Genomic DNA, 43166 nt, shown 5'->3' on the forward strand with positions numbered 1-43166 from the left:
TTTTAGAGTGTATGATGAGTATTTTAGGCTGGATTTTTTTGTCGCATTTGATGAAATAATCTCGTTTGAGGGTGGGTGATCTGAAGTGCTTGGGGGAGATTGGCTAGGCAAGAAGCTGGGGTAATACTATTGTTTATAGAGTGGTGCGGTGTGGAAGTTTCATTTGGCTTTATTCTGTAAATATGTAAAAGCGTAAAAACGGAAATGTGCAAAAAAGGAAAAGGCTTTATGTCGTTAGAGGCGTTGTGGTTAATGATACGCAATGTATAGGGATCGTGTTTCGAAGGTAGGAAAAGAAACATAAATGGAAGGAGTGGCTTAGAGGAAGCGTGTGAAGAGAGAGAAAATGGGGAAGGCTTTATGGGAAATGCGTAGAGTATGAAGTGTGGGGCGGTGAAGCATGTTGTGAATGGTGTGAAGAATGGAGAAGGTTTTTGAGAAAAGGAAGGGCTTCTGGCGTCGGGGAGTGGTGTTTATCTGAAGGGCGCATGTTTAAGGTGTGGAAGGTGAGGAAAAGTTGGAGGGAGGATGATTGTTCGTAAGTTGTGGAGGGATTAGTCAGAGGTGTTGGGAAAATGCTTTAGGGGAAAAAATTAGCGTAATTTCTTGTCACACTGAAACCAAAATCATCATAAAAATTGGAGGAAATTAGCGGGTAAAATTGGTGGAAAAAAAGTTTTGATTCTTAAGGTGTGGGATGACGTTTTTTGAGAGCATGGAAGAGTAAACTTGAAAAACCTTTCCCTTTTTGTGGAATTTTTATTCACAAACTTAAGAAAATAGGGTATGAACGCTGGAAATAACGCGCAGCTTAACAAAATATGTGCACTGTAAAGGAAATGTTTGTTTATGTCAAAAGAAGAAGTTTTAGAATTTTCTGGTATCGTTACTGAACTCTTACCTAACGCGATGTTTCGTGTGAAACTGGAAAATGATCATGAAATTATTGCTCATACCGCTGGTAGAATGCGGAAAAATCGTATACGGGTGTTGGCCGGTGATAAAATCATGGTGGAAATGACACCTTATGATTTGACAAAAGGGCGTATTACATATCGCTATAAGTAGCCTCGTGGGTGGCTTGCACTTTTTTCTAAAAGCTATCATATTATTTCTATTATTTTTTAACAGTTTTTTAGTTTGCTTTTCATGAGTGAAAAAAGGGGAGTGTTTGAAGAGCCTTGAAAAACTGTAAAATCGATGCGGAAAAAGGATAAGGAGATCAATAGCGCTTAAAAGGGAGGCTAAAGGGGCGCTTAAAAGGGGGTGCTTAAGGGGGTGAGAGGGAAGTCGATTGTGAAGGGGTGGAAATGAGAAATATAAGAGAGTGGGGGGAAAAACGTTTGGCAGATACTCTTACAGAAGAAATTCATTTGGTGCTTGCCTCCGCTTCGCCAAGGCGTTTAGCGCTCTTGGCACAAATAGGGATTGATCCCCAGCAGGTTTATGCAAGCGATATTGATGAAACGCCAAAATTAAAAGAACATCCTGCAAACCTTGCCAAACGTTTGGCAAAAGAAAAAGCACTGAAAGCCCAAAAAATTTTGCGCTGGTACAGTCAGAATGGTCAAGACGAGTTGCAGAATGGTCAAGAAAAATTACCTGGACAGAAAATGATTATCTTGGCGGCTGATACGGTGGTGGCTGTTGGGCGGACCATTTTCCCCAAACCAGAAAGCGAGGATGAGGCTTATGAATGTTTACGATACCTTTCTGGGCGTTCGCATAAGGTCTATGGTGCCATTTGTGCGCTCAATGAACGTGGAAAAATAACCGTAAAATTGGTTGAAAGTCGTGTTCGCTTTAGACGCTTAACCTCTGCCATGATGAAGGCTTACCTTGCTTCAGGAGAATGGCAAGGGAAAGCGGGTGGCTACGCTATCCAAGGAAAAGCAGGGGCTTTTGTTGTCCATATCACGGGTTCTTATTCTAATGTTGTGGGATTGCCTTTGGCTGAAACAGCCGATCTCTTGACCGCTTATCACTATCCACTTTTCACTCATTGGGCTGAACAAACGCATTAGAAAAACTTTAAGGTAAGATCAATGCAAGGTGAAAAGCAACAAAAAGAGAAAAGCAAAAATGAAAAAAAAGCAACAGAAGAAAAGTTAATGAAGAAGCCAATGACAAAGGTGTGCCAAGAACAAAAAGAGCTAAATTTGCAAAAAGAGACCCGTCCTCCGCATCCTTGTCCTATTTGTGGTCAGATGTCACAAAAATCTTCTTATCCTTTTTGTTCCACACGGTGCCGAGCTATTGATCTTAATCGTTGGCTTTCAGGCTCTTATATTTTACCACCCCCACCACAAGTAAGTGATGAAGAAGAATAAAGAGTTCTCTTGAGAAAGAACGCTAAAGCGTTTTTTTTGTGTGGAAACTGAAGGGGAGGCGCGCGGGATTATCGTAAATGTATTTAAGAGCTGGATTAACGGCTTGCTTATTATCGTCATTCGCAAAGACGCAGATTAAGTTCAATCAACGATGGAAGTTTTAATACATATCTAAGACTTATCTCCAGAGGTTTTGTTTACCATGGATAATTATAAATTGCTTTGTTGCATGAAGGTCGATGGAGCTTTGTTGCGTGAAAGTTGTTGGTGCCTTTAGGGTGTGAGGAAAAATTGATAGTCCAATCAGTATTGCTAACGAAAAAAGAGGGGTGCGTGTTTTGGTGCAAAGAGACGTGGTAATAAAAAGTTGCTTGTTGGTGCTTTGTTGCGTGAAAGCTGTTGGTGCCTTTAGGGTGTGAGGAAAAATTGATAGTTCAATCAGTATTGCTAACAAAAAAGAAGGGGTGCGTGTTTTTGTGCAAAGAGACGGGGCAGTAAAAAATCGCTTGTTAGTGCTTTGTTGCGTGAAAGTTGTTGGTGCCTTTAGGGTGTGAGGAAAAATTGATAGTTCTATCAGTATTGCTAACGAAAAAGAAGGGGTGCGTGTTTTGGTGCAAAGAGACGGGGTAACAAAAAATAGCTTGTTGGTGCTTTGTTGCGTGAAAGTTGTTGGTGCCTTTAGGGTGTGAGAGAAAAATTGGTCATCTAATCAGTATTGCTAACGAAAAAAGAGGGGTGCGTGTTTTGGTGCAAAGAGACGGGGCAGTAAAAAATCGCTTGTTAGTGCTTTGTTGCGTGAAAGTTGTTGGTGCCTTTAGGGCGTGAGGAAAAATTGATCATCTAATCAGTATTGCTAACGAAAAAGAAGGGGTGCGTGTTTTGGTGCAAAGAGACGGGGCAGTAAAAAATCGCTTGTTAGTGCTTTGTTGCGTGAAAGTTGTTGGTGCCTTTAGGGCGTGAGGAAGAATTGATCATCTAATCAGTATTGCTAACGAAAAAGAAGGGGTGCGTGTTTTGGTGCAAAGAGATGGGGCAGTAAAAAATCGCTTGTTAGTGCTTTGTTGCGTGAAAGTTGTTGGTGCCTTTAGGGTGTGAGGAAGAATTGATCATCTAATCAGTATTGCTAACGAAAAAGAAGGGGTGCGTGTTTTGGTGCAAAGAGACGGGGTAACAAAAAATAGCTTGTTGGTGCTTTGTTGCGTGAAAGTTGTTGGTGCCTTTAGGGTGTGAGGAAAAATTGATAGTTCAATCAGTATTGCTAACGAAAAAGAAGGGGCGCGTGTTTTGGTGCAAAGAGACGGGGCAGTAAAAAATCGCTTGTTGGTGCTTTTGCTGGGTAATGGCGTGGTGTCATTTGGCGGTTGGATTGATTATATCGTGATTTTGACCGTATCTGTGTTCACGTGGAAAGCTGATCAATATGATGTCGCTTTTATTGGAGCGGCAACATTATTACCTGGTATCGTTCTGTCTAAGCCAATTGGAATGTTGGTAAGTCACCGTTCTATGATCTATTGGTTGCGGGCGTCACTGCTGTTACGGGCACTCTGTACTGTCGGTTTATTGATGGCGACGAGTCTGCAAGGATTTATTATACTGGCAGTTATTCGAGCGACATTCAACAGTCTAGCCATGCCTGCAATTTCCGTTCTCAGTGCAAATTCGGTGCCTGAAAACGGACGGACTCGTTACTATTCTGTGCTTAACATGATCAATAGCGCGGCAAAGATGATAGGACCTGCTTTGGGGAGTGCTCTGTCTGTACTTTTATCAGATACCTATACTTTATTGTTTTCTGGATTTTTGACATTGCTAGGCTTTATGGTGTTTTGTTGTCTTGGTGCACAACCTGTCTCGTCGCTCATGATAAAAACAGCGAATACCATAAAATCAAAGCAGAGGCTTTATGGGACAACTTGGTATGCCTATGTGGCGGTGATGTTTGTGTATTTTGCCATGATCTTTATGGTGAATAATCAGTTGCCGGTTATTCTTAGTGCAATGAAAATGAATAAACAGGCTCTTGGGATGCTGGTATCGGCTTCGGCAATCGGTAATTTTCTCTATGGATTTTGGAGTGTGAAACAATCAAAGTATAAACCCCTTACAGGCAAAATATCAGAGTTGTTAATGCCGGCAATGTCAACAATGATTGGTTTTGTCATGATCTCAGTGTGCTTTTTTTACTTTGATTTACTCCGTATTGAGACTTTGTTGCTCTGTTTTTTCCTTATTGGAATGGTTAGCGCTTACTTTTCCATATCTTCTAATGTTTATCTGGTAAGCAATTTCAATGAACAGATTGGATTGGCTTCCGGATGGGTGCAGTCTATACAAAATTTAGCTATGTTGGTGGCGCCGTTTGTTGGAGCGTTTGTTTTAGGTCACACTTCGGCTGGAAAATTGTTCCTTCTTTCTGGATTGAGTGGATTATTCTGTTTATTGGCTATCAGGATATTGCTGAACCGTTCTTTGTTAATTGTTCGATCTCAATGATTGGCTCATCAATAAAACAAATGTTTTAAATCATTTTTCTGAGATTTAGAGGACGTGGAGATAATCCAACATAGAGCAGCTTTTTTGACGTTATAGGTTTAATCTTTGATTTTTACTTAAACGCTCATATGTTTTTTTCGGGGCTTTGCCTTCTTGATACGGTTCCACTGTCTCGTAAACGCAATAGGGGGCATGGTTTTGAGCGACAATGTCATTTTTGTTTAACTCCGCTTTGCTACGAATAGCCAAACTTAAAAAACTCAGCTGCCAATCCTTAATCAGCTTGACTTGAAGCAATAATGGAAACAGAAAACGAGGAGCTATAGTGTGAATTATCTTATATGCCGTAAAATATCATTCTTGGAGGTATGGTGATATCAGGTATGGGAAACTTTAGGCAGGGGGTATGTTGATTGTTGTGCTTTTGCTTAATCAGAAATCAACCACAAGATTGCTTTTTGTTTTTTCGGCTGGAGGTCTCTAAAATTTTTTAAAAGGGTGTGTTCTTTTTCGCTATAGGTTTCTTGATCACGGTGTGGGGTATTTTCTTTTGTTGAGATATCTTCTTTTGTAGCAATGTCTGCATAAAAAAAGCTTATAGGAACTTCCAGTTTTTGGGCGATTTTGAGTAAACATCCTACGCTTACACGATTTAAGCCTTTTTCGTATTTTTGGATTTGTTGGAAACTGACACCTAAATGGCTTCCTAATTCTTTTTGGGAAAGGCTCATTGAAATGCGTCTGTGGCGGATTCTTTTGCCTATCAAAATGTCGATAAAATGTGGATTTTTAGTTGGCACTTCAAGCCCCCCTCCGGTTGCGAGCGCCCTCGCATTGGTATTCCGGGAGTCTGAAAACACTGACTTGACTCAGCTTTTTGCTTTTAGTGCTCATCGCACCTGGACATAGCAAAATCTCCCGGAATTCCGGGATACCCGCAAAGCGGGATAAATTCATGTGTCAAGTCTTCGGGTTTTCAGTTCCCTATTGGTCGTCGCGTATATGACCAAACTTACAGTATTTATTCATAAGGCAATTTCAGGAGATTGGCAAGAGAAATGAAAATAATTTCAAAGACTATAAAATTGGGTACTTTTTAAAAAAGTGCGAAATATGGATTATAAATCGCGTTTTTTGCTTAATCAGAAATGTCGATAAAATGTGGATTTTTAGTTGGCACTTCAAGCCCCCCTCCGGTTGCGAGCGCCCTCGCATTGGTATTCCGGGAGTAACAAGTACTGAACCCTAGTCAGCTTTTTGCTTTTAGTGCGGAAACGCACCTGGACATAACAAAAACTCCCGGAATTCTAAGGATATTCGCAAAAGTGGGCTCAATTGTACGTTAGGGTTTAGGGCTTTTAGTTCCCTGTTGATCGCTGCGTAGACGATCAAACTTACGATATTTATTCATAAGGCAGTTTCAGAAGGTTGGCAAGAAAAATGAAAAATTTTCTATTCTGTTATACCGTAAAACGGCGCTATTTGAAGGAGGAGTGAAGAGCTTGAATATTCAGGGTAGGGCTTGATTTGTTGAGCCTGGTGAAGTGCTGTCTTTTTTGGGGGGTGGAGACTGTAAGGTACTAGGCAAAAAGCTGGGTTCGTTTTCAGAACAGTGTTTACAGTGCAGCGCGGGTGGTGATGTGGAAATTTTATTTGGCTGACTTCTGTAATAACGTAAAAGCGTGAAAACGTATATCCGTAAAATAATGCGGAGGATTTGTACTGTGTGTATGCTTTTATCATGGCGTGGAATGTGGTGAGAGTAGGGGGATGCATTTGTGAATGGAGCGGGGAAAGCTGGGATGAAAAGGGGTGTTAAGTGCGTTTTCTGGAGAAGAGTATGTGGAGAATATTGGGAGGAAGGGCTTATTTGTCTTGTCTGATGAAACAGCATTTTTTGATATGTGGGATAGCCATATGAAATAATCAGCAGGGGAATCTAATAGACAAGAAAATCAGATTTTTACAGAGCAGTGTTTACAGAGCAGTGCGTGGGGTGAATCTTTCGTTGGCTGTTTTCTGTAATGATGTAAAAGCGTAAAAATGTGAATCTGTAAAAGTGAAGAGGAGGATTTATGGATTTATGCATTGTGCGTGTTTTGGGGGCACGTTGGGTTTTTGCATGGATGGGGTGAGATAAATGGGGAGAGAACGAGCTTGTGAATCGAGGAGGGAAGCTGGAATGAAGAGTGCTGTAAGTCGTGAATGTGTGATGGGAGAGAAAAAGGGGGGCGTGGAATGGAGAGAGTGCCTATGGACAAGGGGAGGGTGTGGATAAGAGGCGGGGGTAGTGCAAAGGGATGCGTGAAGGGATGGTGTGAGGGTGATAGAAGAGGGAGGTGAGGATTTTATTAAAGGGTGTTGTGGTTTTGAAAGGGGGTGAGAATGGAGAAAATGCCCTGGAAAGTCTGGTGACGAGGGAAGTTAAAGGGATGAGAGCAGGGCTCGAAAAAATAACTGGGAAAGGGAGCCGTGGTGGGGAAATGAAAAAAAACTTTCTCACCCCCAGTTGTTTTCAAAGGGGAGTGAGGGGCTTATCAAGAAGAAAAAAGCTAGTTTCTTTTCATAATCTTCCAAGTTTTTCCATCAGACATATACATAATCTTTTGACCTGTGGTTATCTTTTGTGTGCCGTGAGTGGTGTGAAGTGTAGAACTGAAAGCCGCTAGATGATCTATAAAGATTGATTTCCACTTAAATGAATCAGGAGATGGCAAAAAGATATTGGGTGCCCAAGAACGATTTTTTGAACGAATAACGACAAGCTCTTTTTGTTTCAAGATGTTAGAAATTGTTTCTGCAGACAGATCTTTCTCATTGGAAATTTGTATTTCTGGTTTAGTAGTAGGCGAGGCTAAACCTCCAAAGTCGCTTATACTTGTCATGCAAAAGTTGGATGTACATGATGTTTGGATGAAGTCAGAATCTTGACACTTTCCTTGATTAGAAGCTTTCAGACTCCCTTCGTGTAGCTTGTTTTGTTTTATGCCTTGAGGCTCAAAAAAAATCGAACTTTGCGGACTTAAATCATAACAGGAGGAGAGATGTCTCTTCCAACGAGAATGGTCTTCAACAAAACTTGAAGATTTACGGAGTTGTCCAAATGTATTTGGTACTTCTATGGTCCCAATATTCACTTTTTTACCCGTTATAAAATCGACTACTGTCGCTGTAACTAGATTTCCATTTTTTTCAACATATAATCGATATCTGCGTCCCATCTCCCATGGAAAGTTAATTTCACATCGTACTCCTGAACCTTCCTGAGTAAAATGCTTACATGTATTACCCTTCCATCCAGTTGCATTCCAGATAGAAAAATGAATGGTACGGCCGCTCCTGTTGAAAAAACCAATTTGTCCACTTTTTCCATTTTGGAATTCAAATTTATTTCCCCAGAAATAGATGGAGTTAGGCCCACCATCGTAATTTACTTGCTGGGTGAAAACAAATAGATCAAATGATGCATTTTTAAGCCATTCATGCTCTATTGTAATAACTTTGCCGGCAAAAACGGCATAGCTTGGTTTACTTATCAGAAGGAATAAAAGTATTAAAATAACCTTTTTTACAGTATGGTACATACTCAAATCCTCTATCTTAATAAAAATAGTGTAACTTTATAAGTATTAAAGCACATATTCAATGTTTTGTTAAGTAAAATTAGAGAAAATACTTTAATGTTTACTCTAAACTATATGCTGTAAAGACTACTTTGTTTAAAGTGTTTTTGCATGCTCCTTTTCTGCTGTTCAAATTTAAGTTTTAATGGTGGAATTTAGGGGTGATGGTTTAAAAAGGGGAGTGATGATGGGGGGTATAAGAAAAGTTGCGGTTTTTATTTAAAATGATAGCGTATTTTTTTTCTCCCTCTTGCTATGAGGCTTGTAGAAACCCATATTCTTTTTAGCACTATGGTTCTTCTTCTTGCTGCTTTTTTCGCGGTGTTTTTTAGAGGCTGGATAATCCTTTCTGGATGTTTCTTTTGTGGAATATTGGAGAGGTTAAAGTGTGGTGATGGCTTGAGATTTAAGGAAAAAAAATGAACTTGGAAAAATATAGCGAACGCGTGCAGGGTTTTTTACAATCAGCACAAAATAGCGCTCTTGCTTCTGATCATCAGCAGTTTTTGCCGGAGCATTTCCTGAAAGTGTTGTTAGACGATTCTCAAGGATTGGCTGCATCGCTTATCCAAAACGCTGGTGGTGATCTTACTCTTATTCAAAAGGCGCTAAAAGAAGCACTTGATGCTTTGCCTAAAGTGCAGGGGGGAAATGGACAGCTCTATCTTTCTCAGCCATTGGCAAAAGTTTTCGCGCTGGCTGAGGATATTGCGAAAAAAGCCGGTGATCAGTTTGTGACCGTGGAGCGCATGTTGCAAGCGCTGATCATGGAAAAGACCGCAAAAACAGCCGATATTTTAACAAGTGGAGGATTGACCCCGCAAGCGCTTAATCGGGCAATTAATGCGCTGCGGAAAGGAAAAACAGCAACAAGCCCCCATGCTGAAGGACAATATGATGCCTTGCAAAAATATGCCCGGGATCTCACAAAAGATGCCCGTGAAGGAAAACTCGACCCTGTGATTGGGCGGGAAGAGGAAATCCGCCGCACTATTCAGGTGCTTTCACGGCGGACCAAAAATAATCCCGTGTTGATTGGTGAGCCTGGGGTGGGGAAAACAGCTATTGTGGAAGGGTTAGCTCTGCGCATTGTTAATGGCGATGTGCCTGAAACTTTGCGGGATAAACAGCTTCATGCGCTGGATATGGGAGCGCTTATCGCTGGTGCAAAGTATCGTGGGGAATTCGAAGAGCGCCTTAAAGCGGTGCTGGCAGAGGTGCAAGCCGAAAATGGACAGATCATTTTGTTTATTGATGAATTGCACAATCTTGTTGGCGCTGGAAAATCTGATGGTCCTATGGATGCTTCTAACTTGTTAAAGCCTGCTCTTGCACGCGGAGAACTCCATTGTGTGGGCGCTACTACGCTCGATGAATATCGAAAATATGTCGAAAAAGATGCTGCTCTTGCACGCCGCTTTCAACCTGTCTTTGTACCGGAACCCTCTTTAGAGGATACTATCTCTATTTTGCGCGGTATTAAAGAAAAATATGAACAACATCACAAAGTGCGCTTGGCTGATAGTGCTTTGATTGCGGCGGCGCGTTTGTCTAACCGCTATATTACAGATCGTTTCTTGCCGGATAAAGCTATTGACCTTATCGATGAAGCGGCGGCGCGTTTGCGCATGCAGGTCGATTCAAAGCCGGAAGAACTCGATGCTGTTGATCGGCGTATTTTACAGTTGAAGATCGAACGGGAAGCTTTGAAAACAGATGTCGAGCCAACAGCAAAAGAACGGTTGAAAAATGTGCAGGAGGAACTGAAAACATTGGAACAACAGTCCGCTGAGATGACAAGTGCTTGGCAGGCTGAGAAACAAAAATTAGGGCATGCTGCTGATTTGAAAAAACAACTCGAAGAAGCTCGTAATGCTTTGGCTATTGCACAACGTGATGGACAATTCCAACGCGCTGGAGAGCTCGCTTATAGCGTTATCCCTGAACTCGAAAAACAATTGAGTATTGCGGAAAATGATGACCAACAAAATCATCTCGTTGAAGAGACGGTTACTGCTGAACATGTGGCGCGGATTGTTTCACGCTGGACCGGTATTCCTGTTGATCGAATGCTGGAGGCAGAACGGGAGGCGCTGTTGCGGATGGAAGATGAAATTAGCAAACGTGTGATTGGTCAGGGAGAGGCTGTTCAAGCTGTTTCTCGTGCTGTACGTCGTGCGCGTGCAGGGTTGCAAGATCCCAATCGTCCGCTTGGCTCTTTCATGTTTTTGGGTCCTACTGGTGTGGGAAAAACCGAATTAACCAAAGCTCTTGCCGCTTTTCTTTTCCAAGATTCCAATGCCATGTTGCGCATTGATATGTCAGAATATATGGAAAAACATGCTGGGGCGCGGCTGATTGGGGCACCTCCTGGATATGTTGGATATGAAGAGGGTGGGGTGCTGACCGAGGCTGTACGTAGAAGACCTTACCAGGTCATTCTGTTTGACGAAATTGAAAAAGCACACCCTGATATTTTTAATCTCTTGTTGCAAGTGTTGGATGAGGGACGCTTGACGGATAGCCAAGGCAGAACTGTCGACTTTCGTAACACTTTGTTGATTATGACCTCAAATCTTGGTGCTGAGTTTTTAACTGCTTTGCCTGAAGGGCAAACAACCGATCAGGCAAAAAATGATGTTATGAATGTCGTTAAAGCGGCTTTCCGTCCTGAATTTTTAAACCGTATTGATGAGATTATTCTCTTTCAAAGGCTGCAACGTCACGATATGGAAGCGATCGTTGATATCCAGATACAACATTTGCAAAATTTGCTCAATGAACGCAAAATAACTTTGCAAATCGAGCCAGAGGTGAGAAAATTTCTTGCCGATAAAGGCTATGATCCCCTTTATGGTGCACGACCGCTTAAACGGATTATCCAAAAGGAAATTCAAGATCCATTGGCGGAAAATATCTTATTTGGAAAAATTCACGATGAGACAACGGTGAAAATTACAAAACAAGGAGATCGGTTGGAATTTTTGCCTGAAGATTAAGTTTGGAAAAATTCATGGTATAAAGGGCGGTGATAATCCTATTATGCGATAAAACACCGCTCTTTGAAGCGTGCTGATTTAGAAAGATCACGATGAGACAAGCGGTATTTTATTGCAAAGCAAAGGGAGTGGCTGGTGTTTTTGCATGTTAAATCAGCGTTTTCGAATATCGTAGGATTCTTTTACTTCTGTTTGTCGTGAAAACTATTTTCTTGCAATGTTATAAGTGAAGTCACAAGCGGGATTGCTTTATTGCTTTATTGCTTTATTGCTTTGTGCGTAAAAGCGTTAAAGAGAAATGCCGTTTATCCGCCGTAAAACATTGCTCTTTGAAGGGGTGTGGGGAGCTGATCTGAATTTGACTTAAGGATGTTTTGTTGTTTGATATATTAACAAATAATGTTGATCGTTGCGCTTTTGCTTAATCAGAAATTAGCCACAAGATTGCTTTTTGTTTTTTCGGCTGGAGTTCTCTAAAATTTTTCAAAAGGGTGTGTTCTTTTTCGCTATAGGTTTCTTGATTGTGGTGTAAGAGGGTTTCTTTTGTGGGAAGATCTTCTTTTGTGGCAATGTCTGCATAAAAAAAGTTCATAGGAACTTCTAGTTTTTGAGCGATTTCCAGTAAACATTTGGCACTTACACGATTGAAGCCTTTTTCGTATTTTTGGATTTGTTGGAAACTGACACCTAAATGGCTTCCTAATTCTTTTTGGGAAAGCCCTATTGCAATGCGTCTATGACGGATTCTTTTGCCTATCAAAATATCGATAAAATGTGGATTTCTAGTTGGCACTTCAAGCCCCCCTCCGGTTGCGAGCGCCCTCGCATTGGTATTCCGGGAGCCTGAAAGCACTGACCTCGAATCAGCATTTTGCTTTTAGTGCTCATCGCACCTGGACATAGCAAAAACTCCCGGAATTCCGGGATATCCGCAAAGCGGGATAAATTTATGTTTAGGTTTCGGGTCTTCAACTCCCTATTGATCGTTGCGTGGACGATCAAAATCACACTTTAAGTGATAAAGTAATTTCAGAAGATTGGCAAGAAAAATCAAGAATTTTCTATTCTATTATGCCGTAAAACATTGCTCTTTGAAGGGGAGCTGGTTTGAATTTGACTTAAGGGGGATATGAATGGAATAATGTTGATTAGTGCGCTGTTGCTTAATCAGAAATTAACCACAAGATTGCTTTTTGTTTTTTCGCTTCGAGCTCTCTAAAGTTTTTCAAAAGAGTGTGTTCTTTTTCGCTATAGGTTTCTTGATTGTGGTGTAAGAGGGTTTCTTTTGTTGAAAGATTTTCTTTTGTGGCAATGTCTGCATAAAAAAAGTTCATAGGAACTTCTAGTTTTTGAGCGATTTCTAGTAAACATTTGGCACTTACACGGTTTAAGCCTTTTTCGTATTTTTGGATTTGTTGGAAACTGACACCTAAATGGCTTCCTAATTCTTTTTGGGAAAGCCCCATGGAAATGCGTCTGTGGCGAATTCTTTTGCCTATCAAAATATCGATAAAATGTGGATTTCTAGTTGGCACTTCAAGCCCCCCTCCGGTTGCGAGCGCCCTCGCATTGGTATTCCGGGAGTTAAAAACACTGACTTGACTCAGCTTTTTGCTTTTAGTGCCAAAGCACCTGGACATAGCAAAATCTCCCGGAATTCCGGGATACCCGCAAAGCGGGATAAATTTATGTGTCAAGTCTTCGGGTTTTTAATCCCTATTGATCGTTGCGTAGACGATCAAAATTACACTTTAAGTGATAAAGTAATTTCAGAAGATTGGCAAGAAAAATCAAAAATTTTCTATTCTATTTATGCCATAAAACACTGCTCTTTGAAGGGGTGTGAAGAGCTAGAATATTTGAGGGCAGGCCTTGATTTGTTGAGCCTGATGAAGTGTTGTCGTTTGAGGGGGGTGTCTGAAGACTGTAAGGGTACTAGGCAAAAAGCTGGGTTCGTTTATAGACTATTGTTTATAGAGTGGTGCGGGGTGGTGAACCTTTCGTTGGCTTTGTTCTTTAAAGATGTAAAAGCGTAAAAACGTATATCCGTAAAAGTGAAGTGGGGGATTTATGGATTTATATATTGTGCGTGTTTTTGGTCACTTTGGGCTTTTGGGGGCGTGGAATGTGGTGCGAGAATTGGGGGGAAGTGTTTTCATAAATGGAGGGGGAAGCTGGAGGGAAGAGGGGTGTTAAGTTGTTAAGTGTGTGATGGGAGAAAAAAGGGGGAATGGAGGATGAAGAGAGTGCGCATGGATAGGGGGAGAGTGTGGGTAAGGCGGTGGTGCAAAGAGATGCGTGAAGGATGGCGGCTTTAAGAAGATAGGGCTTGATTTGTCGAGCCTGATGACGTGCTGTCGTTTGAGAAGTGGTTGGGTGTAAGCTTTATTTTGTGGGGAAAGTTGCTTTTTATTGTGGGATTGTAGACTAGTGCTGGTTGGGAATTTTCATTCTTTGAGACGTGGGGTGGAGGTCAATGTAATAATATGGAAGATTGTGATCTCATAATTTTTACATTCTTTCTTTTTTTAAAGATATTACTTGATATTAGAGTAAATGCTTATATCAAGAGGAGTATTTCTTTAAAAATTTTCACTTAACTTATTAAGCGATTTATTAGAATAAAAGACTCTTCTGAAGTTCATATCACCAATTGTAGCGAAGGAAGTGTAACTTTAAGTGTAGCAAAGTTTAATATCGGATGGTTGATATGAATTTGTTTTTAAAAAAGAGTCCATTAGCTCTTTTTTGTTCTCTCTTTATTTCCAAAGTTGGTGATTATGCTTATGAAGTTGTTTTTATTTTACTGGTCTTAGAATTAACAGATAACACCTTTTTTACAGGTCTTGTGTATTTTTTTCGATTTATCCCTTTTCTCTTTTTTGGCCCTATAGGAGGTTGGTTAGCGGATAATTTTTCTTTGAAGAAAAATATGATCTTAAGTGAAGTTGTTAGATTATTAGCTTCATTGTTTGTTTTTATAACTTATATAACAGGTACGGCACATATCATTGTTCTTATTTTTGCAGCAATATGTACAACGATAGGAAGAAGTATTTTCCAACCAAGTTTTCAAGCTGCTATTCCCAGAATGTTTTCAATAAAAGATCTTACAAAGGCCAATAGCATTGCTCAAATTATCATGGAAACGGCAGCCGTCATTGGCCCTTTGGTTTGTTCCATACTGCTTTTTTTAGCAAATAAATCGGTAGTACTCATTTTTGATTTTTTTACCTATTTTATATCTATTATCGTGTTATTTAATCTCATGAATTTAAATTCAAGCGAGAATAAATCATTCAATTTTATAAAAATTTATCGAGAAACAGCTTCATATCTTAAATATATTTCTACAGAAAATAATAATTTATTTATTACGCTCGTTGGCTCATCGTTTGCTATTCTCTTTACGGGTGCAATTTTAAGATTTTTAATTCCAGCTTTTGTTCTTTTTGTGGGGGGAGAGGAGAGCCTTGTGAGTTATATTTTTTCTCTCATGGCTGTTGGAACTATTGTTGGTGGTTTGTTCTATAGTAAAATTATATTAAATATTACATCGTTGAAGCTCATGATATTTTGGCTTCTTTATGGGGTTATCCTGTTTGTTATGCTTTTAGCTGCTGGACTTTATTTAAAATTCCTTCTCGTGTTAGCATTTGTTTTAGGATTTATTGGTGCCTTTGTGGATATTGGTTTAGTCTCAGCTATTCAATTATATTCTCGTCGTGAAGATTTTGGTAAGAGTTTTGGAACCTTTTCAACTTTAGCGAACTCTGCCGAAGCAATGTCTGGCTTTATTGCTGGACTTTTGGCACTCGTGGGATTGTTAAGCTCTTTTTTAGCTATGTCCGCATTAATTATTTCCACGGGAATTATTGGCGTTGTAAAAATTAAGAAAAATAAAGAGTTAACACCTCTTAACACGACAGTCGATGACGACCATTGATATATTTGATATCTCCATGCCGTTTCTTTTTTCTAAAGACGGTTCGCTCATTATCTTATTCATGAGGTAAAAACACTGCTCTTTGAAGGGGGTGATCTGAAACGAATGAGTGGTCAGTGGTGGAAACTTGCTAGGCAAGCATTTGAATTCTTTACAGACCGTTGTTTATAGAGTGGTACGGGGCGGTGAACCTTTCCTTGGCTTCGTTCTGTAATGATGTAAAAGCGTAGAAATGTGAATCTGTAAAATGAAGCGGAGGATTTGTGCTTTGTGAGAGCTTTTATCATGGCATGGAATGTGGTGGGAAGGATTGGGGGAAGTGTCTTCGTGAATGGAGGAGAAAGTTGGGATGAAGAGTGCTGTTGAAGTGCGTTTTCTGGAGAAGAGTGTGTGGGGAATGGCTGTGAACAGATTGCAGAGTTGATGTGTAAAGAGATGTGAAGAGAGAAAAATTGTGGTTGGCGTTTATATTCTATGCGGAGCTTAACAATTATAGTTGCATCTATATTTGTATGGGGGACATTCGTGAAGTGGGTGTGAGAAGCATTGAGAGGTGTTTTTTTTTAATAAGTGGGTGAATGAGCAATACAATGAAAGCCTATTTAGAGGGGAAATCCTATTTAGAGGGATGCCTATTTAGGAGAAATCCTATTTTAGCTCTTGTTGTTTTAGACATTGTGTTTTGTATGAGGGGCATTTTGCAGGAAAGGTGTTTTGAGGGATGTGGCTCCCTTAAAGAAAAACACAAAAATATCAAAAGAAAAATATAAAAACTTGACAAGGTAAATGTAAAAAGGTATCATAATGATACAATCGGAATTGTGCGTTTAAATTAGATGAGATCTTTTGATAAGATTCTGTGAGAGGGGTGGGGATGTTTTTCCAAGGTTTTGGTGTTTGTTATCCTGTGATGTCGTAAACCGTTTTTTGAGATGTGGTGATATCAGGCGGGCAAGGCTTTAGGCAGAGGGGAATATTGGCAAAGGATGTCGATTGATGCGCTTTTGCCTAATCAGAAATTAACCACAAGATTGCTTTTTGTTTTTTCGCTTCGAGCTCTCTAAAGTTTTTCAAAAGTGCGTGTTCTTTTTCGCTGTATGTGTCTTGATCGTGGTGTAAGGCATGTTCTTTTGTGGGAATAACTGCTGTTAAAAGGTCCGCATAAAAAAAGTTCATAGGAACCTCTAGTTTTTTAGCAATTTCGAGCAAACACCCCGCGCTTACACGATTAGATCCTTTTTCGTATTTCTGGATTTGTTGAAAACTGACACCTAAATAGCTTCCTAATTCCTTTTGAGAAAGCCCCATTGAAATGCGTCTGTGACGGATTCTTTTACCTATTGAAATGTCATTAAAATGTGAATTTTTAGTTTGCACTTCAAGCTCCCCTCCGGTTGCGAGCGCCCTCGCATGAGTATTCCGGGAGTTTGAAAGCACTGAGCTCAGCCAGCCTTTTGCTTTTAGTGCTGACAAGCACTTGGACATAGCAAAAGCTCCCGGAATTCCGGGATACCCGCAAAGCGGGATAAATTTATGTACTGAGCGTTCGGGCTTTCAAATCCCTATTTGACCGTTGCGTGGACGATCAAAAACACAGATCAATTCATAAGGCAATTTCAGAAGATTGGCAAGAAAAATCAAAATAATTTCAAAGACTATAAAATTGGGTACTTTTTAAAAAAGTGCGAAATCTGGATTTTTAGTTTGCACTTCAAGCTCCCCTCCAGTTGCGAGCGCCCTCGCATGAGTATTCCGGGAGGTTGAAAGCACTGAACTCAAATCAGCTTTTTGCTTTTAGTGCTGACAAGCACTTGGACATAGCAAAAACTCCCGGAACTCCGGGATACCCACAAAGTGGGGTAAATTAACGTTTGAGTTTTCGGGCTTCAACTCCCTATTGATTGCTGCGTAGACGATCAAGGCACCTTTTGAGTGATAAAGTAATTTCAAGGGATTGGCAAGAACAATTAAAAGATTTGGAAAATGAGAGCATTTTTTTGTATCTTAAAAATTATCTCATTATATTCTTATGCCTTATGCAGTAAAATATTGTCATTTGAGGTAGGGTGAGATGGAGGCATTAGAGGCAATGATATGCCGTCGAGAGACCTTCAAGCATATCAATTTATACGGTGCTTTTTGTGAGAGTGTCTGGATATTGGAGGGTAGGGGTTATCTGTCCGTGTCTGGTGAAACAGCATTCTTTGAGGGGTGGTGAGAGGTGGTTGCCCAAATGCAATGTGCTCGATAAAAAGTGGGATTGTTAACAGACTCTTGTTTATTGAGTGGTGGGTTAGTTTGGAAATTTTGTTTGGCTGCCTTTTGTAAAGATAGAAGAGCGTAAAAACGTGAATCCGTAAAAGTGAAGTGAAGAATTTATGCGTTGTATGCTTTTGTCTTGGCATGGAATGGGGGGAAAGGACTGGGGAACGAGTCTGCAAATGAAGTCGAAAGCTAGGATGCAGAATGTGAAAATTGGCGCTGTGGGAGAAGCTTTTTGGTGTGTGTGAAGCTTTGTCTTTTGGGTGGAGTATTTGATTCGAAGCGGAATTGATCGGTATTTGTAGGAGCTTTCGCTCTTTGTGTTGGAGAGGGATGGGTGTAAGAATATTCAGAAAAGGCTTGCTTGTTGAATCCATTTTTTGAGGGGTATGGTGTGCTGATCTGTCTGAGTGGTTGGTAGGAGGAAACTGCTACAAGATGTTGGATTCTTGACAACGCAGTGTAAGATGCTGGGGGAAAAGTTTCATTTGGTTGCTTTCTGTAAAGATGTAAAAGCGTAAAAACGTGAATACGTAAAAGTGAAGTGAAGGATTTATGCGTTGTATGCTTTTGTCTTGACATGGAATGTGGTCGGAGAACTAGGGGACGCATTTGTGAATGGAGCGGGGAAAGCTGGGATGAAGAGGGGTATAAATCGCGTTGACTGGAGAAAGGTGTGTGAGGGAATATTTTAGGGCAGGGCTTATCTGTCTTGTCTGATAAAATTGCCTTCTTTGAAGTGTCGTGATCTGAAGCTTATATTTTAAGGATGTTGGATATATTGGCGAGGGATGTTGATGGGTGTGCTTTTGTCTAATCAGAAATCAACCACAAGATTGCTTTTTGTTTTTTCGCTTCGAGCTCTCTAAAGTTTTTCAAAAGTGCGTATTCTTTTTCGCTGTATGTGTCTTGATCGTGGTGTAAGGCATGTTCTTTTGTGGGAATATCTGCTGTTAAAAGGTCCGCATAAAAAAAGTTCATAGGAACCTCTAGTTTTTTAGCAATTTCGAGCAAACACCCCGCGCTTACACGATTAGATCCTTTTTCGTATTTCTGGATTTGTTGAAAACTGACACCTAAATAGCTTCCTAATTCCTTTTGAGAAAGTCCCATTGAAATTCTTCTATGACGGATCTTTTTACCTATTGAAATGTCGTTGAAATGTGAATTTTTAGTTTGCACTTCAAGCCCCCCTCCGGTTGCGAGCGCCCTCGCATTGGTATTCCGGGAGTAGTAAAGTACTGAGCTCTAGTCAGCATTTTTGCTTTTAGTGCTTATCACACCTGGACATAGCAAAAACTCCCGGAATCCCGGGACACCCACAAAGTGGGTTCATTCTTACGCTAGAGCTTAGGGCTTTACTATCCCTTATTGATCGTTGCGTGGACGATCAATATATCCTTTGAGTGATAAAGTAATTTCAAGGGATTGGCAAGAACAATTAAAAGATTTTCTAGTCTGTTATATTGTAAAATAGGGATGTTTGGGGGGGGTGGTAATCTGATGTTAGTAGGGGAATTTACTGGGGAAGAGGTTGGATGATAGTTTAAAACCGGTGCGGGGTGGAAGCTTTATTCAGCAGAGGAAAATTTGCTTTTTGAAGTCGAATTGTAGATCAGAGCTTATCTGGCGTGTTTGATGAAACACCATTCTTTGAAGTGTGGGATAGCCATATGAAATAATCAGCAGGGAAATCTGATAGACGAGAAATCAGCTTGTTGCAGACCCGTGTTTACAGAGGGGCGTGGGGATGGCGGTTTTTGAGTTTCATTTGGCTTTTTTCTGTAATGATGTAAAAGCGTAAAAATGTGAATCTGTAAAATGAAGCGGAGGATTTGGGCTTTATGTGGGCTCTTATCTTTTTGGGTGTGTCCCATTTTTTTAATTTTTGAATGCTTGTCAAATTTTGTTGCTGATTTTTATGTCATTTTTTGTGTTTGAGGTTTTGGTTTCTCTTTAGTTGGAAGGAACATGATGATGGTAGATGAACATTGTCTTCCCTTACGTCGAAGAGGGCGGAAAAAAGGGACTTTAAATAAAACAACAAAGCGATTTAATGAAGCTCTTTTGACAGCGGCGGAGCAGGCTGGATATCACTATGGTGAAGATGGGCTGGTGTCTTATCTTCAGTATCATGCTCTCAATAATCCCGTACCGTTTTTTTCGCTTCTTGCAAAAGTGTTGCCTCTTCAGGAGGCTGGAGAAGGGCAGGTTAAAACAGTTTCGCGTATCGAGATTGTACCAGTGAATGCAAAAAATAGCGGACCGGAGAAGCATAATACCTCGATAACTGAGGCTTGTGATATTGAAAAATGTTAGGCTTGGGTGGGTGATATCTTGGAAGGGGGCTGCTTTGGTGATTGCCTATCTTGAAGGGATTGAAGCGGAGGCTATCGTGCTTGTGGGCGCTCGTGATACTGGGAAGGGGCTTTGGTGAATGATGCTGTAAGGGACCGTGTGCTGGAGGGAATTTGGTGCAGGGTATTTGTGTGGTGGATATGGAACAGTGTTTTGATGGGTGGGGGGCATGAAACTTGAGAGAAGTGTTATGCTTGCGGGATGCATGTGTTTTGGTGGGGGTATCTTGGGGGATAAAGTGTGAGGATTGGTGATGCTTGAGAGGCATGATCTTGGAGGATGTTGGGCTTTGGATATGCCTGAGAGCCATGTGCTGAGGCTATGATTTGGTTGAGGGGATACCGTGCTTGTGGTTGGGGGATGACAGGCGCGGTGTTTGAGGGGGTGGGGCTTTTGTGCCTTGGGGGCTTGGGGCGCATAGGTGGGGTCAAGGGGATCTCATGCAAAAAAGTGAAATTTATTGAATATTAGGATGAAGAAAAGATAAAGCGCTGCTTTTGAGAAGGGCGTTTTTCGTTCAATTGCTCTTTTCGTTCAATTGCTCTGGGATCATTAAACTTGGGATAAGCAAAAGGGTGCAGCGCAATTATTGCTAAAGTATGAAAATTTATAATGACAACTGTTCAGAAAATTTCTCAAAAAATTGAGCAGAAAACGGCTCAAGTGGCTCTTATTCCAAAGCTTATTCCTGTTTTTACTGGAAATGCCGATGTGCGAGCCGCTTGGGGAGGACGCGGTTCTGGAAAAACACGTTCTTTTGCTTTGATGTCTGCTGTGGTGGGATATCGCCATGGAATGGCTGGAGAACGCGGGATTATTCTTTGTGCACGGCAATTTCAAAATTCTCTTAATGAAAGTTCTTTGGAGGAAATTAAACGCGCTATCGAGTCTTATCCTTTTTTACAAGACTATTATGAAATCGGCGATAAATATATTAAGTCAAAAGATGGACGGATCGTCTATGTGTTTGCTGGGCTTGATCGCAATATCGCAAGTATTAAATCAATGGGGCGCGTTTTCCTTTGTTGGGTCGATGAAGCCGAGCCCGTGACAGAAACTGCTTGGCAAACACTTATTCCAACTTTGCGCGAAGAAGGAAAAGATTGGAATGCAGAATTATGGGTGACATGGAACCCATGCCATGAAAATGCAGCCGTGGAAAAACGTTTCCGAAATGTCGATAATCCTCATATCAAAGGGGTGGAAATCAATTGGCGTGATAATCCGCAATTTCCTGAAAAACTCAATCGTGATCGAATGGACGATTTGCAGCAAAGACCAGAGCAGTATAACCATATTTGGGAAGGCGAATATCTCCAAGCTGTCCAAGGGGCTTATTATCAGAAATGTCTTCTCGAAGCCGAAATGGAAGGGCGGATTACAACTGTTCCACGTGATCCTTTGATGCAGGTGAGAATCTTTTGGGATATCGGGGGAACAGGAGCAAAGGCCGATGCTACCGCATTGTGGGTGGCGCAATTTGTTGGACGGGAAATCCGAGTGCTCGATTATTATGAAGCCCAAGGACAACCTCTCTCAGAGCATGTGGGCTGGGTCTTTCAAAGGGGATATGAAAAGGCTCTTATGGTCTTGCCTCATGATGGCGCAACAAAAGATCGTGTCTATAATGTGAGTTTTGAAAGTGCCCTTCAACAAGCCGGTTTTCAAACCAAAATAATTCCTAATCAAGGAACAGGCGCTGTGAAAATGCGTATCGAAGCCGTAAGGCGGTTGTTTCCTGCACTATGGTTTAATCGTGAAACGACATGTGCGGGCAGAAAAGCGCTTGCTTGGTATCATGAAAAGCGCGACGAACAGCGCAATATCGGACTAGGCGCTGAACATGATTGGGCAAGCCATGGGGCCGATGCCTTTGGACTGATGTGTGTGGCTTATGAACAGCCAAATGCTAAAGCGCGAAAAAAAACTTATCGCTCGTTTCACCATTCTCAAACTTCATGGATGGCTTTTTAATGAATATGTCTACAGATTCTTCTTTTAATCAAATCGAAACGCTTGAAAATCAAGCACTATTTAAAAAACTCGTGGGTTGGTATCAGGATGATATTGATCATGTCGAAAAATGGCGAAAAAATGCCCAGGAAGATTACGATTTTTATAATGGACGGCAATGGAATGAGCAAGACTTGGCTGTCTTGCACGAACAAAACAGACCGGTCATGACTTTTAACCGTATTGCGCCTTTAATTAATGCCGTGATTGGGGCTGAGCGCAATAATAAAAGGCAAGTGCAATTTATTCCACGACAAGAAGGGGCAGCTTTTGCGAACCAGATTCTGACAGGGGCGGCTGAGTGGTTTCGTGATGAAGCCGATGGGGAATACGAAGATTCTGATGCTTTTCAAGATGCAATTATTTGCGGAATGGGGTGGACAGATACACGCCTTGATTATGAAGAAGATCCACAAGGAAAACCAATTATTGCACGCTTAGACCCGATGAAAATGGTGTGGGATGCAAGTGCTGTCAAGCCTAATCTTATTGATGCACAACGCTTATGGTATATTGATGAAAAACCCCTTGCTGTGGCGCAGGAAATGTTTCCCAATGTTCATTGGAGCGATCTTAATGCTGATTGGGTTAAACATCAGAGTTTTTTACATTCAACCAGCGATGGGATGACACAAAGTTATCAGTCCGAGAGGGGGTATCAAGGAGAAGAGGGGAGCGGCTATCAACGTCCTAAAATGGTGACATTGGTAGAATGTCGCTGGTTTGAACGCGAGGTGGTTTATAAAGTTCTCGAGCCTCTAAGTGGAAAGTTTGTCGATTATTCAGAGCAGGATTTCCAAAATTTAAGCAAAACCTTTCCTCATGTCCAGGCAACAAGGTTGAACAGAAAAATTGTCAAACGGGCATTTTTAGGTAGAAAGCTGCTTGAAGCGCCTGATAAGCCCTTGGTTCCACCCAATCAATTGGGATGGGAGTGTATTACCGGTACTTTTGATAAGTTAAGCCGGCAATTTTACGGAATTGTTAAGCCAACAAAAGATCCGCAACGGTGGGCAAACAAATATTTTAGTCAAGTGATGCATTTGCTCAATAGCCAATCAAAAGGCGGAATTATGGCAGAACGCGATGCTTTTGATGATGATCGCCAAGCCCTCGAGAGTTGGGCTAGAGCCGATAGTATTACTTGGTTGAAAAGTGGTGCTGTGTCTGGGGGAAGAATTCAGCCTAAACCCGTGGCGCAATTTCCGCAAGGGTTTTTCCAATTGTTTAATGAAGCAAAGAGCGCTCTCGAACAGGTGACGGGGTTGTCTTCTGAATTTATTGGGACGCGAGCTGTCAATCAGCCTGGCATTCTTGAACAACAACGGCGACAATCGTCACTTAATCTTTTGGCTTCCTTTTTTGATGGGTTGCGTCGATATCGGCAACGACAGGGGAAAATTATTCTCTATCTTATTCAAAATTATCTGTCCGATGGGCGGTTGGTGCGTATTGCCGGTGATGAAAATGCCCAGTATGTGCCGCTGACACGCGAAATGGTGACAAGTTTGGAATATGATATTGTCGTGGATGATGCACCAACAAGTCTTAATGAAAAAGAGCGTACTTTTGCACTGATCATGCAATTGCTGCCTTTGATGCAAAATTTTGCAACGCCTGAGATTATGCTCGATCTCTTACGCTATTCGCCTTTACCGGCTTCACTTATTCATAAAATTGCGATAAAGGCGCAAAACTCTTTTCAAGAAGAGCAAAATGCCTCAGCGCAGATGGGGGATAATGTGGGGGCAGACCAGATAATGCAGATGTTGCAGACACTAAAGGCTCAATAATAGGACACTTTGTCATGCGTGACTTCTGATAAACGCCATATATCATAAATTGCTTATCGATTTTCGTAGTGCATGGGCTCCCTTTTCTCAAAAGAACTGTTTTGTAGGGCAGGACTGTTGGGAAAAGCAGGGTGGAGAAGGAGTTTTGCTGTCATGGTGGGGGAGCCATGGGGGAATGCTGGAGCTTAAGTGAAGGGTAAGCATTGAGGGGATAAATGCTTATGGGCTGTTTTATCTGAAAAATTTGATTTTATTGTTAAAAAAAAGAGAAGGCTAATGTCATGGATCAAGAACACTTAACGCCGGCAGAACAAAACCAATTGAAACAAGATTTTCTGGTCTCAACACAAGAGGGAGAAGATGGTGAAATTGGAAGAGAAGAAAAAACTCTTGAAGATAATTTTCAAGGGCAAATGCATCAACAACAGGACTCTTCGCAAAAGGCTGGAAAAGAGGTTCAAGGGGGAGAAGATGCTCCACCAGATCCACAAAAAGACTTTATGGGCTATATGCAATGGTTGGGAAAAACACTCCAAAAACAAGGGCTTGTACATGAAAAACAACAGCCTTCTCTTGCTTTGGAAGCAGAACAGTTGCATGCGTTTTTTCAGCAGTCTGTTGCCAGTGTTAAACAAAAGCATGATGATTTTGATCAAGCAGCTGATTTTATTTATGAAACGCGGGCTAAACAGTTGGCAGCTTGTGCTTCGCTCTATCCTGAGATGGCCGATCCCAAAAATATTGATGCGTTGATTGGTGATGAGTTGAAGCAGATCTTGCGCGATTGTGCGCAAAAAAATCAAAATCCGGCTGAAGTGATTTACTCTATTGCACAAAAAATTGGCTACACAAATTTTCCCAATAACATGGGTGAAAATTTACAGGAAAGACACAATTCTGCACGTACTCTTGCTGCTTATAACGGCTTGACGCCAAATGGGCCGATTTCTTTGGATATGCTTGATAAAATGTCAGAAGCAGAGTTTAGCGCTTGGGTTTCTGAACCTAAAAATAAAGCTGCTTTTAATCGTTTAATGGGGGGAAGAGAATTTTAAACACAAGAATGTGGCAGGTGCTTTTTGCGGGAACGTGGAGCGGCTTTTGGCGCAGGAGAATGCGGGGGGATTTCTCAAACACGGATGTGGAGAGGAGAGCTCTTATAAGGGGGAGGCAGACGCTAACAGAAATTAGATAAAACTCACGAACAACCTATTCACCATTTGAAATGAAATGTGGTGTTTTAACAACCGGCGCTTTGCCGGGTTTTTTATGTCAATAAAACTTTTAGAGGACAAAATGACTGTAACTTATATCGGACTTAATGACCCAATGGCAGTGCGCACATGGTCTAAATTACTAAACCAAGAAGTCTCAAAAGCACTTCCAATTGCACCGTTGATTGGAAATGATTCAAACAGTATCGTACAATTAAAAGATGAAACTACGAAAGCAAGTGGGGATGCTATTAGCTTTAATTTGCGTGTGCAGTTGCTAGGCGATGGGGTGAGCGAAGGGCAGACATTGGAAGGCAATGAAGAAGCTTTACAGTTTCTCAATGATCGCTTGGCAATTAATGAACTCGTTCATGCTGTGCGTGTCAAAAATGAGGGAACGATTGATCAACAACGAATTCTTCATGATTTGCGCACCGAGGCAAAAAATGGTTTGGTTGATTGGTATGCAGATCGTCTGAGTATGATGTTCTTCATTCAAGTTTGCGGGTATACCGCAAAAACAATTAACTTTGAGGGACGTACGATTACTCTTAAACCTGTCCATTATGGGTTTAATGCGCCAACGGCACCAACCAATAAACGCGTGGTACGTCCTAATGATAAAGCAAAAGATGAGGACTTAAAAGAAGACGATGTTTTTGATCTCAGCTTGATTGATAAAGCAGTTGAACGGGCTAAATTGGCAAATCCTAAAATTAGACCTGTGCGGCTCGATGGGGAAAATGTCTATGTGCTTTATCTACATCCAACCCAAGTGACACAATTGCGAACCAATACAGATGCGGGGCAATGGCTCGACATTACCAAGGCAATCTATAGTGGAAGTCGTATCAAAAATCCGCTCTATGATGGATCGTTGGGCATGTATAATGGTGTGGTTTTGCGCGAAGCTGAACATATTACCGAAGGGGTTGAATCTGGGACGGCAAATAAAGCTGTGCCAAATGTGCGTCGTGCTGTTCTGCTTGGTGCGCAGAGTGCTGTGATTGCTTTTGGTAAAGATCGAGGAGCAACACGCTATAAATTGGTGGAAGAACTCTTCGACTATGAAAGAGAATTCGGGGTCGCAGCAAAAACCATTATTGGTATGAAAAAAACTTGCTTTACCTTGCCAGGAAGTACGCAAGGGGCTCAGGATTTTGGCACTATTGTCATCCCAACTTATGGAGCACCCGCTTAAAGCGAATTTTTGCTCTCTTCCCCCAACAAGAGGGATCTGTTGGGGGAAAAATTTAAAATGCTTCCAGAAACAAGGACAGGCTTATGACCACTTTATCCACTGATCCCCAAAATCTAAACCTTACACATTCAGATCATTCTAAAACTTTTGCTTATATGGTCGCGCTTATTCAAGATGAAATTGACGATACAACAGCGGAATATTCCCTGCAAATTCAAGATTCAATTTTTACGGCTTTGCGTTTGTGTGAACGCGAACCCTTTTTCTTTAATGAAAAAAGAGAAAGGACGTTTAAAACACAAAGTGGTAAAACATGGTATGGGCAAGAAGAGGGGGTTTTTATTGAATCAGAAAAGAGTTTGGAGGGCGTCTTTTTAGTAACAAAGGATGCAACACCAACAAAGTTGTTCTTTAAGCCCTTGGAAGTGTTGCATCAACAATATGGTATGCATCCTGCGCTAGGAACGCCATTCTTTTATACGTACCTTGATCAAAAAATAGGACTCTTTCCAACACCAGAACATGTGGAAACTGTACAGCTTTCTTATGCTCCTGTTCATTTTGCTGATGAACAGTTGAGAGAAGACGATAATCCTTGGTTGATTTATGCTTTTGATCTTATTAAAGCACGGGCAAAATATGAACTTTATAAAAATATTCTTAAAGATCCTGAATATGCCGCCGTTTCTTTCAGAGATTTTCAAGAACAGCTTCAAGCTTTGCGCATTGAAACATCGCGCCGAAAAGGTTTTTCAAAGATTCGCCCAATGCGTTTTTAAAAGACTTTTTTCCAAATCGTTTATGGCTGGCGTTGAAGGTTGGTTTGGCACTGGTGGCTGGTTTGTCGCTTATGGTTGGATGCGCGTTGGGTGTTGATGGTGAAGGGCTGGTGGATGGCGTTGGGGTGGCTATTATTGATGGTATCGTTTTTTCGATGAATTAAACAACTTGAGGTTGTTTGTTTTGTTGCATTTTATGCCTTTAGAGTTTTGTTCTAAGGGCTTTTGTGGTTTTTTATCCATAAGCCTTGGTGTTTTGAATGGCACTGGGCTTTTCAAAGGTTTTATGGGGGGCTTAATGGCTTTTTCCCCCGTCATTGTGGGGTATGGGGATGTGATTGCGGGCAGTTGATTTTGGTTTGGCGCTGGTGGATGGCGCTGGGGTGGCCATTATTTATGGTATCGTTTTTTCGGTGCGTTAAACAACTTTAGGTTGTTTATTTTGTTGAATTTTATGCCTTTAGAGTTTTAAGGGCTTTTGTGGTTTTTTTATCAATAAGCCTTGGTGTTTTGAATGGCACTGGGCTCTTCAAAGATTTTATGGGGGTCTTGATGGCTTTTTTCCCAATCGCTGATTATCGACCCGATGTGGCGGATATCAATGGAATTTTTACCGATGAACTTGTTAATGTGCTCCCGGCGGATGGCTCCTATATCCCTATGCCAAGTTTTGAACCTTTATCAGAGCCTTGTCCGGAGCCAATCTTAGGCACTCTTGCGGTTAAAACAAAAAATGGGGTTTCTATTATTGTCGGGACAAGAGATAAAATCTACTTACTTGATAATACAACAATGAACTGGAAAGATATTAGCCAAAAAGGAAAATCTTATCTGGCTAATGTTGATGCTCCGTGGTCTTTTGCTTTGTTTGGTGATTTTATCATTGCGGTGAATGCCAATGATAAACCACAAGTGATTGATATTAACCATGATAAAACATTTAGAAATTTAGGAGGAAATCCACCACAGGCAGGGATTGTTCGAATCTGGGGAGATTTCGTTTGTTTGATGAAATTAACCGAGCATCCAAGAAGGGTTCATTGGTCTGGATTAAATGATGCTGAATTTTGGACCGTGGGGAAAAAAAGTTGTGATTATCAAGATTTTCCTGATGGCGGATTCGTCCAAGGGGCAACGGAGACAACAAATCCAATTATCTTTATGCGTTCTGCAATCTATGCCGGTTCTTTTATCCCTGGCTCTAAGATTATTTTTAGTTTCCAAAAAATCCACGATAAACGAGGCGCAAAAAATGCTGAATCAATTGTTTGTAGAGGCGATTTAGCATTCTTTGCCGATGAGGGCGGGTTTTATCAAATAACAAATGAGGGACAGATTATACCCATTGGGTTCGAAAAAGTCGATCGAACGATGACCGCAAAATCAAGGAAGGATAATCTGTACACTCTATCTGCTGCTATCGATGGGGTGTATAATCGTGTTTATTGGATGGTTGATTCTGATGAGAATCTTCATAAACGTATCTTGCTCATTTATGATTGGGGGTTGCAAAAATGGACAAAAGCTCTCGTCGATATCAAAATGGTATTGCCTATTTTCTTAGCCGGAACAACCCTGGAAGGTCTTGATTTTGTGACTAAGAATATTGACGATTTATCCTTTTCTCTTGATAGTAAAGCTTGGAAAAATGAATCGCCTATTCTGGGGGCATTTGATCAACAGGGAAGACTGGGTTCGTTTTCTGGGTGTCCTATGGCTTGTGTTGTGACATCACAAGAAATGGGGCAGACAAATGGCATGATAACACGGGTAAAAAATATTATGCCTCAAGTCAATAGTGGAAAGTTTTATTTGTCTGTGGGAATGCGCTTTCGACAATCTCTTGAAGAGGAAACTGTTTGGTTACCAGAAAAACAGCCTTCTTATAATACTGGACAAATTCATTGTCGCGCAAGGGCACGGTTTTATCGCTTTAAATTGCGTATTCCTGAAGGGGTGAATTGGACTCATGTCACTGGATTTGATGTGGAATTGACGCGGGCCGGCATGCGATAGGCATGCCCTTTTGTAATACCATGCGATAGGCTCAAGCCTCTATTATTAAAGAACAAATGCCCCATAGGCTTCCCAAACCTTTATAAACAAAGGAACAAGGTGGTGCGTTATGTTTCATGCTTTTCTGCGATAAAGGAAAAATAGGCTGCACCATGGTTTATTTTTATAAAGAAGAAAGTTCCTCCTTTGTTGTGACAAAGGGATGATGGAGACTTTTTTCTTTTATTGTGCGGGGGGCATGGAATGCGTGAAATTCGTAGGGGGATGTTATTTGAGGGGAGATGAGTGACACAGCTAAAAGAGCTAAAATTATGATGCAAGAGAGTCAAGATTTATATTCTGCTCATCTGACAGAGCGGTGGCCATGGGAAAAAATAGCTCCCTATCAAGAGGCTCTCAATACTGCATTGAAAAAATATGTTCAGCGCTTTCCGGATGATGTTTGTCTGGAAAAAATTGCTGAAGAAATCGCTACAGGACAAGTACAATTGTGGCTTGTCTTAAAAAATAAAATCCAATTTAGTGCTTTTGCAATAACCAAAGTTGAAATAACCCATACGGGGAAAAAATGCGTCGTTCTCTCTGATCTTGCTGGAGAGGGAGGGCTGAAATTGGTCAAGTTGATTGATGAAGTCGAAAAATGGGCGCGAACAATTAATGCTGAAGAAATGCACATGTTTGGAAGAACTGGATGGGCGAAAAAGCTCGCTCATCACGGATATTCTCGTAATCTTATTCAATATAGAAAGGTTCTGAACCCATGAGTAGAAAAACCACACCTCAAGTGCAAACAACAACACAAACAAATGCTCCACCTGCTTGGGCGGCTGATATTCTTAAACAAGCTAGTGCTGATGCACTTGGACTTTATAATAAGGGAATTGGCGGAAACGTTTATCAGGGAGACAGAGTCGCTGGTCTTAGCAATATGACAAAAAATGCGCTGACCGGTTTACAACAAGCAGCAGGGCTCTATAACAATCCAACGGTAACGCAATGGTTGAGTGCACCAACCAACAGCGCTACAAATCTTTCCGGTATGGCTAAGGGAAGCTGGATTGGAAGCAATAGTAAATTTAATACTGCATTGCAAAATGCTCTGAATAAAACGTCCGATGCAATTAATCAATCGATGTCGGGAGCAGGACGTTATGGCTCTGGGGCTCATACTGGTGTGCTGGCCGATGAGTTAGGCGCCTTGGCAACAAATGCTGCAGCACAGCAATATAATCAAGATATTAACAATATGATGAATGCAAACCAGATGATTGATCGCTCTCAGAATGATCAAGTTAATGCGGCAAATAGCTATTATCAAGGACAGAGTAACGTGCAAAGCAATGCTTTGAAAGGGGGTATGATTCAAGATATAAACCGCCAAAATGTCTTAGATGCTGAACGCCAAAAATGGTCAGAAAAAGATAATCAAGATTGGAACCGATTGCAAAGTTTGTTACAGGTAGGAACACAGGCTGCTGGAAATTACGGAACGACTTCAGGAAAATCCACGACAATGCCTTCTGTGACAAAAGATCCATTGCGTGATGCGCAGCAAGTACTTGGATTGGTCGGAGGAATTTTAGGGCTTTGTGACGTGAGAGCAAAAGAAAATATTATCCCTGTGGGGCAGAAAAAGGGATATCCACTTTATACCTTTAATTATAAGGGAAATCCACAACGTTATCAGGGCGTTATGGCGCAAGACGTGTTGCGTGTGAACCCTGAAGCTGTTTATGTCAATGCGAAAACAAAGTTATTGCATGTTGATTATGACAAAATAGGACTGAAAATGGAAAAAATGAAAGGGGAGAAAATACCGGCATCTAAAAATAAAATTGCGGCTTTCTTTTCTTCATTTTTTGCTCGCTTTCCCTTTTTGAATAAAGAGTATCTTTTATGAGTTCGATTTATGATTGGTCAATTATTGCATCAGAAAATGCTTATGTCGACGAGAATATAAACTGGGCAGAAGGGCAACCGCCAAGCACAGTCAATGATAGTGCTCGCGCTATGATGCAACGCATCAAAGAATATTTGTTGGATAATGGGGGCGGGATTGAAACACAGTTTACTGTCGATGTGGAAAACGAGAGAACGTCACTTCGTTTGGCAACAAAGTCTTTTTTTGAGACTTATATGGATGGCATTGTTGTGCGCTTTAAAGCACAAGGCGTCAATAGAGGAATAACAAATATTTCTTTGAATCAATTACTTCCACGACCAACTTATATGGCAACGCCAGAGGGTATTATGCCTTTAAAGGGCGGAGAAATTCAAAAGGGGGGGCTTTATGAAGTCGTCTATACGCGTGATATTGCCGGAAAAAATGCTGATGGCTGGTTTTTAACCAATCCTACTATAAAACTTCCTGAAATCCCTCCCTTTCCTCCTTTGCCTGAAACTTTTTCTTCTGGATTTATTGGGACTTTTGCTACAGAAAAAATACCCTCTGGATGGTTACTCTGTGATGGTAAAGAATATTCGCGAAGGAACTATGCCAATCTTTTTGCTGTTTTGGGAGAAACATGGGGAAAAGGAGATGGGAGAACAACATTCAATGTTCCCGATTTGCGTGGAATGTTTTTACGGGGGCTCGATAGTGGAAAAGCAATTGATAAAGGACGTCGCTTGGGAAGTCGACAAGAAGAGTCTTTTAAATCTCATACCCATGAAGGAAAAACAGATTCAACAGGTAACCACCAGCATAGTTATCCAATGATTGACGAGGTAGTTTGGGATATGAATCACGGTGAATATTATAGACATCTGGCTCAAGTCTACAATAAAGATCGGTTAACGAAGGCTGCGGGAGAGCATGAACATAAGGTCTTGTTGCAAAAAACAGGGGGAGATGAAACACGCCCCGTCAATATGGCGGTGGTTTATGCTGTCAAAGCCTGAGAATGAAAGCTTTGAGAGAAAGATAAAAATACTTACAAAATATTTGTTATGAAAAAAAGTCTTATTGAATATAAAGTCTTATAGAATATATTGTGTAGAAAGTTTTGAGGCGCTTTAGAAAAAAACTCAACTCTCTTTATTTTTTTATTTTTTGTGCTGCCTTTGTTGGATGTCTAAAGGTAAGTTTGCCTATTGTTCGTTAGAGGATCAAGACAGTGATTATTGAAGGTAGGGGGAGAACAAAAACCCTTTCTTTATTCATAGAGTTTTTGCTGAGGAATAAAGACTTTATCCAAAATGCTTCTCTCTTGTGGTATCGTGATACATTATTAAAGCGTTGGGTTTAAAGCGCTGCTGTGCGATGACAAAAAGCCCATGGGTAAAATTTATCCTATTATGTTATGCCGTCAAACACCGTCATAAAAACACTATTATTGAAGCTGGTGATATAAGGAAAATAAGACATACAATACTTGATCCATTTAAGTATTGAAGAGACATCTATTCAGTGGAGGGCTTGCTTGGTTAAGCCTTATGCAAGTGAATCATATAAGTGAGCAGCAGACGGAATCCCTTCAGAGTAGTTGGATTGTTTTATAAACCGATGTGGGGCTAAAATCTTTGTCTTTTGAGGTGGCGGGAAGAGGTCAACGGATATGTTTATTTAAAGCGAGAAAAGGCAAAATGGTACTCTCCCTCTTTTGGGTAGAGCGTGTATGCAAAAAGCGTTCTTTTTTTCAAAATGGGCGCTGGGTTTGCGAAGTCTTTTGGCGATGCGTTTAACACATGGTGAGTAATTGACTCTCTTAGATGCATTTTGTACTTGTCAGGAAACTTCTTGAAACAGAATGAGAGTGATACGAGAAAATCTGTAAGACAATGGTTTATCCTGTTGTGTCGTAAAATACTATTGTTTGAGATGCGGTTAAAATTTTATGCATGGGGTGTTTTTCATCTGTACGTATTCCTAAAGCAGTGTTGTTTGTAGAGTAACTCTGGACAGGGGATGCATGACAAGGATGCATTTGAAGGTAAGCCAAGTTAAATCTGTTAGATACGAAGCCAGATTGTTGACAAACCATTGTTTATTGATTGGTATTATTTAAAGATCGGTGTAGTTTTGTCCTTTGGGGAAAGCTAACACAGCATGCAAGGTGGTCAAACATTTTTCTTTGGTTTCAGGTGATAAAGTCAACATTTTAGGTGGAAAACAGGGTATAATCTAAAAAAATGTCTTGTAAAAATTTTCGATGAGGAAATTTTTTCAAGAGGTTTTCTGAGAAATGCAAGAGCCGTACAACGGAAAAAGATATTCAAATGCTTAATACGCGTTTAGCTTATCAAAAAGGGGGATATAATGGCACTTTTTCCATTTTCTATTGCTGATATTGATGATCCTGAATGTATTCGTGTGGTTCTTTATGCTAGCGGAAGAATGGGACATGCTCCTTTGAATGCTCTGTTGAAGCAAACACGTCAAGATCTCCAATGTTTTGATAAAATACAGACTCAAAATATTCTCCAACTTACACAGCGTTTGGATATTTTAGAACAACAATTGAAAACGATTATCAAAGATCTTGAAGATGTGAAACACAAACAAGACGCTGAAGAAGCGGATAAAAGTAAAACGATGGGTGATTAACCATCTCGATTTGTGTCTCTATGGGATTTAGCTCCTTTAAAGCAGTGAGATAGATAGTTGTGAACAGGATAGTTATTTGCCTGTCCATAGAGCATTTATTTTTTTGATCAACCAAAAATGAAAAAGAGGTATTCTATAATGAAAAAATTGATTTTAATATTTTTAGCTTTGTGTCTTACTGGACCAGCTTCTGCACGTTTGTGGACTATTTCAGATGATTGTTCAGATATCGGCGGAACAATGGTTCGCTCACAAATCATCAATAATATTTCTGTCATTCCATATAAAAATTTGCAAGGGGTAAATATTCTCTCTGTTTTAGAAACGAGGCCTACAGAAGAGCCAGAAATGTCAAAAATTGTAGGAAGAACATTTCATATTCAAAGTCCTGAGATTGTTGAGCTGGCCTATAGAGCTTACAGTACATCGCAATTCGTTGATATTTGTTACAGAAGTAACTATTCAATCAATGTTATTCGAGGGCTGAGAGTGCGTGATAATTAAGCGTATTATCTGTATTCGTTGTGACTTAAATAGGCGATGCTTGGAAAATGGTCAATCTTCTACACTAAGGCTATTTTAACCCTAGCAGTTTTCTGATTTACAGTTTTTACTCAGAGTATAATCGTTCATGTTTTACAGAATTCATGAGTTATCGGTATTGAGGATCTATCTTAAGATATTCAACTACAGTTGATTCTATTTTAAACTGAGTGATTTTGTATCAATCGTCGTTTGAGCTTAGATGGCAATTTCATTCTAGCGTTTGGTGTTAGACAGATTTAAGCTTAGTGAGGCTGTAAATACGTGTCTTAATTGTCTTTGTTGACAGTATGCCGCTTGCGATAGGCAATAAATCATAGACACATTTTGAATCCGTAGAGTGCACGTACATTAACAATGGCAGACATTGTCAGTGGTAGATATCGCCAATGGTAGAGCTTGTGCATGCGGTGTTTTGTTGTGTGCATGAGTCATCATTCACGCGGCATCAATAAGGGAAGGCTTTGCTGTAGAGCCTGTAAAATAAATCGTGCAACAGCGGGGATAGAGGTAAGAATAGACTGAGATGAGGCAGTCTTATCACGGGCTAAAGCTGGTTAAAATTCTCGTCTTTAAGGAGGCGAGGAGGTTAAAAATATCCATTAGATTGCATGGGGATGCATTTCATGTCCGTTGCAATAAATTTAAAAGAGGTAAATTATGAAAAGCTTTTTGAAAAAAATATCCATCGTTTTGGTGATAATAGCATTAACAACAGGTGTTTCTCATGCTGGAGTTTATGAACAAAACGGTTATCTTAATTCGGTTCAAGTCGTTAGCGCAGGAGCACAATGTCTCCTAGAGCTCAGATACGGTATCAGCCCTACTTCAGACATTCAAAAAGGTGTTTGGGGCTGTGATAACATTGTTGGAAAAAGTATTTTGGATTTGGCAAAAACCGCAGTCATTTTGAACAGAAAAGTAATGGTTATTTTTGAAGCGGGTAATGTGCCAGCAAAAAGGGTTTTAGCCATCACTTTAAAATAAGATCAATAGGGGTTTTTCTCCCTTTTTATATCTGTAACGCTTCAAGAGGTTACAGGTATAAAATATGGAGTGTATATCAAAGGTATAAAAATGTTTCAAAGAGCATTCTCAGTATTTTTAGTGACAGTTTTATTTTTTTTCTTTTCAGATGTAAATCTGTCATATGCTATTGATCCTCCCCATATGGTTTTCCGTATAGATGATCGCTCTCCATCTGTTATATTCTTTGGAGGAGGTTTTGCCCCTTGGGGGGATGATCAGGATATCATACATCATGTAACTGGGCACTCTCTTGCTCAACAGACTTCAGCATTTGTGTCTACAACTGCAAATATGGATGCAGTTTACAGAATGGCGCGGCAACAGATTGCTAATAATCCTGATGAAACGTACTGGCTATATGAAATTATTCCAGATATAAATTTTTATTATGTTCCTAACTCACTCTTTGATACAGCCATGTCTGCTGACAACGTTGTTCAACATGAACAAGTTATGGATCTTTATTATGCATATTTATGGCAGGATGAATGGGCTTCGCTGGGGGCAATCAATACAAATCATATATACTCTGCAAGAAGTATTATGCGGCAAGCGAATGGTGATATTGTCATTGGTCCTAGAACCTTTAATTCTCTTTTTGTTGCCGCTCCATCACAAGTAAATTCGGGGACACTTCCTTCACAAGATTACACTTTTTTATCAGCTTATTATTCTGATAGCGAGGATGCGTTATCTCCAATGTCACTGGCATTTCTTGTAGAATCCTGTAACAGCTCTTCATCCAGTGGTCATATGGAGCGTTCTGGGGATTCTTCCTGCAGCACATACAAACATTCTGTTGATGATATTATGTATAAAATGAATCTATGGTATGAAGCTCTTTAAAGAATTACAGCTATATCTTGCTATTTAATCAAAAACAAAAAAGTAGGAAGATAGCGCATTTCTGTTTTATTTGATTGGTTCTGATGCGCATAGTGCGTAGGGCAGAGAAAATTTTTTGGTATTATGAAGTGTGATAGGGGTGCTATAAAGCATAGGTGTGACATCATCAAAAATGGAAGCGTTGATTTAACAGTATTTGTTTACCTCGATTAGAAAATCCGTTCTTTTCTTTGTTTGGAGTTTTACATCAATAATTTCTTATCTTGTTGTCGTGCTGCTTTTTGAGAGTGCGGTGATAGAAGGCATGTAAGTTTTATATATTGAAGTGTTTGTGTGTGGTGAATATGGGGAGTGTTTTTTTTCGTCATGTGATGAACTCTTCGGGCGGTGGGGATTTTGTCCATAAAGCGTCATAAAATATCGCTTTTTGTTCTATGGTGATAGAGATCCCATGAGGGGAAAAGACAAAGGGGAAAGTCAAGTGGATTTTGCGAGCCAATCATGTAAACTGGAACGAATTCCATGCGGATATAAATCAGGTTCTGTTTGTTGCATATAGCGCTATTTGTTGCATAACTTGTGATAGCCAATTCTCTAAATAAAGGGATTTGACCGGTAGCAGAAAAAAGGAATCATTACGAGACAGTAAGTGTGCTTGTTTCAGAATGTCTAATGCTTTTGCATGACAAAGGAACGCGAAACTCTGTCACGCCTTCCTTTCATATTTTCGAGTTCAGGGGTGTCCATATATTTTCTTCAACTTGATTTTTATGCATTGGACACAAGGGAATTGGATGCAAGGGAATTGGATGCAAGGGAGTTGAAGGCTAGGGAGTTGAAGGCTAGGGAATTGGATGCAAGAGATTGAGATATAAGAGATTTGGATACAAGAGATTGGGATGAACATTTTTGGGATAAGCAAAGCTAATATGTTACGCTCGTTGTTTTACAGCGCGTTTGATAAAAAGCTAGGACATCTTTCCAATCCATTATGTGTGTAACTTTAAGGCGTTGTTTTCTTAAGAGAGTGCAGAGCTTTTTTTGTTGCTTGTCAATCAACATCAAATTTCAAAGCTGTAGCATGTTTGAGAGAAAGAAGAATGAGAGCCTTACGGATTCAGAAGGGCAAAACTCTCTGAGCGATTCCAGCTTTTGTAAGCTAGACTTTATATATGCCAGATGAGGGCTGTATTTGAGTGATTTCTGAAATAGGAAGACAACCTTATTGAGAAAAAATATAAAGGCATATCAATCACTCTTCGGACTATCATCTTTTTCCTTTATAATTTTCAAAACTATCTATAGCAATATTATTTAAATAATGAAGATAATGCCTTATGCTTTTATGTATCGTGTGTCTTCTTGGGATCATGCCTCTCACATAAAAACAGAATGCCTCAAATATTAAAATATTATTTGTCTCCGAATATACATTTATTGCATATTCATGGACTTGTTTTTAAAGAGATATCCCACTCCCAAGTCCCTTTTACAAGAACACTCGTCAATGGTATAGGGGTAAAGCCCCTATGAAATGTATAAAACTTATAAGGTATCTCCCTCATCTTTATGCTTCATAAAAGTGCAGGTTGGTACTCTCATATATTTTTCCAGTTTCCAATGTTACGAAAGCCTTGGTTCGTGAGACGATTCATAAGAGGCATATGCCTTTTTTGTACAGTTTTTAATCCACATGCCAGCTCCGCTTGTAACTTGCAAGCGACATGGTTTTGATCGTTTCAACAGAAAACAAATTTAGGATGAGAGAATCCTGTGGTATTCGGGTCTCTCATTCAATATGAAAAAACAATAAATACTCTTTATAAATCAATGTGATGTATCTTAAAGAAGACGAATTGTTTATAAAGCCGCATGGATGAAGAATCTTCGTCTTTTAAGGTGGTGAAAGAAAATCATAATCCCTATTTTTTCATAAAGGGCGTGAGAAAACTGTTTCACAAAAATTTTATACGATAAAAATTATACAATAAAAAAAGAGAGTCTTTTAACATAAGAGTCTTGATCGTTTGCTGCTATAACCTGTATTGTGTACACAGATACTGCTATCATTTTTTACTGTAAAAGCTTCTCTTGGGATATTAAAGGGTACAATCTTTATGGAAAAAAGAATCCGAGCAAGACAAAAGGCTTATTTCAAAAGATTATATCGCAAGATTGCTTTTGTTTGCATAATACTTTTTTGTATAGTGTTTTTGTGTTTTGTTGTTGCAAAGGTGGTCAGTTATTTTTCTTCTCATAAAAAAATAACACAACAAGCACCCGTTGAATTGGTTATTCCTGTTTTTGATATGCGTGTATATTGCAAGGAAATTTCTGCTTCCGTTATGCCCGATATGAAAAGAGAAGTTTATCAGCATTGTCTTAATTTGGAAAGTGAGGCCTATTTTGCTATTCGTGAAATGTGGGATCAGCTTTCTGATACTGCAAAAAAACAATGTTTGACGTTGGTACGACCTGGGGATGGAAATTATTTTCTCTTACGCGATTGTTTTCTCAATGAAAAAGAAAATAAAAAAGGCAAAAGACGCAATTACTTTTAAGTTTTTATATGGAAAGTTAAAAGGATGCGAATTTTGATGAAAAGATAAAAACCCCTTAAATTACGATCTGCCTCGAGACCAATAGAAATTTTATTTATCTTGTTATATCGCACTTCTTATTTAAGGTGTGGCGACATAAGGCATGGATGCTTCCTTGAAATGTTTAAGGGGGCGTGGTGGAGTTTTAGGAGGATTTGTTGCGCTTTTTTAAGGGAAATAACGAGTGTGGGAAATCCATTTCGTAATGGTTCTGGTGAATGGTATAATGGTAAAGCCCTCATGAAATGTATAAAATTTATAAAGCAAGTTCATCTTTATGGTTTAAAAAAGAGTAAGCCGGTACTATCTCACACTTTGCTTGCTCCCAATGGTGCCTCTCGACAGCCCTTTAGCCTTAGAGACGGTTCATAAGAGGCACTTTTTTATCGTTTTTACTCCACGCAGGTTTTCCCACATGTAACATGCAAGAAAAAGAGATTGATTCAACAGCAAACAGATTGAGGATGAAAAATCCTACGGTATTAATTTTCTTACTCAACACAAAAAATATGAATTATCATTACAAATCAATTTAGTGTATGAATTTTATAAGTATTTTCATTGTTAACAGACCAGTGTGATTTGAGAACCTTCATTCTTTGAGGGTGTAAGTCAATAGACATGACAAAAATGAGTAAAAAAACATTCCTTTTATAAACATTTACGGCTTCTTCATGCGTAAAGCGCTGTGCTGGGTTTAAAAATGTGCTTGTTTTATAATTCTAGTTTTCTTTATCAGAAAAGATAAGTAAGGAAATACGTTAGGCCATTCTTATTGATAGGCTTTGAGGAGGGTATTTTTTTGAGAAGAAGCTGATTTTTAAAAAAGTGTGACATATTGGTCGTTTTTTTCATAATTTGATATTTTTTTGTATTTAAATATTTTGTTTTTAAGCTCAATTTGTTATAAATAAAAACTGTGATTAACTTAAAAACTCTATGGGTTAAAATAAAAATTGATAGTATCATTGACTTGTTTGGGAAAGAAGATTGATCTCTTGGTGATTATAGGGCTTGAATAATACTTCGTGTTAATCTATCTATAAAAGTTAAGAGGTTTTGTGAGGCGATCGTGGATTATCGCTCGCAAGGGGTTGCTTTAGCGATGAAGAGAGGCTATATTTATAAAATAAAGAGGTTCGCGCAGTGACTCGTTGGGATGGAAGTGCTTGTGAGTTAAATGCACGAGGGGGTAGAGGATATCGGCGTTTTTAGGAGCGGTGGTTTTAGAGCAAAAAAGGAAGCTTATACTATTCTCTGGCAGGAATTTTTTCTTTGTCAGGTGTGTTATATGTGTGTTTTTCCTTTTTGTTTTCCACAAGATAATTATTTTTTTAGTGAAATATGGTTTATTTTAAAAAAACACTTGGCATTTTACGTGAACATCATTAGGTTTCTGCTGTTTGACAGAGAAAAAGGGAATTTTTGATTTACGATTTCCCTGCTGTTTTGTGATTTTCAAGAAAATATATGCTTTTATCAATATCAGTAGGGTTCGTTTGAGTGAAATAAACGCGGATAGCTTGATAATCGTATGTTAAACATGATCAGCATTATCAAAAGATAATGCAATGAGGAAGCGTCAATTAAGACACACATAAGACAAACACTCCAAAAAGGGATAAAGATGAGGCCACAACAAAATAGACGGGTACGCGGTCGCAATAATAACAATAATGGTAATAACAATAATAATCGTCGCGGTCCTAATCCGTTGTCTCGCAATTATGAAAGTAGCGGTCCGGATGTTAAAATTCGCGGGAATGCTCAGCAAATTGCCGATAAATACATAAGCCTTGCGCGTGATGCACAAGGTGCAGGCGATCGTGTTATGTCGGAAAATTATTTACAACATGCCGAGCACTATTTGCGTATTATTTTAGCAGCAACTGGGCAAATGTCTCAATCGGTTCGGCGTGATGAAAATCGTGGTGATGAAAACGAAAATCGTGATGAAAACAATGGGCAAGAATGCGGTGAAATAAATCTTGATGGTGAAAAAAAGGATGCTGTCGAGGGTGATACAGATGTATTACAAATGTCGTCGCAAAAAAATGGCAATGGCCAATATGATAAAGCGCAAAATGGGGATGCGCGTGAAAACGCTTTAGAGGCTCTATCGGATGAAAAAACAGATCAAGAGCACTGCCTCTCTGAGAAAAATGTTGAACCTGTCAAAAAAATACGTCGTTCTCCTCGTCGACGTACTGTACGGACTCAAGATGAATCATCTCTTGAGCTTTCACTTACAACAGCAGAAAACTCTAGCAATGGAGATGCATCAACAGCAACAAAAACAGCAACAAAAGAGGATTCTTCTTTGCCTGGATTAGGTGAGGGGATACAGAGAAAACCACGCCGTCGCCGAGTGGTCAATCTTGAGGCAGAGGAAAATGTTTAAACCTGAAGGGTGCTGTGTAAGCCCGCTTGTGTGGTGATGTTATTGGCATCATGATAATAAATTATAATATGCTCAAGAAGCTTCTTGCGCTTTCCTTGAGTTTTCATGGGGCTGTATCAGAAACTTAACGAAGGCTGTTGACAGAAAAGATTGCCTCTTTGCTGAGATTTAAGTAAGGGAATACAGAGAAAGATGCGTCGTCGCTCAAGTGGTCAATCTTGAAGTAGAGGAAAATGTTTAAACCTGAAGGGTGCTGTGTAAGCGCTTGTGGTGATGTTATTGGCATCATGATAGTAAATTGTAATATACTCAAGAAGCTTCTTGCACTTTCTTTAGATTTTCACGGGCTGTATTGAGACTTAACCAAAGGGTGTTGACAGAAAAGATTGCCTCTTTGCTGAGATTTAAGTAAGGGGATATAGAGAAAACCACATCCGTGTATTTTAAGAGGCAGTTCTTTTATGAAGAACGCAATGTCGTTGTTTTATTTAATTCACACTTATATTCAATGTATTCATGCCCATTTCGCGCTGGTGTTCATGAATTCTATTATGTGAAATCCATCGGTTATCTTTGCTTAATAAAAGATGTAAGCTGGGCGTTATTGCTTTAATTTTCAATGTTGCAACAGTTCTTCTTTTGATAGCGGATCATTCATAAGAGGTATTTTATTCATCGATTTCCTTGCTAGGATATGTGAGGAAATGATTTTGATGAGCTTCATCATAAATAGATTTGAGATGAGAGAATCTTACAGTATTTGAGATTCTCGTTTGACATGCAAAATAAATCATCACTATAAATTAATATGTTGAATTTTTACACTCAAGAAGAGGTATTTCTTGCACGTTTATTAGCTTTTCCCAAGTGATGTCAGTTTTCTTAAAAATGGGAATGCGTTGACAGAAAGGTTGCTTCTTTTCCAAGATTTAAGTGAGGGGATACAGTAAAAAACGCGCCGTCGCCCGTGTGGATAAATTTGTATAAGAAAGGAATAAAAATGGCTCTTATGAACTCTCTCTCTAGCGCCAAGGATTGTCAGCAACACCCACGCGCTGGCAAAGCGTGTGATAATGCCGGCTTGCAGAAAATGTTTAAACCTTCAAGGATGCTATGTCAGCGCTTATTGATGTTAGTTTGCTTAATGAGGCATTATCTTCGTTCTCTCTTTTGTTGTTTCAATAGAAAGAATGGAGACAAGTGCACCGGTGCGATAATTGTAAATCATAAATTTTGTTTGTCCATCAGGGGTTAAAACTTTCAGTACAATATTGTGTTCTGAGAGGCTTTGCGACAAAATCTGTGTTTTTTCCGGTAGAGAGAGCGTATGATGGATAACGTGTGGGTTTTTGCTGAGAGAGGAAGATAGCTCTGTTTGTTTTGGCGCTGATCCGGTTGTTATCACTTTATAAACAATTAAAAACAGTACGGTTAGAATAAGGAAAAGCGTTATTAAAACGGAAATAATCATTAAACCCATAAGTTTTTTTCTTACTCGTTCTACAGCAGGGTCTAAAGGGAGATCTTGAGGCAGAGAATTTTGCTCTGTGTGATGGTCTTTTGAAGGTTGCATTCGCTTATTATCCATCATGTCTTTCATTGATTATTTTTTTGAGATCTGATGGGTTTATGCTTTTAAAGTTTTTTGTGCAAGAGGTTTGTGGAAGAAGAATGCAAAAGAGGAAGCGATGTTGGTAAAATATCTTCTTTCTGGACTGTAGACAGCTTGTCCTTTACGTTTTGGCTTTTAAGCAGGAAATTTCCATGGTTTGTTACAGACCAGATCAAGTTTACTTCTTGTTGATGTAAATTGGGGTGTACGTTTATACATTGAGCAAAAATTTGTTGTCCATAAAGTGCAAACTTTTTTGTGGACGGGACCATGGACTGTTCACAAGCTTGAGCCGTGGGATAGATTTTAACCATTGTATTGTTCGAATAGCAACTATTAAAATCATCTGTACATGAAACTAATAAGAGGATAAAAACAAGGGGATTCATCAATTATTTTCCAAATGACAGGTTGACAGCGCGGACTCCAATTTGTCAGCTTAGGGGCTTCTTCACTATTAAACGGTTTTACAGTTTTTTAGTTCCCCTTTGAGATGCTAGTTCCCCTTTGAGATGCTAGTTCCCCTTTGAGATGCTAGTTCCCCTTTGAGATGCTAGTT

At 39.9% G+C, this 43166-nt stretch carries 36 protein-coding genes; 27 read left to right on the forward strand and 9 right to left on the reverse strand.

Going from position 1 to position 43166, the window contains the following annotated elements; genetic code table 11:
* The first annotated feature begins 849 nt into the window (after positions 1 to 849).
* The 4 genes from infA to ACFIL7_RS02970 all read left to right on the forward strand — a co-directional run bounded on the left by infA (position 850) and on the right by ACFIL7_RS02970 (position 4826).
* The gene (gene infA / locus ACFIL7_RS02955) at positions 850 to 1068 is read left to right on the forward strand and encodes a translation initiation factor IF-1 (protein WP_004857577.1); all 219 of its coding nucleotides are present in this window, start codon (positions 850 to 852) and stop codon (positions 1066 to 1068) included.
* A gap of 242 nt (positions 1069 to 1310) precedes the next feature.
* Entirely contained in the window at positions 1311 to 2024 is a 714-nt protein-coding gene (locus tag ACFIL7_RS02960) for a Maf family nucleotide pyrophosphatase (protein WP_375611669.1), read from the forward strand.
* 21 nt (positions 2025 to 2045) lie between these two features.
* Positions 2046 to 2330 carry a DNA gyrase inhibitor YacG gene (gene yacG / locus ACFIL7_RS02965; protein ID WP_375611670.1) on the forward strand — a complete coding sequence of 95 codons (285 nt, stop codon included), beginning with the start codon at positions 2046 to 2048 and terminating at the stop codon, positions 2328 to 2330.
* Positions 2331 to 3617: 1287 nt separating this feature from the next.
* Entirely contained in the window at positions 3618 to 4826 is a 1209-nt protein-coding gene (locus ACFIL7_RS02970) for an MFS transporter (RefSeq protein WP_375674740.1), read from the forward strand.
* A 428-nt stretch (positions 4827 to 5254) separates the two neighbouring features.
* Here ACFIL7_RS02970 and ACFIL7_RS02975 read toward each other — a convergent pair whose 3' ends face one another.
* A complete protein-coding gene (locus tag ACFIL7_RS02975) occupies positions 5255 to 5626 on the reverse strand; it encodes a helix-turn-helix domain-containing protein (RefSeq protein WP_375681374.1) in 372 nt (123 codons plus the stop codon).
* Positions 5627 to 6966: 1340 nt separating this feature from the next.
* On the opposite strand from ACFIL7_RS02975, the gene ACFIL7_RS02980 reads away from it, so the two are divergent.
* The gene (locus ACFIL7_RS02980) at positions 6967 to 7104 is read left to right on the forward strand and encodes a hypothetical protein (protein WP_375683334.1); all 138 of its coding nucleotides are present in this window, start codon (positions 6967 to 6969) and stop codon (positions 7102 to 7104) included.
* A gap of 274 nt (positions 7105 to 7378) precedes the next feature.
* Here the strand turns inward: ACFIL7_RS02980 and ACFIL7_RS02985 are convergent, their stop codons facing one another.
* A complete protein-coding gene (locus ACFIL7_RS02985; protein ID WP_375683335.1) occupies positions 7379 to 8410 on the reverse strand; it encodes a DUF3472 domain-containing protein in 1032 nt (343 codons plus the stop codon).
* Positions 8411 to 8868: 458 nt separating this feature from the next.
* Here ACFIL7_RS02985 and clpB point away from each other — a divergent pair, with 458 nt between their 5' ends.
* Positions 8869 to 11448, forward strand: a complete 2580-nt coding sequence (gene clpB / locus ACFIL7_RS02990) for an ATP-dependent chaperone ClpB (protein ID WP_375683336.1) — start codon at positions 8869 to 8871, stop codon at positions 11446 to 11448.
* 421 nt (positions 11449 to 11869) lie between these two features.
* Here clpB and ACFIL7_RS02995 read toward each other — a convergent pair whose 3' ends face one another.
* Entirely contained in the window at positions 11870 to 12241 is a 372-nt protein-coding gene (locus tag ACFIL7_RS02995) for a helix-turn-helix domain-containing protein (RefSeq protein WP_375683337.1), read from the reverse strand.
* 370 nt (positions 12242 to 12611) lie between these two features.
* Entirely contained in the window at positions 12612 to 12983 is a 372-nt protein-coding gene (locus ACFIL7_RS03000; RefSeq protein WP_375683342.1) for a helix-turn-helix domain-containing protein, read from the reverse strand.
* A 535-nt stretch (positions 12984 to 13518) separates the two neighbouring features.
* On the opposite strand from ACFIL7_RS03000, the gene ACFIL7_RS03005 reads away from it, so the two are divergent.
* Positions 13519 to 13644 (forward strand): hypothetical protein, encoded by a 126-nt coding sequence (locus tag ACFIL7_RS03005; RefSeq protein WP_375643223.1) that lies wholly within the window; start codon positions 13519 to 13521, stop codon positions 13642 to 13644.
* Between the two features lie 514 nt (positions 13645 to 14158).
* A complete protein-coding gene (locus ACFIL7_RS03010; protein ID WP_375683343.1) occupies positions 14159 to 15394 on the forward strand; it encodes an MFS transporter in 1236 nt (411 codons plus the stop codon).
* A gap of 1008 nt (positions 15395 to 16402) precedes the next feature.
* On the opposite strand, the gene ACFIL7_RS03015 is transcribed toward ACFIL7_RS03010, so the two are convergent.
* Both ACFIL7_RS03015 and ACFIL7_RS03020 read right to left on the reverse strand, forming a co-directional pair.
* Positions 16403 to 16771, reverse strand: a complete 369-nt coding sequence (locus ACFIL7_RS03015) for a helix-turn-helix domain-containing protein (RefSeq protein WP_375683344.1) — start codon at positions 16769 to 16771, stop codon at positions 16403 to 16405.
* 1698 nt (positions 16772 to 18469) lie between these two features.
* Positions 18470 to 18838, reverse strand: a complete 369-nt coding sequence (locus ACFIL7_RS03020; RefSeq protein WP_375633315.1) for a helix-turn-helix domain-containing protein — start codon at positions 18836 to 18838, stop codon at positions 18470 to 18472.
* Positions 18839 to 19630: 792 nt separating this feature from the next.
* Between ACFIL7_RS03020 and ACFIL7_RS03025 the strand changes: the two genes are divergently transcribed.
* The 16 genes from ACFIL7_RS03025 to ACFIL7_RS03100 all read left to right on the forward strand — a co-directional run bounded on the left by ACFIL7_RS03025 (position 19631) and on the right by ACFIL7_RS03100 (position 35994).
* Complete coding sequence (locus tag ACFIL7_RS03025; RefSeq protein ID WP_375633375.1) at positions 19631 to 19975, forward strand: hypothetical protein; 345 nt, start codon at positions 19631 to 19633, stop codon at positions 19973 to 19975.
* 651 nt (positions 19976 to 20626) lie between these two features.
* Positions 20627 to 21988 carry a PBSX family phage terminase large subunit gene (locus ACFIL7_RS03030; RefSeq protein ID WP_375683338.1) on the forward strand — a complete coding sequence of 454 codons (1362 nt, stop codon included), beginning with the start codon at positions 20627 to 20629 and terminating at the stop codon, positions 21986 to 21988.
* Entirely contained in the window at positions 21988 to 23820 is a 1833-nt protein-coding gene (locus tag ACFIL7_RS03035; RefSeq protein ID WP_375633314.1) for a portal protein, read from the forward strand. The genes ACFIL7_RS03030 and ACFIL7_RS03035 overlap by 1 nt, the downstream gene beginning before the upstream one ends.
* Positions 23821 to 24101: 281 nt before the next feature.
* Positions 24102 to 24875, forward strand: coding sequence for a hypothetical protein (locus ACFIL7_RS03040; protein ID WP_375633313.1), 774 nt, complete (start codon positions 24102 to 24104; stop codon positions 24873 to 24875).
* 241 nt (positions 24876 to 25116) lie between these two features.
* Complete coding sequence (locus tag ACFIL7_RS03045; RefSeq protein WP_375643242.1) at positions 25117 to 26235, forward strand: N4-gp56 family major capsid protein; 1119 nt, start codon at positions 25117 to 25119, stop codon at positions 26233 to 26235.
* Between the two features lie 83 nt (positions 26236 to 26318).
* Positions 26319 to 27014 carry a hypothetical protein gene (locus ACFIL7_RS03050; protein ID WP_375633311.1) on the forward strand — a complete coding sequence of 232 codons (696 nt, stop codon included), beginning with the start codon at positions 26319 to 26321 and terminating at the stop codon, positions 27012 to 27014.
* A gap of 32 nt (positions 27015 to 27046) precedes the next feature.
* Complete coding sequence (locus ACFIL7_RS03055) at positions 27047 to 27178, forward strand: hypothetical protein (RefSeq protein ID WP_375636947.1); 132 nt, start codon at positions 27047 to 27049, stop codon at positions 27176 to 27178.
* Between the two features lie 20 nt (positions 27179 to 27198).
* Complete coding sequence (locus ACFIL7_RS03060) at positions 27199 to 27366, forward strand: hypothetical protein (RefSeq protein WP_375636948.1); 168 nt, start codon at positions 27199 to 27201, stop codon at positions 27364 to 27366.
* Between the two features lie 200 nt (positions 27367 to 27566).
* Positions 27567 to 29030, forward strand: a complete 1464-nt coding sequence (locus tag ACFIL7_RS03065) for a hypothetical protein (protein ID WP_375633309.1) — start codon at positions 27567 to 27569, stop codon at positions 29028 to 29030.
* 281 nt (positions 29031 to 29311) lie between these two features.
* Positions 29312 to 29794: a hypothetical protein gene (locus ACFIL7_RS03070; RefSeq protein WP_375683339.1), complete on the forward strand. Its 483-nt coding sequence runs from the start codon at positions 29312 to 29314 to the stop codon at positions 29792 to 29794.
* Positions 29791 to 30930 carry a tail fiber domain-containing protein gene (locus tag ACFIL7_RS03075; protein ID WP_375634553.1) on the forward strand — a complete coding sequence of 380 codons (1140 nt, stop codon included), beginning with the start codon at positions 29791 to 29793 and terminating at the stop codon, positions 30928 to 30930. Before ACFIL7_RS03070 ends, ACFIL7_RS03075 begins: the two co-directional genes overlap by 4 nt.
* The gene (locus tag ACFIL7_RS03080) at positions 30927 to 31931 is read left to right on the forward strand and encodes a phage tail protein (RefSeq protein ID WP_375680844.1); all 1005 of its coding nucleotides are present in this window, start codon (positions 30927 to 30929) and stop codon (positions 31929 to 31931) included. Before ACFIL7_RS03075 ends, ACFIL7_RS03080 begins: the two co-directional genes overlap by 4 nt.
* Before the next feature lie 1357 nt (positions 31932 to 33288).
* Positions 33289 to 33576, forward strand: coding sequence for a hypothetical protein (locus ACFIL7_RS03085; RefSeq protein WP_273791311.1), 288 nt, complete (start codon positions 33289 to 33291; stop codon positions 33574 to 33576).
* A gap of 138 nt (positions 33577 to 33714) precedes the next feature.
* On the forward strand, positions 33715 to 34080 hold the full coding sequence (locus ACFIL7_RS03090) for a hypothetical protein (RefSeq protein ID WP_375617995.1): 366 nt from the start codon (positions 33715 to 33717) through the stop codon (positions 34078 to 34080).
* 699 nt (positions 34081 to 34779) lie between these two features.
* Positions 34780 to 35106 carry a hypothetical protein gene (locus tag ACFIL7_RS03095; RefSeq protein WP_375633303.1) on the forward strand — a complete coding sequence of 109 codons (327 nt, stop codon included), beginning with the start codon at positions 34780 to 34782 and terminating at the stop codon, positions 35104 to 35106.
* A 90-nt stretch (positions 35107 to 35196) separates the two neighbouring features.
* Positions 35197 to 35994, forward strand: a complete 798-nt coding sequence (locus tag ACFIL7_RS03100; protein WP_375617997.1) for a hypothetical protein — start codon at positions 35197 to 35199, stop codon at positions 35992 to 35994.
* A gap of 242 nt (positions 35995 to 36236) precedes the next feature.
* Here ACFIL7_RS03100 and ACFIL7_RS03105 read toward each other — a convergent pair whose 3' ends face one another.
* Positions 36237 to 36362, reverse strand: coding sequence for a hypothetical protein (locus tag ACFIL7_RS03105; protein ID WP_375683340.1), 126 nt, complete (start codon positions 36360 to 36362; stop codon positions 36237 to 36239).
* Positions 36363 to 38111: 1749 nt separating this feature from the next.
* Here ACFIL7_RS03105 and ACFIL7_RS03110 point away from each other — a divergent pair.
* From ACFIL7_RS03110 to ACFIL7_RS03120, 3 genes are all read left to right on the forward strand, one after another.
* Positions 38112 to 38555, forward strand: a complete 444-nt coding sequence (locus tag ACFIL7_RS03110) for a hypothetical protein (protein WP_375643265.1) — start codon at positions 38112 to 38114, stop codon at positions 38553 to 38555.
* A gap of 225 nt (positions 38556 to 38780) precedes the next feature.
* Positions 38781 to 38966 (forward strand): hypothetical protein, encoded by a 186-nt coding sequence (locus ACFIL7_RS03115; protein WP_375633299.1) that lies wholly within the window; start codon positions 38781 to 38783, stop codon positions 38964 to 38966.
* Positions 38967 to 40221: 1255 nt separating this feature from the next.
* Complete coding sequence (locus tag ACFIL7_RS03120) at positions 40222 to 40995, forward strand: DUF4167 domain-containing protein (RefSeq protein ID WP_375655326.1); 774 nt, start codon at positions 40222 to 40224, stop codon at positions 40993 to 40995.
* A 1141-nt stretch (positions 40996 to 42136) separates the two neighbouring features.
* Here the strand turns inward: ACFIL7_RS03120 and ACFIL7_RS03125 are convergent.
* Complete coding sequence (locus ACFIL7_RS03125) at positions 42137 to 42586, reverse strand: hypothetical protein (protein ID WP_375677235.1); 450 nt, start codon at positions 42584 to 42586, stop codon at positions 42137 to 42139.
* Between the two features lie 44 nt (positions 42587 to 42630).
* Positions 42631 to 42996: a hypothetical protein gene (locus ACFIL7_RS03130; RefSeq protein ID WP_375633374.1), complete on the reverse strand. Its 366-nt coding sequence runs from the start codon at positions 42994 to 42996 to the stop codon at positions 42631 to 42633.
* Positions 42997 to 43166: the final 170 nt, after the last annotated feature.

This window comes from Bartonella sp. AP3QHHD (genome assembly GCF_042195765.1).
Lineage (GTDB): Bacteria > Pseudomonadota > Alphaproteobacteria > Rhizobiales > Rhizobiaceae > Bartonella.

What these genes read in the sequence shown, in the direction of transcription:
- ACFIL7_RS03125 (WP_375677235.1), bottom strand. Translation starts at nt 42,586, where the DNA reads ATGATGGATAATAAGCGAATGCAACCTTCAAAAGACCATCACACAGAG.
- ACFIL7_RS02960 (WP_375611669.1), top strand. Translation starts at nt 1,311, where the DNA reads ATGAGAAATATAAGAGAGTGGGGGGAAAAACGTTTGGCAGATACTCTT.
- ACFIL7_RS03080 (WP_375680844.1), top strand. Translation starts at nt 30,927, where the DNA reads ATGAGTTCGATTTATGATTGGTCAATTATTGCATCAGAAAATGCTTAT.
- ACFIL7_RS03120 (WP_375655326.1), top strand. Translation starts at nt 40,222, where the DNA reads ATGAGGCCACAACAAAATAGACGGGTACGCGGTCGCAATAATAACAAT.
- ACFIL7_RS03050 (WP_375633311.1), top strand. Translation starts at nt 26,319, where the DNA reads ATGACCACTTTATCCACTGATCCCCAAAATCTAAACCTTACACATTCA.
- ACFIL7_RS03030 (WP_375683338.1), top strand. Translation starts at nt 20,627, where the DNA reads ATGACAACTGTTCAGAAAATTTCTCAAAAAATTGAGCAGAAAACGGCT.
- ACFIL7_RS03090 (WP_375617995.1), top strand. Translation starts at nt 33,715, where the DNA reads ATGAAAAAATTGATTTTAATATTTTTAGCTTTGTGTCTTACTGGACCA.
- ACFIL7_RS03010 (WP_375683343.1), top strand. Translation starts at nt 14,159, where the DNA reads ATGAATTTGTTTTTAAAAAAGAGTCCATTAGCTCTTTTTTGTTCTCTC.
- infA (WP_004857577.1), top strand. Translation starts at nt 850, where the DNA reads ATGTCAAAAGAAGAAGTTTTAGAATTTTCTGGTATCGTTACTGAACTC.
- ACFIL7_RS03110 (WP_375643265.1), top strand. Translation starts at nt 38,112, where the DNA reads ATGGAAAAAAGAATCCGAGCAAGACAAAAGGCTTATTTCAAAAGATTA.
- ACFIL7_RS02980 (WP_375683334.1), top strand. Translation starts at nt 6,967, where the DNA reads ATGGGGAGAGAACGAGCTTGTGAATCGAGGAGGGAAGCTGGAATGAAG.
- ACFIL7_RS03005 (WP_375643223.1), top strand. Translation starts at nt 13,519, where the DNA reads ATGGATTTATATATTGTGCGTGTTTTTGGTCACTTTGGGCTTTTGGGG.
- ACFIL7_RS03070 (WP_375683339.1), top strand. Translation starts at nt 29,312, where the DNA reads ATGAGTGACACAGCTAAAAGAGCTAAAATTATGATGCAAGAGAGTCAA.
- ACFIL7_RS03095 (WP_375633303.1), top strand. Translation starts at nt 34,780, where the DNA reads ATGAAAAGCTTTTTGAAAAAAATATCCATCGTTTTGGTGATAATAGCA.
- yacG (WP_375611670.1), top strand. Translation starts at nt 2,046, where the DNA reads ATGCAAGGTGAAAAGCAACAAAAAGAGAAAAGCAAAAATGAAAAAAAA.
- ACFIL7_RS03105 (WP_375683340.1), bottom strand. Translation starts at nt 36,362, where the DNA reads ATGACGAAAAAAAACACTCCCCATATTCACCACACACAAACACTTCAA.
- ACFIL7_RS03100 (WP_375617997.1), top strand. Translation starts at nt 35,197, where the DNA reads ATGTTTCAAAGAGCATTCTCAGTATTTTTAGTGACAGTTTTATTTTTT.
- clpB (WP_375683336.1), top strand. Translation starts at nt 8,869, where the DNA reads ATGAACTTGGAAAAATATAGCGAACGCGTGCAGGGTTTTTTACAATCA.
- ACFIL7_RS03130 (WP_375633374.1), bottom strand. Translation starts at nt 42,996, where the DNA reads ATGAATCCCCTTGTTTTTATCCTCTTATTAGTTTCATGTACAGATGAT.
- ACFIL7_RS03065 (WP_375633309.1), top strand. Translation starts at nt 27,567, where the DNA reads ATGGCTTTTTTCCCAATCGCTGATTATCGACCCGATGTGGCGGATATC.
- ACFIL7_RS02985 (WP_375683335.1), bottom strand. Translation starts at nt 8,410, where the DNA reads ATGTACCATACTGTAAAAAAGGTTATTTTAATACTTTTATTCCTTCTG.
- ACFIL7_RS03085 (WP_273791311.1), top strand. Translation starts at nt 33,289, where the DNA reads ATGGCACTTTTTCCATTTTCTATTGCTGATATTGATGATCCTGAATGT.
- ACFIL7_RS03075 (WP_375634553.1), top strand. Translation starts at nt 29,791, where the DNA reads ATGAGTAGAAAAACCACACCTCAAGTGCAAACAACAACACAAACAAAT.
- ACFIL7_RS03040 (WP_375633313.1), top strand. Translation starts at nt 24,102, where the DNA reads ATGGATCAAGAACACTTAACGCCGGCAGAACAAAACCAATTGAAACAA.
- ACFIL7_RS03045 (WP_375643242.1), top strand. Translation starts at nt 25,117, where the DNA reads ATGACTGTAACTTATATCGGACTTAATGACCCAATGGCAGTGCGCACA.
- ACFIL7_RS03025 (WP_375633375.1), top strand. Translation starts at nt 19,631, where the DNA reads ATGATGGTAGATGAACATTGTCTTCCCTTACGTCGAAGAGGGCGGAAA.
- ACFIL7_RS03035 (WP_375633314.1), top strand. Translation starts at nt 21,988, where the DNA reads ATGAATATGTCTACAGATTCTTCTTTTAATCAAATCGAAACGCTTGAA.